Raw genomic sequence first — 57,015 nt, 5'->3', positions numbered from 1 at the left:
GTGGAACCCACCGCATCGGCCAGTTCGATCACCGACTCCGGCGATTCGGGGTGCACCAGGATCGCCGCCTCGGGATACAGCGCCTTCATGTCCTCCAACTGCTTGGACTTGAACTCCTCGTGAACGATGCAGGCGCCGTCCCAGAGCAACATATCGGCGCCGGTTTCCTTCTGGATATAACGCCCCAGGTGCTTGTCCGGCGCCCAGATGATGGTTTCGCCGTTGTCCATCAGGCTTTCGACGATCTCCAGCGCGCAACTGGAGGTCACTACCCAGTCGGCCCGTGCCTTCACCGCCGCCGAGGTGTTGGCATAGACCACCACCGTGCGCTCGGGATGCTGGTCGCAGAATGCGGAAAACTCGTCCACCGGGCATCCCAGGTCCAGCGAGCAGGTCGCTTCCAGGGTCGGCATCAGGATGCGTTTTTCCGGGGTGAGGATCTTGGCGGTTTCGCCCATGAAGCGTACACCGGCCACCAGCACGGTCTTGGCCGGATGGGCGGCGCAGAAACGGGCCATTTCCAGGGAGTCGGAGACACAGCCGCCGGTCTCCTCGGCCAGCGCCTGGATCACCGGATCGCAATAGAAGTGGGCCACCAGCACCGCATCCCGGGCCTTGAGCTCGGCGGCGATATCGGCCCGCAACTGCGCCTCTTCGGCGGCACTCAGGGGTTTGGGTTGCTTGGCATCAAGGTGGGCTTGAACCAGAAGGCGTTCGGAAATCTGCGTCATGTTCGCAAGACCTGCAAGCGCGAGAGCGCGAAAGTCGAGTATACCCCGGCCCCCGCCCCTTTCCGAGACGGGATATTAGGTGCAACGTATGGACCGGGAGAGTGAATCCATCAGGCATGGACTGCTTTGCAGCGTCGCAAGGCTACAGAATATCCAATGAATTCAAAAGATTATTCTGATCTTCGGACAAGTGGGGGCAAAGCGTTGGATAATCCGCCCATTGAAGAGGCCTGGATGGCAACCGATGAGATCCGATGAGTACCTCGTAATGACCCGCAACGAGTGGGCGGAACTGCGTGCCAGCACGCCGTTGACCCTCTCGGAAGAAGACCTGTCGGCATTACGCGGCGTGAACGAAGACGTCTCCCTGGAAGATGTCGCCGATGTCTATCTGCCCCTGTCGCGGCTGATCAACCTGCACATTGGCGCCGCCCGCCAACTGACAGGCATCCGCGATACCTTTCTCAGCCGCCCGACCCACCGTGGTCCTTACATCATTGCCATCGCCGGCAGCGTCGCGGTCGGCAAGAGCACCTTTGCCCGCGTGCTGCAGGCGGTGATGGCGCGCTGGCCGGATCACCCCAACGTCGCCCTGGTCACCACCGACGGCTTCCTCTACCCCAACAGCAAGCTGGTGGCCGATGGCATCATGCACCGCAAGGGTTTTCCAGAAAGCTACGATCGCAAGCACATGGTCAAGTTCCTGGCAGCGGTGAAAGCCGGCGAGCACAATATCGAGGCGCCGATCTACTCCCATGTCAGCTACGACATCGTGCCCGACCAGTTCCAGGTGATCGACCAGCCGGACATCCTGATCTTCGAAGGCCTCAACGTGCTGCAAACCGATGGCGTCGACGGGCTGAAACCCTCGACCATCGTCTCCGACTTCTTCGATTTCTCGGTGTACCTGGATGCCGATGAACAAGATATCGAGCACTGGTACGTGGCGCGGTTCCTGATGCTGCAGAAGACCTCGTTCCGCGCCCGCGGTGCCTATTTCCGCAAACTGGCCGACCTGACGCCCGAGGAAGCCCCCGAAGCCGCGCGCCAGATCTGGCGGGACATCAACCGCGTCAATCTGCTGGAAAATATCCTGCCGACCCGCGAACGCGCCGACCTGGTGTTGCGCAAGGCGTCTGACCACTCAGTCAGTGAGATCTGGTTACGCTGAGGGTGCTACGCTGACGCATTGACCCTTCGAAAACTGGCAGTAACCTGTCATATAATTCAGATCGCAGGGAGCAGGCCGATCCATCAGCGCTCAGACCACGAGCGCTGCGCGGCCACTACCCTGTTCATACTCCCCATCACTCATGCAGAGTTCCCATGAAGCTCCTCAGCGCATTGTTGAGCGTCACCTTGTTGAGCGTCCCGGTCTCGGCATTCGCCGAAGGCGGTAGTTCGCGGGTGACTGCACGCATGCAAGCCCAGCGCGACGAGTCGATGGCGCGCTTCCTCGAACGTGAAGATGCCAAGGCGATTGTCACCGCCCAACAAGCCGCCAAAGCTCGCCTGGCGGCTCGGATAGCAGGCTCCGCGCCTGCCGAAGAAAGGTCTGTGGACCAGCCCTGAACAGACGCCCGTGGGCACGTGACAATACGCCGTCGAAGATCCGCTCATGCTGAATCCAGCACCTGTCCGGCCGCCCATTGCCGCCGCACCTCAGCCTGCGCCAACCAGTCCAGGGTGTCGGCGAAAGCCACCGGACGGCTGAAAAGAAACCCCTGCACCTGCATGCACCCCAGGCTGCACAGAGCCTGGAGCTCCTCCTGGGTCTCGATCCCCTCGACCACGCATTCCAATTCCATGTCGAGGCTCAAGGCCAGCAGCGACTTGACGATCTTGTAGCTCGCGGGCTTGATGTGAATATCGGCAACGAAGCTGCGATCGATCTTGAGTTTCGTCAGCGCCAGGGCATGCAGCTGGCTCAGGCTTGAATACCCCGTGCCGAAATCATCCAGCGAGATACCGCAGCCCAATTGACGAAACCGTCCGATCGCCGATTGCACCTGAGGGATATCCTGCATGACGACGGTTTCGGTGATTTCCAGATCCAGATACGCCGGATTGAAGCCACTGACCGTGATCACGTCGATGATCGACTGCACATTGTCGTGGGAACCGCAGTCGTGGACCGACAGATTGAATGAAAGCCGTATGCCTTCAGGCCAGAACCGCGCCATACCCAGCGCCTGCCGCAACAACGGCAGCGTGAGGCGATTGATCAGGCCGATGCGCTCGGCAATGGGGATGAACTGCGCCGGGGATACCAGGCCCAACTCCGGGCTGTTCCAGCGGGCCAAAGCCTCGAAGGCAACCGTCTCACGGCTGCGGCAATCGAGAATCGGCTGGAACAGCACGAAAAACTCCTTGTCCAGCACCGCCCTGCGCAGCGCCTGCTCGGTGATGGCGTCACGGTGCAACTGCTCGCGATGGCTGGCCGAGAACAGGCACATCGAACCCGGGTTATGGCGCTTGCCCTGGTAGAGTGCATAGTCGGCATATTCGAAAAGCTGTATGGCACTCGCCGCGCCCTCGGGAAATGTGGCAATGCCCAGGGTAGCGCCGATCTGGATCGGCACATCGACCAGCAGAAACTCGACGTGCAACCGCTCGCACACCGTCTTGCCGAACACCTGCAAATCCTCGTCACTGAGATCGCCTTCGAGCACCAGGGCAAACTCATCCCCACCCAACCGTGCCACATGCACCGTTGCATCGGCCAATTGCCGCAAGCGCAGACCGACCATGACCAGAATCTTGTCACCGACGCTGTGGCCGTAGAGATCGTTCACCGGCTTGAATCCATCGAGATCGAGGATCCCTACCGCGAGGCGCCTTTTCTTGGTGATTGCCAGGTGCATGGCGCTCTCCAGGGTGCTGAAGAACTGCCTCCGATTGGGCAGCCCGGTCAGACTGTCCTGATTGGCCAGTCGCAGGTTCTCGTTGCTCAGCTGTTCGGTCTGCGCCTGCACATTCACCAACCGGGTGAAGTCATGGTAGTGATGCTGCAGGATGATCAGCATCGCCAGGGACACCAGCAGGACATTCACCGCCGTGGCAATAAAGGCCGGGTTGTGGGTAGAGGAGAAAAAGACCACGAAAGCGACGTTGACCACCAATGTGGCGGTCAGCGCCGCGGGTCGCAGGTGCATCATGCAGAAAATGCAGACGATCACCGTAATGCCCATGAAAAAGGCGATTTGTGACTGTGAATAGGCGTCGCCGTAGGGATACAGGGCCAGGGACCAGGACGTGAAGGCGCCCGCGATAAAGGGCACCAACTGGTTGGTTCGCCGCAGTGAGGCGAGGATCTGCGCATCGGCCGGCAAGCGCCCGGCGCTACGCAACCACATGCAGGCGCGCGCCACACAGATCACCGTCATGGCCAGCGGAATGACGAATGTCAGCCACAACGGGGCAGTGGTCAGGTGAGTGATGGCCAGCGCCCACATATTGAGCAGCAAGACCAGATACATCAGCGGCAGCTGGCGCGACAAGGCCACGTACTGAGCCCGCAGCAGCTTGGGGTTGTCATGGGGCACGGACATGAGGGTCCGCAGGGTAGCCAGGAGCTTTATTATCATAGGAATGCCTCTCTGTCTGCGCAGTGAAGGCGTGCAGCGCTCGTCCCTTTCAGGTAGCCGACCCAAAGCCAATAAGGGTCAATATTATTGTCGGCGTCGCTATTACTTTCTTTATACTTTCTTTAGAGCGAGCGTAGTCGCTCAGCCTCGATCTCATCCAGCAGACCGCAGAAAATATCCACCAGTTGCGGATCAAAGTGCCGGCCGGCCTGTTCACAAAGATATTCCTGCGAGCGCTCGGCGCTCCACGCCTCCCTGTAGGGACGTGGCATTCTGAGCGCTTCATAGACATCACAGATCGCCGTGATCCGGGCTGACAAAGGAATCGCCTCGCCTTGCAACCGGTTGGGATAACCGGTGCCATCCCACCGCTCGTGATGCGCCAGGGCAATCTCCGCCGCCAGGTCGGTGACCGGGGAACCGTTGTTGTCGCGCAGGACTTCATAACCGATGCGCGGATGGTCCTGCATGATTTCCCGTTCCCGCGCCGTCAGCACCCCGGGCTTGCGCAATATCGCGTCTTCTATGCCGATATTCCCGACATCATGCATCGGTGCCGCCAGACGGATCAGCTCGCACCATTGCCTGGACATACCGACCGCCTTGGCCAACAGGGCTGCGCAATCGCCGATGCGACGGACATGGTTGAGCGTATCGTTGCCCCGATAACTGGCAGCACGACCCAGACTGTTGGCGATCGCCTGGTAGCTGGCCTCCAATTGGGCCGTACGTCGTTCGACCTTGCGCTCCAGTTCGACATTGGCCTCGCGCAACAACCGGGTGGCCTGGGCCAGCTCCAGGCAACTGCGCACTCGCAACAGCACCTCGGGCAGATCGATGGGTTTGCAGACGAAGTCGTTGGCGCCCATCTCCAAGCCTTTGCGCCGGTTTTGCGGATCGTTCAGGGCCGTCACGATAATGATCGGCGATTCGGTCCGGCTGCGCTGTTTGAGGCGATCAAGAATCTCGAAACCATCGGGCGCCGGCATATACAGGTCCAGCAACAACAAGTCCCAGGGGTTGGACTGGAGCCAGGTCAGCCCTTCGGCGGAGTCGGAAAACGTTCTGATGTTGCGAAGCCCATAGGCCCGCAAACACGATTCCAACAACCGGTGGTTGAGCGAAACATCATCGATAATGACGATTTCACTTTCAGTATTGACTTTGGAAAACATAAATCCGTCACTCCCATGGCCAGTGTCCCGTCGGAACGGGTGCTGCCGATACCGACAAAAGCACACCAGGTCCACCTGCGCGGGCTGATCCTCCAAAACGGGGCGGCCTTCATCGAGATATTCGACGGCGTGGAGCCAACAACATAGCATCACATTGACATCACCCTGCTCATACCTTAGACGTTTGTCTAAGCGGCCAAACGTCCTTCCGTCGGCAAGGGGGCCATGACGCAATCGGCCTGCTTGCCGATACGGATCAACGACCTCACGCCCCAGACCGAACAGGTGTGCATACCGCTGGGCGCTTGCGCTATGCTCCAGGCAAAATAACCGGGAGAAAGGCGAATGGACTCAGCCGTTACTGCAGAGCTCGCTCCCACGCAAGGCCCTGACAAAACCGAAGGATTACCGCTGGGCCCCGCCGAGCAAGACTATCGCCTCGCCTTCGATTCCGCCGGCACCGGCCTGGCCTTGCTACGCCTGAGCGGCGAATGGATTGCCGCGAACCCGATGCTCTGCCGGATGCTCGGCTACACCGAAGAAGAGCTGCGCGGTACCTCGTTCCAGCAACTGACCCACCCGGACGACCTTCAGGCTGGCCGGGACGAAATACCCAGGCTGATCCAGGGCCAGTGTTCAAGCGTCACTTTTGAAAAACGTTACCTGCGCAAGGACGGCAGCGCGCTGTGGGCGCGCTTGACCATCGGCGTAGCCCGTAACCAGAAAGGCGAAGCCCTTTACTTCGTGTCCCAACTCGAGGACATCAGCGAACACCTGGCCTTGCGCCAGGCCCTGTTGAGCAACGAACAGAAGTACCGCTCCCTGGCGCAAAACTCGCCCAATATCATCCTGCGCTACAACCGGCTTGGACAACGCATCTACGTCAACCCCGAGTTCGAACGCACCCGGGGCTTTCCCGATGTTCCCGGCATCGAACGCACAGCGTCACAAGGCTCCCACACGCAACCGATCGACGAGGAATTCCGCGCACATCTGCAACACACCCTGTCCACCGGCATCCCGGCCACCCGGCTGCTGGAAAGCAAGGATCCCTACTCCGGGCACTCCGTGGCATTCCTGTGCAACCTGACGACGGAGCATGATGAAAACGCAGAGATCTCCGGGATCCTGGTCATGGCCCAGAATGTGAGCTCCTTGCGGCAACAGGAACGTGCGGAGAATGCCCGATCGGCGATTTTCCAGGTGATGATCACCGACGGTGCGTTGCGTACCGTGCTGCCACTGTTGAGTACCTACCTGGAAGTACTGGCGCCTGACTTTCGCAATGCAATCGCCTTCAAGACAGAGCCAGACGGCGACAACCTGGCCCCGCCAGCCGTGGTCCCGCAGTCGCTCCAGGCCTGCCTGGTCGCCGACCTGAACCGTTTCCCGGGATTCTTTGAGCAACGCCGGCTGATCGATGACCTGAGGGCCGACGCCACGCACCTGAGTTTCAGCGCGCCGGCCCTGCTGGCCGGATATCGGGGCTGCTGGCTGGAACCGGTAGTCAACAGCGCGGGCCAGACACTTGGGGTCATCCTGCTGTTTACCAACGGCGAACATCCCCTCCCTGAACAAGAGCGCAAGTACGCGCAGATGGCCAGCCACATAGGTTCCATTGCCTGGGAGCGCTGTTCGGCCCTGGACAACCTTGCGCAAAGCGAACGCCGTTATCGCGAAGTCTTCGATCACACCCAGGACATGCTCTGCCTGCTGTCCATCGATGCCAACCAGCGGCTCAGTTGCCTGGAGGCCAATCCGATACTCTGCCAGATGCTCGCCAGAAGCCATGGGGACCTCATAGGGCAACCCCTGGAACATTGGTTGCCGAGTGAGGCCGCGCAAGTGGTCGACGCCATTTGCCAACACTGCATCGCCGTCGGTGCCCCCATCGAGCTCGATGCCCACCTGCCCTGTGACGAACGGTCGTTGATTATCCATTTCAACCTGGTGCCGATCGCCGATGCCAGCGGCCGTCCGCACCGCATGGTATGCATTGCGCGAAATATCACCGACCTGAAGGAAATCCAGCGCAATGAACGAGCCCGCCAACAGGAAATCGGCACCCTGGTGGAAAACTCCCCCGACGGTATCGCTCGCCTGAGTCCGTCGGGGAAAGTGCTGTTCATCAACCCGGCGCTGGAAAGATGGCTTGACCGACCAAAGGCCGGATTACTGCACAAACGCCTGCTGCAAATACTGCCACGCAACCTGCAAAGCCAACTGCTCCAGGACACGCTGATCGAAGCGGTGGAAAGCGGCCAGCCTATGGAGTATGAGTATCTGCTCAACGGTCGCCAACGCCTGCAACGGGTCTACCACATCAGTCTGGTTCCGGAACAGGACGTCCAGGGGCGCATCAGCACCGTACTGGCCGTGGTCCGTGACATCTCCAAACTACGAGTGGCCGAGCGACGCCTGGCCGCGCTGAACAATCAACTCCGGCAACTGATGTCCAGCCGCGAAAGTGCCCGGGAAGAGGAGCGCAAGCTGATTGCCCAGGAAATTCATGATGAATTGGGGCAGCACCTGACGGCAATCCGCATGGGCACTTCGCTGTTGCGCTTTCAGTACGGCGAACAAGTGCCGATGCTCAGTGAGCAAGTCACGCGCCTGCTGCAACTGATCGATCAGACGGTCCAGGTGGTGAGGAACATCTCCACCAGCCTGCGTCCGTCGATCCTCAACATGGGGCTGGTGGCCGCCCTGGAGTGGCTGACCGACACGTTCAGGCAACAATGGGGCATTGCCTGCGACCTGCAACTCCCCCGGCAACCGATGCAACTGGAGGATGCCGCTGCCACCGCGGCCTTTCGGATCGCCCAGGAATCGCTGACCAACATTGCCCGCCACGCCCAAGCGACCCGAGTCACGGTGAGCCTCGAAAAAACCACCAGTGGCTGGTCGCTGGAGATCACCGACAACGGCAAGGGTTTCGAGCAACGTGGGCTCTCCGGCAAAACCCTCGGACTGCTGGGCATGCGCGAACGCGGCCTGACCCTGGGTGGCACCACCCATATTTCCAGCAAAATCGGCGGCGGCACCACCGTACAGCTGAAGGTACCCGACTCAAGGACCCACGAATCATGATCCGATTGATGGTAGCCGACGACCACAGAATAATGCGCGAAGGCCTCAAGCAGCTGTTCGCCCTGGTCAAGGATTTTTGCGTGGTGGCCGAAGCGGAAAACGGTGCCCAGGTCCTCGACCTGCTGCGCCACACCGAGATCGACCTGTTGCTGCTCGACATGACCATGCCCGGAAGCAGCGGCGAGGATCTGATCGGACGTATCCACGCCCACTATCCCAAACTGCCGATACTGATCCTGAGCATGCACAACGAAGCCCACATCGCCCAGCGTGCACTGCGCGCCGGGGCCTCGGGCTACATGACCAAGGACCACGATCCGGAGACCCTGCTGGCCGCCATCCGCAAGGTCAGCGGCGGTGGCCGCTACCTTGACCCGGAACTGGCGGAACAGATCGCCCTGCAAAGCAGCGGCCTGTCGCCTGAAAGCCCGTCACAAACGCTTTCGACACGGGAATTCCAGATCCTGCGCATGCTGGCACAGGGCCTGAGCGTCAATCAGATTGCCGAACAGCTGGTGATCAGCAACAAGACCGTAAGCACCCACAAGACCCGGTTGATGGAGAAGATGTGTTTCACCACCAGCACCGACCTGGTGCGTTACGCCCTGAGCCAGGGGCTGGTCTGAACCGACCCCGCGGCCCTCAGCGGACGTGCCCGCAGATGCCGAGGATCGCCCCGGCGATCTGCTCCAGCGGCAACTCCCGCTCGACCGCCCCCAGCTTGAGCGCCTCCCGCGGCATCCCATAAACCACACACGACGGTTCATCCTGCCCGAGGGTCCTGGCGCCGGCATCGCGCATTTCCTTCAAACCCCGGGCGCCATCATCGCCCATACCGGTCATGATGATTCCCAGGGCATTGCTGCCCGCGCCCCGAGCGACCGAACGGAACAGCACATCGACCGAGGGCCGGTGCCGACTGACGGGAGGACCGTCGACGATATCCACCTGATACTGCGCGCCGTTGCGCTTGACCAACATATGGCTGCCCCCTGGGGCGATCAATGCACGTCCCGGCATCACCCGGTCGCCGTGGCGGGCCTCGCGGACTTCGATCTCGCAGACCTGGTTGAGACGTTCGGCAAAGGCCGCGGTAAATTTTTCCGGCATGTGCTGGACAATGACAATGCCCGGGCAGACCCGGGGCAACACTCGGAGCACCTGCTCCAGGGCCTGGGTACCGCCAGTGGAAGTGCCCAGGGCGACAATGTTCTCGGTCGTGCGTGCCATGGCTGTGCTACCCGCCGGCAGGATCGCGTCGGCAGTGAGCCTGGGCAGAACCTCAGGAGCCAGGACCCGCTTCAGATTGGCCTTGGCCGCGGCCTTGACCGCATGTATCAGCTCATCGGTGCTGTCGTTCAGGAACTGACGCAGGTTGGACTGGGGCTTGGTGACAATACTCACCGCTCCCGCCGCCAGGGCCTGCAAGGTGGTCTTGGCGCCCTTCTCGGTCAGGGTCGAACAGATCACCACCGGTGTCGGATGTTCAGCCATCAGCTTTTTCAGGAACGTGATGCCGTCCATGCGCGGCATCTCCACATCCAGCACGATCACATCCGGCCACTGCCTGCTCATCTTCTCCATGGCGAACAGCGGATCAGCGGCAACACCGATGACTTCGATCCCGCTGGCCTGGCCCAGGGTCGCGCTCAAGACCTGACGCACCACCGCCGAGTCGTCGACAATCAATACCTTGATATCCGTCATCTTGCACGACTCCTCGGGGGCCCGACCTGACCTGGGGCCGAGTCCGTATGGTTGAGTTGCAAGCGACCGTTGGCCACATCGAACACCAGGCTGCGATAGCCCTGGCCACCCACGTGATACACCTCGCAGCGCAGGCCATGAGCCTTGATCAACCGCCGGGCGGCATTCACATTCAGCTCGCCGATGCCTACACCGTCGTGGCGTCGGACACTGGGAAACATGTCGCCACCACCAAAGACGCTGATGACGAACTCTTCGGGCCGCGCCTCGGCTTGACGAATGAAGGTCAACAGCAGCGCCAGCGCATCGGCCGCGTAACGCCCGTTCAAGTCACCGGCATCCCGCCCGCGTCGCAAAGGCAACATGTAATGACACATCCCCCCCAGCAAGCGTTGCGGATGCCACAGCACCAGGGCCACGCAGGAGCCCAACAAGGTACGCAGCCGTAACTGCCGGCCACCGAACACCACTTCACCGGGCTGCAGGAAGTGCTCCACCACCTCGGGCGCATCAGGCCGCGGGCTTGCGGTAGATGGATGGTTTGACCAACTGCACATCATCGGTAATTCCATTCAGGCTCTCCGAATGGCTAATGACGAAGTAACCACCAGGCTTGAGGTGCTTGAGCAGACGCTGCACCACCTGGGACTTGGTCTGGTTGTCGAAATAGATCATCACGTTGCGCAGGAAAATCACATCGAACTGACCCACCGCGGGCAGCGAGGTGTTCAGGTTGAGCGCGGTGAAATCGATACGCGACGCCAACGCCGGATCCACCATGAAAATGCCGGAATTACTGCCGACGCCCCTGAGGCAGTACTTGTTCAGCAGCGCTTCGGGGATGCCCTTGGTGGCATCCAGCGGATAACGCCCGGTGCGGGCCTTGTCGAGCACACGCGTGCTGATATCCGAGGCGAGAATCGCCCACGGCCGCGACCCCAGGCTGTCGGCCAGGACCATGGCCAGGGTGTAAGGCTCCTCGCCAGTGGAGCAGGCACCACTCCAGATCCGCACCGGAGCATGACCCCGCAATTCGGGGAGAATGACGTCCTTGAGGAATTCGAAGTGCCTGGGCTCACGGAAAAAATAGGTTTCGTTGGTGGTCAACAGATCCACGGCCATCTGCAGTTCGACCTTGTCTTTGGTCAGCAGGCGATAATAACTGCCATAGTTGGTCAGCTTGAAATACTGCAGGCGCTTGGCCAGGCGACCGCTGATCAACTGCTTCTTCGCGTCGGACATGCTGATGCCGGCGATCTCGCGGATCATCGTGCGAAATTGTTGGAACTCATTGTCTGAAAGAATCACATTCATGAGGCCAGTCCTTGTGTCAGGGCACTCTGGGACTGCAAAGCCGACCAGTCGTCCGCGCCAAGAATCTGCTCGATGTCCAGCAACAGGACGAAGCCGCCATTGAGCTTGCCAATACCCAGTATGAAGGCCGGGCTCAGGCGTCCATTAAGGGCTGGCGCGGGCTCGATCTGATCCCGGGCGATCTCCAGCACCTCGCTGACCGCGTCGACAATGATGCCCACCAGACCGGAACCGTCCGCCCCGCGGGTTTCCAACATGACGATGCAGGTGCGGGCACTCTGCTGCGTCAGGCCGCCGCCGAAACGCAGCCCCAGGTCCAGCACCGGAATCGCCGCGCCACGCAGGTTGGTGACTCCGCGAATGCTCGGCGGAGCCAGTGGCAGCGCAGTAATCGGGCCGTATTCGACGATCTCCCGGACACTCAAGGTGCCGACGGCAAACATCTCCTGACCCAGGCTGAACGTCAGGTACTGGGTTGGCACGGCGTCCTGTGGTTGCCGCAAAGGCGAAATGGATTCAGACATGGCTCACTCCCGGGGACCGCCCTTGAACGGCCGGTCCCTTATCAAGATTGGACAGCGGCACCCGCTTGCCCGGCGCCGGATCGACAGCGTTCAGTGCAGTTGACCGGCGATCTCACTGACGCAGAGCACCTGGTCGACCTGCAGCAAGGTCAGGAACTCCCCCCGGACCCGGACCATGCCGCGGATGAAATCTCCACGGATCCGATTGCCGATCACCGGGGCCGGCTTGATGTCGGCCAGGTCGATCTCGATCACCTCGCTGACCGAGTCGACGACAATACCCAGCACCTGCGAGTCGCCGTCCTGCAACACCTCAAGGATCACGATGCAGGTACGGCTGCCCGGTCGCGTGATGCCTCTGCTGAAACGCGCCTGCAGATCAATCACCGGTACCACCGCACCCCGCAGGTTGATCACCCCGCGGATAAAGTCCGGCATCATCGGTACCTGGGTGACCTGGCCGTACTCGATGATCTCGCGCACGCACAAGGTATCGATGGCGTAGGCCTCCCTGGCCGAGGTGAACGTCAGGAACTGTGAGGGCTCGCTCTCTCCCGGGTTCTGCGCCTCCGGTTCGAGGATGCTGGCGGCTGTGTTCATGACTTAACTCCCGAAGCGAATGAAGCCGCCCTCATGGGCATGCTCGCGGTCTTGCATGCCCCGCTGGCTGGAAGGGGCCACACGCAGCGCGGGGGCGACCGCCGCCCCGCCCTGCAGGGTGAAAAAGCCCATCAGTTCCTGCAACTGCTCGGCCTGGCTGCTCATTTCCTCCGCCGTGGCGGCCAGTTCCTCGGAGGCCGAGGCATTCTGCTGGGTAATCTGGCTCATCTGCGACATCGCCCCGTTGATCTGTTCGGAGCCGATGGATTGCTCTTCGGACGCGGCGGCAATTTCCTGGACTAGGTCGGAGGTCTTGGTGATCGAAGGCACGATCTCATCCAACAGGCTGCCTGCACGCTCCGCCAGGGCGACGCTGTTTTTTGCCACCTGGCCGATCTCCTGGGCCGCGATCTGGCTTCGTTCCGCCAGCTTGCGGACTTCCGCTGCCACCACCGCAAAGCCCTTGCCATGCTCACCGGCACGGGCCGCTTCGATCGCCGCGTTGAGCGCCAGCAAGTTGGTCTGATAGGCAATCGAGTCGACGATACCGATCTTCTCGGCAATGGTTTTCATCGCCGAAACCGTGTCTTTCACCGCCTGCCCCCCTTCGCTGGCCTCCTTGGTGGCCTTGCCCGCCATGCCGTCGGTGACCTTGGCGTTCTCGGTGTTCTGGGCAATCGATGCCGACATCTGCTCCAGCGACGCCGAGGTTTCCTCGACCGACGCGGCCTGCATCGACGCCGACTGGCTGATGCTTTGCGCGGTGGCGGAAATCTCTTCCGAAGCACTGGACAGCGAGTCGGCGGAACTGCGTACTTCACCGATGATCTGCGAGAGCTTGCCCACCGTTTCGTTGACCGAGTTTTTCAAATCTTGCAGGCTGCCCTGGTAGTGTCCCTTGACGCTGCGGGTCAGGTCGCCGCTGGACAACGCCGCCATGACTTCCATCGCCTCGCTGAGGGGGGCGACAATCGAGTCCAGTGTGCTGTTGATCCCCTCGACGATGCGGCGGAAATCACCTTGATGACGCGTGCTGTCGGCGCGGGTGTCGAGCTTGCCGACCACGGCATCCTCGCTCAGCCGGCGGGTGTCTTCGACCAGCGCCTGGATATTGCTGCGCAGCTGTTCGATGTTGTCATTGATGAAGGATTTCTTGCCGGGGAAACGAGCCAGGGGAGCCGACAGATCGCCTTCACCGAACGCACGGATACAGGCCATGGCTTGTTTCTTCACGCTGATATGGCCGTTGACCATGTCGTTGATGCCCTGGGCGATCTGACGGTATGAACCCTGGAATTTCTGCGCATCGATCTGTACATCGATGTCACCTTTCTCGTGCTGGTCCGACATCCGGTTCATCTCTTCGATCAAGGTCATGATCGTGCTGCGCAGATGTTCGATGGTGACGTTGATAAAGGCTTTCTTCCCAGGGAAGGCCTGCAATGGCGCCCCCAGGTCGCCCTCGCTGATCGACTTGATGCAGGCCATGGCCTGTTTCTTCACGCTGATATGGCCATTGACCATCGCATTGATCCCTTGGGCCATCTGCCCGTAGCTTCCGGCGAAGCGGCCAGCCTCGATATGCACCTCGATATCGCCTTTATCGTGCTCGGCGGACATGTGGTTCATTTCTGTGATCAGTTGGTTCAGGGTACCGCCCAGTTGCTGCATGGAACCCAGCAGGCCCGACTTCACGGCACCACCGCTGGCCAAGGCTTCCAACTGACCGGCGACCAGGCGTTCACTCAGAGCCCGGACTTCATCCGGCTCACCGCCCAGGGAGCGCAACAGGTTACGCGCCAGGAAAAAGCCCAACAGGATAGTGATCAACAAGGTCACGCCACCCACCAGGCAAACGATGTAGAACGCGGTCTGCTCGGTCCCGGTCGCGGCCAACGCCGCTTTGCTGCCCAGTTCCAGGTTGTACTGGCGCATATCGCTCAAGGCCGCGGTAACTTTGTCTTGTGCCGCCTGGCTGTCGAGCAGCAGACCGCGCACGGCGGCTTGATCGCCATTTTTGAGCAAGCTATCAAAACGCTCCAGGCCACGGTTGTACTCATCAAGGCGGGCTCGAAGGCTATTGAGCAACGCTGCGTCGTGATCATCGGAGATCAACTCCTTCTGATAACGATCCAGCGCCTGGGTCACCGACGCCTGGGTCTTGTCGACCCACGACAAGCGACTGTCGAGCGGCGTGGAAAGATTCTGCCACTGATGAACATGGCTATCGGCCAGGGTCTCGGCCACCTGGTCCAGCAGGACAATGCTCGGCACCGTATTGACCTGGGCATAGCTGGCCATGGTTCTGACCCCGCCCATCAGATAGAGACTGACCCCGCCCAGGATCAGGATACCCAGCAGGGCGGAGGCGACCAACAGCGAGATATTCTTTTTGACGGTCATGAGGCTGTACTCCAAGGGAAAGACTATTGAGTCAGTTCAGGGCTGAGGGTCGCGCCGTGTTTCTGCTGGCTGGCGACCTGCCCGAGCAGGTTGGGAATATCCAGGATCAGCGCCACCGCGCCGCTCCCCAGGATCGTGAAACCTCCCAATCCATGGGCCGTGCCGAACAATTTGCCCAGCGGCTTGATCACGGTCTGGAACTCTCCCAGCAACTGATCAACCACCAGCCCTACCCGAACGCCGGCGTAATGCACCACCACGATGTTTTCACGGCCCGGGTTCGGCTCGTCGATGGCAAACATGTCCCGCAGACGCAAGACCGGCAACACCGAGCCCCGGAGGTCCAGATAGTCTTGATTGTTGCAATCATCGGCGTTGAGCTCGATGCACTCCTCGACCATGTCCAGGGGCACCACATAAGAGGCCTTGCCAACCCCGATGAGAAAACCATCGATGATCGCCAGGGTCAGCGGCAGGCGAATACGCACCGTGGTGCCGACACCCTCCTCGCTTTCCAGGTTGACGCTGCCCCGCAGCGCCGTGATGTTGCGCTTCACCACGTCCATGCCCACGCCCCGCCCGGACAGGCTGCTGACCTGTTCGGCGGTGGAGAAGCCGGGCTCGAAAATCAGATTGAGAATGTCCTTGTCCGCCAGCACCTGCCCTTCGGCCAGCAGCCCCCGCTCCCGGGCCTTGTTCAGGATCCGTTGCTTGTTCAGGCCGCCGCCGTCGTCGCAGACTTCGATGACGATGCTGCTGGCCTCGTGATAGGCGTTGAGTCGAACGCTGCCCTGGGCAGGCTTGCCCCGGTCACGGCGCAGTTGCACGGCTTCGATGCCGTGATCCATGGCGTTGCGCACCAGGTGGGTCAAGGGGTCGCCAATGCGCTCGACCACGGTCTTGTCCAGTTCGGTTTCCGCCCCATTGACCTCAAGGACGATGTCTTTGCCCAGCTCCTTGGAGACATCACGAACCACCCGCTGGAAGCGGTTGAAGGTGGCACCGATCTGCACCATGCGCAGGGTCAGGGCGCTGTCGCGCACTTCCTCGACAAGACGCGAGAGTGAACTGGCGGCCTCGATCATCTCGCCGATGCCCGTGCGCGCCGCCACCAGATTGGCACCGGCACCGGCGATGATCAGTTCGCCCACCAGGTTGATCAACTGGTCCAGCTTGCCGGCATCGACGCGAATCAGGTTGCCCTCGACCGAACGTGTCTCCCTGGTCGGCTTGCTTCTGGACAGACCGTCGCCTTGAGGCAGAGGCTGGTCCGGCACGACCTCGGGGGCTGCCATGAACGTCGCGGACGGCACCTGAGTCGCCGCCTGCCAGTCTTCGCGGGTCAGCGAACCACAAACGATGAACACCTCCAGCAAAGCCTGCGGATCGCTGCCCAGACGCTCGATCAGCGCCTGGAAATCCGCCGGTTGGCGCTCCGGCGGCAGCACGCAGATCTGGCTGTCTTCGCGAACGAACTCGAAAGCGCTTTCGATGGTCGCCTGATCGGCTTCACTGACAAACCCCAGTTCGAAACCCAGGTAGCAACTCTCAGGGTCCATCGCCGCCACCTCCGGCAGGCCCTCGGTCATGCAGACAACCTGGGTGATCTGCCCGAAGCTCTTGAGGTAGCGCAGAAAGGACAAGGGATCCATGCCATTGCGCAGCACATCGCTGCCGAAACGCAGTGACAAGTGCCAATGACGCAAGCCTCCCGTCGAATCGCTCGCGGGTATGACCATGACCGCCCCTTGTTCCGACTCAAGAGACGGCTCCAGATAACCATTGAGCAGCGCCACCAGGGCACTGCCCTGCCGTTCGTGATCGGCGGTCATACCTTGCAGATCGCCATGGCGGGCCAGCAGCTCGATCAGTTCGCCCAGATGGTCACGAACCTGCAGGAACAACGCACTGAGTGCCTCGTCCACCCGCAGTTCATTACCGCGCACCCGGTCCAGCACGCTTTCCGCCACATGGGTGAAGGCGACGATAGGGGTCAGGCCGAACAGACCGGCGGACCCCTTGATGGTGTGGGCCACGCGAAACAGCGCGTTAATCGTGTCGACGTCATCGGGGACCTGCTCGATCCGCAGCAGTGCGTCCTCCATCAGCAACAGCAGCTCCTGGCTTTCGGCAATAAAGGTTTGCAGCACATCGTCCAGGTTCATCGGCGTGCTCATGACGTCAGCCCCTCTGGGCGGCAGTTGTACCCGCCTCATCGAAATAGCGATGCAATCCGCTCAAATCGAAGGCCTGGAGTACCGCTGCGCTGTGATTGCTCAGGATCAGGGTGCGACCCTGGCGGATCGACTCCTGCTTGGCCAGCACCAGCAATTGCAGCCCGGCGGTGTCCAGTTCGTCGACACTGCCCAGGTCCATTTCCACCTCTTCGGCAAGGGGAAACAGCTCCAGCAGCAGGTCCCGGCGCTCGGTCGCGGTGTAGATGGTCAGCGGTCCCTCAAGGACCAGGATCCGACGCAGGCAAGGCACGGTGTGTGGCATGACAATCTCCTTTCCAGGGGGCCCTGGACGGCTACGACATGATCAATTTGGACACGGCACTGAGCATCTGGGCCGGCTGGAAGGGCTTGACCATCCAGGCCTTCGCGCCGATGGCCTGGCCCTGCTGTTTCATCGACTCGGCCGCTTCGGTGGTAAGCATGATCACCGGTGTGAACTTGTAGGCCGGCAGTTGCTTGGCGGCCTTGATGAAGCTGAGGCCGTCCATGTTCGGCATATTCAGGTCGCTGACGATCAGATGAATCTTGCGACCGTCGAGCTTGCTCAGGGCATCTCTGCCATCGCAGCCCTCGATCACTTCGTAACCAGCGCCTTTCAGGGTGATGCTGACCACCTGGCGAATGGAGGCAGAGTCATCGACGATCAAAATGGTTTTGCTCATGGGGGGTACTCCCTAGAAAAAGGTGATGTCGGATGAAGCACTGCCGGCCAAGGGTTTGCCGTGATGAATCGCGTGTTGCTCGGGCATGGTGTAGGTGCTGGCCAGTTGTTCGAGCCAGGCATGGGCGGCAATAGGTGGCGGCGTGGCACCGGCCTCGCTGAGTTGTTGACGTTCGCTGACCTGGTCACGCAGCTTGCCGAGGTCGTTGTTGACCAGGCTCAGCATCTGGCTGACCCGATCCTGAAACTGCAGGGCGACCAGCACCCCGGCGATCTCGCTCGCGACATTTTCACTCTGCTGCTGCAGGCCGCTGCTGGTGTCGACGATGGCCTGGGCGTTGTGCCGAAAATGCTCGATCACCTGGGACACCAGTTGTTCCGAATGGGCCAGGGTCTGCGAATCCTGCTGCGCCTGATGCCGGGACAGTTCAACCGTACGAGCGATCGCCGCATTGACCGTGCTCACTGTCTCGCTGATTTTCAGACCGGTATCACCGGACAGGCTCGACAGCTTGCGCACTTCGTCCGCCACCACCGCAAAACCGCGGCCAGCGTCACCGGCACGGGCCGCTTCGATCGCCGCGTTAAGCGCCAGCAGATTGGTCTGCCGGGCGATATCACCGACAAACTTGGCCATTTCCTGCAACTGTGAGGTGAACTCGGACAGCAGCAGGACCTCCTTGAGTTCCGACTCCTTGCGCAGGAGAGCGCCGCGCAACTCGACCATGATCGCGTCCAGGTCACGCTGACCGACCTCAAGGATCTCCACCAACCTGGTCCCGGAACTCTGCCCGGCGCCCTTGGAAACCGAAGCACTGATATCACCGGACAGCGTGGCGAAACGATTGCTGAGTTTGAGAATCGACTCTTCGCTGAGGCTGCGGGCCGCGTCGATCTGGCGGCACCAGATCGGCAGAACCTGGGTACAGACCTCGGCCAAGCCCTCATCCGGCGACGCTGGCAAAGGCCTGTTCAAGGATTCAAACGCCTGTTCCTCGCGCCGTTGCACGGAGCTCAAGGTGCGCAGCGCCAGAGTGCCGATCAGCAAGGACCCCACCAGTACTGCGGCACTGCTACCCAGGGCCAGACCGTTCAGACCGATGCTGAGCAGGATCGCCAGGCAACCCAGGGCGCCACTCAAGACCGCCGGCAGCAGTGTCATATTCACGGGGGAAACCAGTGTCTGTCCTTTCACCTTCGTCTCTCCAGATCAGGATCGCTCAGAAAAACCGGAAGGCCGCTCGGACATCTGCTGAAAGTGGTGTACCGAGGGTTCTGGCTGCCTGGAGAAATAATGGCCCGGTAACATCACCGCACCTATCGGAGCATCCCTATTTACAGCTAGGATTTGCAGGACGGCAGCTAGGACAATCCCTACAAGCACCCTCTGTCCAAAGCGCCTCGAGATTTTTGAAGTTCCAGTTTTTCTCCAGCTCCAGGCCGATGATCGCGTCCTGCCCGCTCGCCAGATCCACAACCTCGAGGGTCACGGGCATACCGCGCGATACCGAATAGAAAACCTTCACCTTGGGAATGAGCAACGAATCGGCGTTCTGTTCCATGACCACCGCCAGACGCTCGCTACGCAGGCGCACCAACGCCCCCACCGGATAGATCCCGACACATTTGACAAAAGCATGGAACACCATCTGGTCGAAGTGCCCATCCCATCCAGCCATTCTGTGGATCGACTCGGCGGGGCCCCAATGGCGACGATAGGGACGGTCCGAGGTAATGGCGTCGTAGACAAGGCTGATCTGGGTACCCCGCAGCTTGTGGGGATAACCGCTACCGTCGACCTTCTCGTGGTGGTGCAGGCAGACATCCTGCACCCGCAAGCTGAAATGATTGCTGTCCAGCAACTGCACCCCGGCCTCCGGGTGCGAACGGATCGTCTCGAACTCGCCGTCAGTCAACTCCGACGGTTTGTTGAGGATCGCCTCTGGTATGGTCATCTTGCCGATGTCGTGCAGCAGGCCGGCGAGCCCGGCATCCTGTACCAGCAGCGGCGGCAGACCCAGCTGGCGGGCCAGGCCGATCATCAATCCACAGACCGCCACAGAATGCATATAGGTGTATTCATCGGCGTTCTTGAGTCGGGCCAGATTGATCAGGGCATCCGGATGGCGCATCAATGAGTCGGAGATATCCCGCACCATGTCGGCCACATGATCCATCTGGATGACCCGGCCCATGCGCAGATCGCCAAACATCTCGATGACCGCGGCCTTGGACCTGGAACAGACGTTGGCGGCCCGCACCAGTTCGTCGCTCATCGCCACCCGCGCGCGCTCAGGCTTGGGCGTGCACGGGAGGGCCGGCGCGATAGGCACAACAGTAGCGACGGCCACATCCGGGGAAAAAGGCTCATGCGGCACCACCACTGGCGTATCGGCTCCCTTGGAAAGGTCAATCCAGACGCAGGCAATGGACGAATCCCGGACCTTCTCCAGGGTCTGCTCATCCTCAAGCAGAAAGCTTTTTTTCCAGAACGGGTGATCGAGCCAGGGACCGCATAGCTCCTGGATATACATGCCGACGCCCAAATCGGCCACGACGATTTTTTTCAGCACGATCAAGCCCCTTTTCAGGTAGCGACAAGCCCTCGTCGAGTGCTCCGGTGCGCCCCTCGCCTAACAAGCCGGCACGCTGTGGAACATGACGGAGAACCTGACTGGCATGAAAAAATATCGTCGATATGCGGGAGGCCCCGCCATCGGAGCATCCCTATTTCAGGGTAGGGATAACGGGGACAGGGTAGGAAAATCCCTAGCTGGCGACGCCAAAGAGACGGCTTTGCCGACCGCATCAAAGAACGCCTGGCGTTCCGCGAAACGCTCCTTGTCCGAGGCGCTGGGCCATGCGCCGAGGACCACTACCAGCAATTCATGTCGCGGGTCGAAGTACATGGCCTGACCAAAGATACCGAGGGCCTGATGAGTGGTTCAAACCGCAAGGTGGCGATGGGCGTGGTGCATCTGATCGAGATGGCACAGCTGTGGATGGATTCGGTATTGGATAGGCACCTGACTAACGTCAACGGCTGACAGCGTGCCGAGCATGGAGCAACAAACATCAGGAAAGATCAGCAGGTCGCTGATGGATGACCATACGCTGCGGTTCAAACGCAATATCTTCAGCATCAGGCACCGCTAGAACATCGATGCTGCTGGCGTTACCGATTACGTCATCAGCCAGAGCGCCAGCCTTGGGTAAGTGCACAGCCAGACCAGGACTGCTCTGAAACGCGAAATCTTGATCCATGTTGCACCTTCAGGAATATGCCTTGCAGATGCTCCACACTACATCAAGTAGAAGCGTTGTTTCCCATTTGGTAATAATCAGTTATGAAATCCACAAACGCCCTCACCTTGGGCGCCAAGTAGCGGGCTTGTGGATAAATCGCGTAGTAATGCCGCTCACCCAACGAATAGTTGGGGAGGATGGAGATCAACCGCCCCTGGGCAAGATCGCTGCGCACGGTGGCCTGGGTGAAACAGGCAATGCCGGCACCGGCCAGCGTCGCGGCATGCAAGGCACTGATGGTGTTGCTGCGGAACTGACCGTTTGGCGCGATCCTGACCGAAGCACCGCGCGCGGAGCTCAGCTCCCAATCCGAAGAGGCCCCGATAAACGTCAACAGGCGATGCTTGTCGAGTTCCTGGGCTGTACGCGGTAACCCATGGGTACGGATGTAGGCGGGGGAAGCCACCAGCACCCGCTTGGAGACCGTCAGGGTTCGGGCGATCAAGGTGGTGTCCGCCAGCGCACCGGCGATCCGTATTGCGACATCAAAACCTTCGGCAACCAGGTCAACGAACTGATCATCGCAGCACAGCTCCAGTTCGATATCGGGATAACGCTTCTGGAAACCCGGCAGCCAGTGCGGCAGATCCAGGGTGCCAACCACCAGGGGCACACTGACCCGCAACAGCCCTTCCGGACGTTGATGCCCCTGGGCCATCGCTTGGGAAGCCGCGTCGACACGATCGAGAATATCGACGCACGCCGCGTAGTACTGCTCCCCTGCCCCGGTCAGGCTGAAGCGCCGGGTGTTGCGGTTGATCAACTGAACGCCCAGTTCAATCTCCAGTTGCTGCAACTGCCGTGAAATCGTCGAGTGGGTGGTGTCCAAGCGCTCCGCGGCGGCAGAAAAGCCCTTGGCCTCGACAATGCTGCGAAAGGCGCGCATGGCGGATAGCTGGTTCATGAAGCGGGCATCCCGAAGTCAGGGGTTGATCACTTGACCGGCAAGGCAACGATTTGCGAAGTGGTCAGCACCGAACCGAAGGTGTCTTCGATCTCGGCCAGCGCCGAGTTGTGCAGCTCGTCCTTGCTCACCGAGTGGCCATTGGCACGGGTGATGGCGCGGGTTGCGGTGGCGTCGGATGCTACCACAACGCTATAACCCAACGGCACGGCGTCACGGGCGGCACCGGCGACACAGGCGTGGGTCATCAGGCCGCTGATGATCAGGGTCTTGACCCCGACTTTCTTCAGCTGGGCATCCAGGTCGGTGCTGGCGAACACGCTCACGGTGGTTTTCTGGATGATCTTGTCCTGTGGACGCGGCTTCATCTGCGGGTGGAAGTCGACGGTCTTGCCATCAATGCCGAACACCGCCGCACCAGCAGGCGCAATGTGCTGCACATGGATCACCGGGATGTGCTCCTTATCGGCGAAGGCGATCAGGCGCTTGGTGTTTTCCAGGGCCTTCATACCATCCGGGATCGGCATACGGCCGCTGAAGTATTCGTTCTGGAAGTCGATCACCACCAGGGCGGTGGTTTTCGGGTCCAGGCGGTCGCTCGGCTCGGCACCGAACATGGCGCGGATGGTTGGGTGTTGATTGGTCGGCGCTTCAGCAGCGCTGGCGAACTGGACGGTCCCTAACATCAAGCCCAAACCGACGATTGCAGACTTGAGCACGTTGGAAAACGAACGTTCGGTCTCAGAGGCTTGAAACAAAGAAGCATTGCTCATGATGAAGTTCCTTTTTGGAGATTGGCTAACTGGGACTCAGCTTAAGGAGTAGCCCCTGTAGCAACAACGCACCAATCAGAACAATATCTGTTTGCTATCCACACAAATAAAATCAAGTAACCCGCACGCTCGACACTGCGCCTGTTTTTCTCGCATGCAAAAAAAATCCGGAACGCCTCACTTTCGTGTGCATTCCGGACTTTCTTCTACAACAAATATGGTGGGTCGTGTGGGATTCGAACCTACGACCAATTGGTTAAAAGACAATTGGATCCGAAGGGGTTGAAGCTCTAACCCGGGGTGATCACCTGTGTTTCCGTGGCTTCGCAGCCTCTAATGTCCCCCATTAGAGGCTTCAGAAATGAAAATCACATCGGTCGTTTCGACCAAAGGCGGTACCGGCAAGACCACTACGTCTGGCAATCTCGGCGCTTTGTGCGCGGATGCCGGCCTTCGAACCCTCCTCATAGACCTAGACCCTGTCCAGCCGTCCCTTTCGTCGTATTACCAGTTGGTAGAGGAAGCTCAGGGCGGCATCTACGACCTGCTCGCCTTCAACGTGACGGATTTTGATCGGATCATTTCAAGCACCTCAATCCCGAACCTCTCCCTGGTGCTGTCGAACGACGCCAACAACCAACTCTTAAACTTGCTGCTACAGGCACCCGACGGACGGTTGCGCCTAGCAAGCCTGATGCCGGCCTTCAAAGATCATTTCGACCTGGTGTTGATCGACACCCAGGGCGCCCGCTCGGCCATGTTGGAGATGGTCATCCTAGCCTCTGATCTGGCTATATCGCCGCTTCCACCGAACATGCTCGCTGCACGGGAGTTCAGCCGCGGCACTATGCAGATGCTTGATGGGCTGCGTGCTTACGGGCGTCTCGGCCTGAACATCCCTCCTGTCCATATCGTGGTCAACAACCTCGACCGGACTAAAGATGCACAGATGATCGAACGGTCTGTGCGTGAAATCTTCGAGGGCAACCCTGAAATCAACGTTCTGGAAACCACCATCCCCGCAGCTGTGGTTTTTCGCGAGGCCGCCTCCCGGGGCATGCCAGCCCACCGGTTGGAGTACAAAAAGCCTGCAGATCAAGTTGCTCCGTCGGCGCTGACTACCATCCGTAACTTGGCTATCGAGGTCTTTCCTGAATGGCGTGATCGCTTCGAAGCCTTGACGGAGGAAAGGGTAGCCAAGCTGGTGAAGGAGGGTCGTTGATATGGCGAAGCCTTCCATTACCGACGCCAGCAGCATTACTGCCGAACTCGTTTTGCAGTTGGGTCAATACTACAGCGCTCAAAGTCTGCGCAGCCTGCAAGCCAAACTCACCGGTACCGTCCGGGAAATCCGTGGTTTGACTGGAGGCAACACCTTGCCCGGGCGGATTGGAGCAAAACTGAGCCTGGATCAAATTGACCTGTTGCGTGATGCCGCCAATCTGATCGAATCGGTGAACTCCAACATAGAGCACGCGAAGGAGAAGCGTAAGCGCGACGAGAACGAAGCCAAGCGCCGCCAAGAAGCGCGGAATGCCCAAGCTAAGCGCCTTGTGGCTGAAACATACCCTCTTCCATACGAGTCTCTGGATCAGACCCTTGAGATCCTGAAAACCGCGTTGAATTTCAATCGCACAGGCCAGTTCCTGGATTACTACTCCGCCCTGGAGTACAACCTCCAGCTCCGAAGCTATCTTTCCCCGACCCAGATCCGAAAGCTAATTGGCTGGAATAGGCCGCAAGACTACTGGATGAGCATAGTGCGCTCATTGCGCAATGAATTTATGCAGACGGTAGAGCATGAGATCGGCTACGACGATGGCTCCACTGTTCAGGAACGACTCCACGCACTGAAACAAAAAGTCGCAGACCGCCTTTCGGTGATCTACCTCTCTGCTGACGAAGAGGAGACGTTGCGCCTCTGGTCGGAAGCGCTCTCACCTGCTGAAAAGCAGGAAGGGGTGTGAATGATGGACAAGCAGAAAGTCTTGGACAAAGTCGCCAAGTGCTTTGCGCTGGCGAACTCCAAAGGTGCTTCACCGACCGAAGCCGAAACCGCACTGCGTCAGGCCAGAGCGCTGATGAAGCAGTACAACCTCGAATCCCTGGAAGTGGCAGCACATTCCATCAACGAGGTCAGTGTCGCGACCGGAACCAAACGTGCACCGCAGGACTGGGCGCACCGCCTGGCATCTATCTGCGCACAGGCCTTCGACGGCTCTTACCTGGCCTACTTCAACGTATTGAAAGGATGGTCCTTCAAGTTCTTGGGCAAGGGCATCTCCCCTGAGCTAGCCGCACATGCCTATTCGGCACTTCACCACCAGTTGGTGGCTGCTCGGCAAGAATTTGTTGCCCAGCAAAAACGCTGCCAGCTGAAAACCAAACGCCGTCGCGGCCAACTGTTCGCCGAAGGTTGGTTGAATGCTGTCACCTACAAAGTTGCTGAATTCGCCGGGGCTATGGATGAAACGACTGACCAGGAGATCAAAGCCTATCTGGAGTTCCACCATCCTGCCCTGAGCCTCAAGGAGATTGAACCGCTTGTAGCCAAGGGGTATGACACTGGCTCGCTCAGCGCGGGCTGGACACAAGGACAGAAGGTCCGCCTGCATCGCGGCGTTGGGCAGCGCTGCCAAGCTGCACGTCTAACTGGAGGTGGTCAATGAACCATCTCGATCTTTCACCGCCCTACTCTGTCGAGGCTGAGCAAGGTGTTATTGGCGGCCTCCTGCTCGATAACAACACCTGGGATCTCATCGCTGATCAGCTCTTGGCCGAGGACTTCTTCCGACACGAGCACCGCGTGCTTTTCAAAGCAATCACGGCTCTCGCCAGCAAAGCAATTCCGTTCGACATCGTCACCGTGCACGACGCCCTGGAGGAGCCCGCCGAGGCCGGTGGCCTGGGATATCTGGTCGAGCTCGCCAAAAACATCCCCTCGGTAGCCAACATCGAGCACTACGCGAACATCGTTCGCAACAGATCCAAGCTTCGACAACTTATGACCTTGGGGTACCAATGCTCGCGGGAGGCGGCTGACCAGCAGGCAGATGCCTCCGACGTCCAGGAATCGATAGAACAGCAACTTTTCGCCCTAGGGCAAGACAAGAGCGCGTCTGAGTTCATCAACATCAACCAATGCCTGAAGACCGTGGTCGAGCAGATCGACGAGCACTTCAACGGTAACATCACTGTCACCGGCGTGCCCTCGGGGCTGGATGATCTGGACGATATGACCTCCGGCTTCCAGGATGCAGATCTCATCATCGTTGGTGCTCGACCGTCGATGGGCAAGACGTCCTTGGCATTGAACTTCGTAGACACTGCCCTGCACAAGAAGCCCGACCGGACTGTTCAGGTCTTCAGTTTAGAGATGCCGGCGAAAGCCCTCCTCTATCGACTGATGGCCGTTCTCGGACACCTCGATCTAGGGAAATTGCTGAAGGGCAAGCTCGATGACGAGGACTGGCCGAAACTGACCTTTGCGGTCGGGCGAATCAACGATTACGGCGAGCGCCTGGTCATCGATGACTCATCTGGCGTCACGCCGACGGAGCTTCGAGCCAAATCACGCCGCGCAGCACGCCGATTTGGACACCCGTCTCTGATCCTGATCGATTACCTGCAGCTTATGCGCTGTCCAGGCCAGGAAAACAGGGCCAACGAGATCGGCGCTATCTCTCAGTCGCTCAAGGCCCTGGCCAAAGAGATGAATTGCCCGGTCATTGCCCTTTCCCAACTCAACCGGGAGCTGGAGCGCCGCCCGAACAAACGCCCTATCAACGCGGATCTGCGTGATGGAGGGGCAATTGAGCAAGACGCCGATGTCATCCTGTTCGTTTACCGCGACGAGGTTTATCACCCGCAAACCGAGTTCAAGGGAATCGCCGAACTGATCATCGGCAAGGCTCGTAATGGCCCTACCGGGACAGTCCGCACAGCCTTTATTCCTCACCAAACCCGCTTTGCGAACCTCAGTGCCAGCAGTGGCTGGCAAGGAGCAGGTGTATGACCGTCCTCGATTCGAACTCTGTGACGCACTGGTGCTGTGGCTGCGATACCCACTACCAGCTCCATCAGGTGCGTCACTGCATCCCGGCACCAACTACTCCTGAAGGTGAGGTCGAGGTCAACATCTGCCCGCAGTGCGGCAGCTACGACGTCGTGGAGCTCAAGGATGAGGTGGCTCATGCACAGTAGCGCATCAGCTTTCCCGTCAATCCCGGCCAACGCCTCGTTTGAAGACTCGGCGGTAGTTCACGCGCATAGAACTGGCATCAACCCAGTGGAGCTGGATGCTCTTGCACAGGCAATCGGTCGTCTTGCCCGAGACCACAGCACGGTGGTGCCGGCAAGCATGAAGGGCGACATGCTGGAGCTCGTGCAACTCGGTTATGTCGAGCTGACCAACACAACCTGCGGAACACTCTCCGTCGACCTGGTTTGCGCCGGCGCGCTGCTGTCCAGTTACTTCTGGTCGGTATGGATCCCGCGTCACTTGCAGCGTTGCGCGCTGCAGATGGCTGTGATGCCCCACCTGGAGCCCAAGGTCGATGTTCAGCATTGCACGGTGATTTTTCGTGTGCCTGGTCCTCGGGAGGCAACGCGGCAGTTCCTCCATGACCTCGGGACCCACTTCCCCGGCGACGAAGCCGAGATCATCGTCATACAGGTTGGGAATGCACTCGCCGGTGATACCTCCCGCTTACAGACGGGAGAAAACGTCCATGCATAGCTCTTTGCTCACCCGTAAAAAACACCAACAACTGGTCGAGTTTGCGATTGCCAACGGCTGGACCGTCACCCGCACGCCGGGCGGACATATCAAGTTAACAAAGGTCGGTCGTGGATCGATCTTCACCTCTTCGACGGCCAGCGACTACCGCTCAGGCCTGAACGCAATCGCCCGCGCTCGCCGCGCGGATCGCATGCCGACACAGCATTCGCAGGAGACCATCTGATGCCTATTCGCCACGCCATTGTCCATTTGATCGACAAAAAACCCGACGGCAACCCTGCGGTCCTGCATGCCCGTGACTCCGAGCTGGCCGAGTCCCAGGCCATCGATCACCTGCTCACCGAACTCAATGAAAGCTACAACGCCAAGCAGGGCAAAGCCTGGGGCTTCTTCCATGCCGAGTCCGGCGCCCATCCACTCAGCGGCTGGCTGAAGGAATACCTGGACGGCGGCAAGGACTTCACCGCGTTCAGCCGGATTGCCGTCGAACATCTGCAAAATCTGATGGAGGAGTCCAACCTCTCGATGGGCGGCCATGTGCTGTTCGCGCACTACCAGCAAGGCATGACCGACTACCTGGCGATCGCCCTACTGCACCACAGCGAAGGCGTGTCGGTGAACGCCGAGCTGGACGTGACCCCGTCGCGTCATCTGGACCTTAGCCAACTGCAGTTGGCGGCCAGGATCAATATCTCCGAATGGCAGAACAACAAGCAATCGAAGCAGTACATCTCATTCATCAGAGGTAAGAACGGTAAGAAAGCCACGGAGTATTTCGGCGACTTCATCGGCTGCCAGGAAGGCGTCGACGGTCCGGCCGAGACCCGCACCCTCCTCAAAGCTTTCAGCGACTTCGTGGAAAGCGAAGACTTGCCCGAGGACGATGCCCGGGAGAAAACCTGGACCCTGGTGGACTACGCCAGCAGCCAGGCAAAAATGGGCGAGCCCATGGGACTGGAAGAACTCTCCGAGTTGATTGACGAGGATCGTCCACGGGCGTTCTACGACCATATCCAAAACAAGGACTACGGTCTGTCGCCGGAGATCCCAGTTGATAAGCGCACCATCAACCAATTCCGTCGCTTCACCGGTCGAGCCGAAGGTCTGTCCATCAGCTTCGAAGCCCACCTCCTGGGCTCGAAGATCGAATACGACGAAGAGGCTGGGACCCTGTTCATCAAGGGGCTGCCGACTCAGCTCAGAGATCAATTGAAACGCCGTTGAACCCAACTGAATTTGGAATTGGAGAACGCTATGACCGCCCAACAACGTCAACTTGAAGAGAAATTCGTCGTCCGTCTTCCGGATGGGATGCGGAACCGAATTGCACAAAACGCACGAGCCAACATTCGCTCTATGAACTCCGAGATTATTCATCGCCTGGAGCGTTTCACCGAGCTTGAATCGGCTCTTGAACGAGCCAACAAAATCATCGATCAGTTGCTGACTGCCCCTAACTCAGCCGTTCAATCTGGACCTGAAGCATGAAGCCTTCTCCTTCTATCGCCTCAATGAAGGAGCAACTGCTGAAGCCGGCGTTTCAGCAGAATGCCCCTGTAGCTCAACGTATGAGCGATCCCATCGTTGATACCCCAATGCTCCTGACGTTGGATGAGACGCTGCCGTACGACACCAACCCACGCACGACGCGCAACCCGAAATATGACGAGATCAAAGAATCGATCCGGCACCGCGGGCTTGATACACCTCCCCCGGTCACCCGGCGCCCAGGTGAGGAAAAGTTTCGCATCCGGAATGGTGGCAACACGCGCCTGGCGATTCTCAATGAGCTGTACCGTGAGACCGGGGACGAAAAATTCTTCAAGTTCCACTGTCTGTTTCGCCCTTGGGATATTGCTCGTGGGGAGATCATCTCCCTCACCGGGCACTTGGCTGAAAACGATCTGCAGGGTCAGTTGCTGTTCATTGAGCGCGCCATTGGAGTAGACAAAGCAAGAGCCCTGTATGAGGAGGAGTCTGGAGAGTCGATTTCCTTGCGAGAGCTTTCTCGTCGCCTGGGGGCTGATGGTTACCCTATCTCACATACTCATATCAGCCGCATGCAGGACGCTATTCGCTATCTTCTGCCTGCAATCCCTGCGGTTCTGTACTCCGGGCTCGGAGTAGACCGGATCATAAAATTACTAGCGCTTCGAAAAAGCACGCAACTCTGCTGGGAGCGAAATTACCAAGAGCAGGGACAGCTCCTAGACTTCGACACGATATTTCAAGATGTACTGTCTCAATTCGAGGGCGATGCTGAAGAGTTTCTGTTCCAGCGCTTCCAGGACGAGTTGATTGATCAACTCAGAAAACCGCTCGATCTCGGTTACGAGAAAATACTGCTGGAAATCACCCAGAACCAGGATCAGCTCCGCCGCTCGACGCCTGTGCTCGAAATGCCTCAGAGCACCTTATATGGCTCAGAGTCCGGGCAGGTAGCGCAGCCCCTGACAAGCAACGAAAACACCAGCACGCCAGGTACTGGACAAGAACCACCTGCGTCCCAAGAGTCGAAATCACCAGGGAGCCCCAAACAACACAAGCAACCACCCGTCGAGCTCACACCTCCTCCACCAATGTCTGCGGAGGAGCGGCAAGCCCGTTTGGATGGTCACGTAGCAAGCCCTGTCACGACCTCGGCTCGCGTCCAGCAGGTGAAACAACGACTCGCCGCAATCGACGGTGAAGAGTTGCCGGACTTCGAGGCAAACGCACTGGTGGCGATTCCTGTGCAAGCCGGCGGACTGCACCCGATTTCAGACCTCTGGTACATCGAGCGAGAGATAGACACACCGGATCTGCTTCGCGTCCACATCGCACAACTCGCCCGTGAAATTTCCAGTTCGGTCGGAGCCCCTGGAGAAATCATCGAAGTTGAAGGAGGGATTGGATTCAGCTACCGGCATCCAGAGGAAGAGCTTGACGTCACTGCTACAGCCCAACACACCTTGATGCTGCTCCAGTCCTTGAGCGGTTCGATTGCCATCGCTCTGAACATGATCCAACAAAAGCCCGAACTCCAGGTAGATGCACTGGCTGACTTCGAATTCGCGGCAGGCCTTGGCCAGTTGCTGCTGGGACGGCCAGTCACTAAAGACCAGCAACCAAGCGACTCAGGTCGAATGAGTGATGGTGCCTTGGTGAAATTGTTCCGTGTCATCCGCCTAGCCAGAAGATTAATTGACCTGGAGATCCAGTCACTCACTGAAACCACACCACCGACTGACAGCGAGTAGCGGACGATCATGGGAGGGAGTCGAAATGAAGTCACCGATAAATGAAGCCATCCTGTCGCAGATCCTGCACAACATGCGCAATGGCCAACTGAGACGCTGCATCGAAATGGGATTGGAGCCAGAAATACTGGCCCAGCTCCAACAGCCATCGGTATTGAGCCTACTGCTCAACACCCCCGTGTCCTGGTGCACCGTCACCATTGATGGGGAAATCCTGAAGAAGCTTCTTACAGGCGCCGAGCGCTCCAATGAAGAGGTACGCATGATTGAGCGTGCCTTGCGTCTGGGGGCAACGACCCAAATGCTGCAACAGTTCTTCGGCCTATCGCCTCAGGACGTTGCTCTGCAACGCATGATCATAGGGGTAACGGCACGCCGAGGCCGGTGGCGAGAATTCAGCGAAGAGATGGACGCCCTGCTCTGGTACAGGTGGACCCACCTAATGAGTGAGCATCAGGTCGTCGAACTGGAGGACAGCGTTCAGTTGCTCGATATCGCCATGCTTGTTGCCGAGGAATTGAACTCACCACAGGGCAGCGACGCAGATGAGAGCGCTGAAAACCTGAGCTTGGCCATCATCTGGAATAGGATCCAGACCTGGATCAAGGAGGGACTCTACCCGCCTGCTCACGGAAACTCCTGGAGCCCGCGCAAGCTCCAACTCGTAGCATCTAATCATCAACGGCAGCAGCAACCTGTAGTGACTTCGGCGGAAGGTGACTCCGAACTATGAAGTCCCGGTTTCCATTGTCGACGATTTTAGACTCGGCTTCGGGCCATCTTGAGGCCCATTTGCTCCAGAAAAAAGAGTCAGCGACTCCCGGGATAGCAGGCTCTGTCCCCTACTCTGGCATCATCTTCAGCGGGAATCCTCACGAGACGGTCCCTCGCCGCCTGCTTCTGGATGACCGACTGACGCCGCTTGAGAGAAACACCTGGCAGGTGTTTCGCCTACTGATCAACGATGACGGCCTAACGGCGTTCCCCACCTATGACCAACTGAGGCCATACCTGGGAATGCAACCCGGGAAACCGGCATCACGTGAAACCATCTCCAAGGCACTGGTGACTCTTCGCCTGACTCGCTGGCTCAGCCTGGGCCGACGCGTTCGTAATGACCTCAGCGGACAGGTCCAAGGCAACGTCTACTTACTTCATGACGAGCCTGTGACGCCGGCGGAAGCTGTGGAGTTCGACAAGGATTACCTGCAACTGCTCAATCAGTCCATGAAGCACCCGACCAAGGTGATACGTGAGGTCGCGGAAATAGCCTGGAACGAATTTTCAGCCGATCCCGACGCCGGTCAGCGCTTACCGAGTCGTCTGGACATTATCGAAGGTCGTCTGAACAGCCAGTCATGGATCAAAGAGCAGACGAACGCAGCCCTAAGAGAGCCTGAGTTCGGCATCCGAACTCAGCAAGATCCCCCTCAGTTGTCACTGAGTTCGGTATCCGAACTCAGTGACAACTCTGGGCTGAATGGTGCTTCGGACCCGAGTTCGGAATCCGAACTCAGCCGGAAAACACTGAGTTCACACTCAGTTCGGAATCCGAACTCATATAGTACGTATACAGATACAAACAACGTTGTTTGTAAAAGCTCTGTACATGTACAGCCCGATGCCAGAGGAGCCGAGGCTGATTTGCTTCAAGCCCTGCATCGCCTATCACCTGATCAAAAGCATCGAGCCTTGGAAGCCATGCAGAAGGTCCCACCCGAGTTGAAACCCGCAGTCATCCGGCATTGGGTACACCGCTGTGACTCAGGAACGGTTCACAACCCCTTGGGTTACTTGCTGTCACTTGTCGGCATGGCCGTTCGTGGCGACTTCAACAGCAGCTGGAACCCTGATGACAAAGCAAACACCCCACCTGCTGATCCACATGCCGGCCCACAGCCTGAAACTCCCCCCAGGCAGATATTTGACCAACCAGCCAAGGAAGTGGCCTCCCCACGTAGCCCTGAATCGATCCAGACCGCGAATCAAACGCTCAGCGAGATGCTACATCTGCTGAAACCTCGCCAGAGCAAACATCCATGACTTCAGCCCGAATCCAGAAGCGACCTGGCGGTGTGGCCCACAACACTCAGCCAGGATTCGACATCGGCGCCGGCAGCCAACCAAGTGGTGTGGCCCACACCACCCGACCAGGATCCGAAGTCGGTGCCGGCCACCGGCCAAGTGATGTGGCCCACATCACCCAGCCAGGATCCAGCATCGGCGCTGGCAGCCAACCAAGTGGTGTGGGCCACACCACCCGACCAGGATCCGAAGTCAGTGCCGGCCACCGGCCAAGTGGTGTGGGCCACACCACCCGACCAGGATCCAGAATCGGTGCCAGCCACCGGCCAAGTGATGTGGCCCACATCACCCAGCCAGGATCCAGCATCGGCGCTGGCAGCCAACCAAGTGGTGTGGCCCACACCACCCAACCAGGATTCGACATCGGCGCCGGCAGCCAACCAAGTGGTGTGGCCCACACCACCCAATCAGGATTCGACATCGGCGCCGGCAGCCAACCAAGTGGTGTGGCCCACACCACCCGACCAGGATCCGAAGTCGGTACCGGCCACCGGCCAAGTGATGTGGCCCACATCACCCAGCCAGGATCCAGCATCGGCGCTGGCAGCCAACCAAGTGGTGTGGGCCACACCACCCAATCAGGATTCGACATCGGCGCCGGCAGCCAACCAAGTGGTGTGGCCCACACCACCCGACCAGGATCCGAAGTCGGTGCCGGCCACCGGCCAAGGGATGTGGCCCACATCACCCGACAAGGTCAAAGCTATGCGCCCGACATAGCTCTGGTGTGCGGCCCGCACCACCCGACCAGGTCCAAGCTATGCGGCCCGCATAGCTGGTGATTCGGCCCGAATCACCTCAGCAAGTGGTGTGGCCCACATCACCCGACCAGATCAAAGCTATGCGCCCGGCATAGCTCAAGTGATGCGGCCCGCATCACCCCTTCTATATATAGAGGCAGCTACCGCAACAAATCCCCTTCCGTCAGACAATCTATTTCTTGCTGCACCCATAACAACCGAATTGCAGCATGGGCACGTCACTCCTCTCCCCAAGGAAAAACTGCACCATGGTTGACACCTACCGGCTAAACATCGGCTCGCTGCGCAGCGATGTGAAGCTCACCCTTCACACGCACCACGCCGCCAGGATTTGGATGGGACGCCAGAAGTCCGATCTCAAACCCGGCATCATCGGATTGTCGGGCTTCTGCAACGTGGTCAACAAAATGGCCCGCGGCGCACAACAGGATGACCCCTATTCAGATTGGTGGTTGATCCTCCTAGAGGAAAAGATCGGCGAATCCAAGGAGTCGCTGAAAGTCATTGAAGAGCGCCTGGACTCGGCGATGGCCAGTTTGCCGGCTGCGATCAGCATCAGCGAAAACCTCTCGATTCAACCTGTCAGCCTTCCCCTGTACATCTCCAACCCCATCGGATTCCAGGCGGTCTACTTGCTGACCGCCTATGACGAGATCGTTCGTCGCATCTTGCTGGCCCAGCACGTGGGGCTGGTCGGGCGCCGCGATATGGAAGCCTGGATTGACGAGGGCGCATCCGTGCTACGCAAGCTGTTTGCACTGGCCCAGAACTATCGTTTCTCCGGTGCCGCTCGTGATGACTTCGCCGCGAACAATGCCAAGGCTGAAGCAGCCCGCAAGATGTACGAGCGCTACGACGAGCTGCCCCAGGACATCTTGGAAGGCACCCGCCGGTCGAACTTCGCCCCTCCCATCATTCGCGGCCAGCAGCAACCCGAAGTGGAAGACCACTTCGATGACGCTGGCGAGGAGTGATGGGCGTGGGCCAGACCAACACCGACGATGGAGTGCTGCAACAGACTCCCTTCAGACCACTGCAACAGGAAGCCTTCCAGCGCCTGCAACAGGCGGCCTCACTAAAAGGCCTTTTAAAGCCTTTTAAAGGTAAGGGGGAGCTGACCCAGTTTGCCGAGCTATGTCGAGAGCAGGAGTCGGGGCTGAAAGCGTTTGCCCAGGAAGTGCTGGTCCAGGCCCGGCGATATCCCTTCACCCGCGTGCCCGTTCGACTGACCGAGCAAAACACTCAGGCCGGCACCCAGTTCCTCAGGTGGCAACAGGTCACGGACCGCCGGATGGGCGTCGGTGTCTGGGCGGAGATGATGGGCTCTTCAAGAACACCCGAATCGCTGCTGCATGCCCTCTACACCATGGAACTGCAGCGCATCACCCTGAACATGCAAATGAGCTTGCTGCACTCGATCGCCAAACAGGCCTTCGAGTGCGCCGAAAAGATGGGCCAAGCAGAGGCCGTGTACATGCGCCGCCTGCAGCAGCACACCAACCAATCGCAACACCAATAACATCGGAGACTACTCATGGGTACGCCCGTACAAGGCTGGGAAGGCAACATCGGCTCCACTCCAGAATTCAAGGAGTTCCAGAACGGCAACAAAGACCCGCGTAGGCTCCTGCGAATTAACGCCTACTTCGATAACTCGATTCCAGACGGTAAAGGCGGCTATGAAGACCGTGGCGGGTTCTGGGCTAACGTCGAGTGGTGGCACAAGGACGCGGAGCAATACGCCAAACTGTTCCAGAAAGGTATGCGGGTATTGGTCATGGGCCGGGCTGTAATGGATCGGTGGGAAAAAGACGGCGGCGAGTATGAAGCCCTGAAAATCCAGGCATCGCGAATCGCCATTCTTCCCCATCGCATTTCGGAGGTGAGCCTGGCACCTCCGCAAAATCAAAACTCGCAACAGCCTCGCAGCCCTCAATCGAGTCCGCAACCGCAATCGCAGCCTCAGTCGCAGCCAGCACCTGGGCCGGACGAATATCCAGACCCAGATATCCCGTTCTAAAAATTTCGGCCCGTTCGTGAGGCTATCGGTGCTGGGGGAGGCGCTTCATCGCCTCCCCCAACTTCATTCAGAAATTGCTTAAAGTCGGAGTCGCAGATGAACAATGATCAGAGGGACATAACCAGATACGTTATCGTGGGTGCGAAGCATCCAGTTGTGGGTCCCATCTTCTGGTGTTACTGCGATGAAAGCGACGTCAACGCCCCGAACTACTACGGTTTGACAACGTCCCCAGAGCATGCGGCACGCATTCCTGCGGGATGGAGAAACGACAGGAATTTGATCAGAGGAAGTGGTTATAGAGATCTATATGCCTATGAAGGCTATAGTTTTCTCAACACGCTGCTGAATGAGTTCAGGATCGATAGTGAGTACCGAACCGACTTTGACGATAAGGAGCAATTCGTCGTAGATCTGACAGGTTCCCTTGAAGAGCTTCGTTTGCAAAGCGGCCAATCTGCCGAGGACTTCATTCGCTGGATCTGGACGGTTGAGTGGCTGGATGAACCGGCCGTTTGCATGACCGACTGACAAACGATTTACATTGAAAAAAATCGCGCCATTCGTGTAGCTTCTGGATTTATTTACCCAACTTTCGGCAATCTACTGCTCTGAAATTCCATTTTTTTCTATTACTCAGAAAAATCGCCCAATCGTGACACTGCTGTTTTATTGATCCGTTCTGCGGGGAACTCGACCAATGGAGCAAACATCAACGCCTTCGAAGCCGGTGGACAGGCGTCAGTTCAATAACCCCCACGCTGCCGTGCATACTGCCGGTGCTGCGGCCGCCCGGAAAGGGCTACGGGTGTGCAGCTGCCCCTATCATCACCCCGCGATGCGTGCGTCGTGGCTAAAGGGCTTTGCCCAGGCACAGCAGCTGACGCTTGACCTCTAGCCGCTGAAAGCCCCCCTCGCGGGTTGACCATTTCCCATTGAAGCTCCGCCCGCGCAGCAGCGAGAGTCCCTCTCTGAATAATCGAGAGGGGGCAACCCATGAAGCTGATGATCATCGAGGCACCTGGCAAGCTGAAGAAGCTCCGGCCGATGATGGCGAAACTGCGCCCAGGCGAGGACTGGCAGGTGATCGCCAGTGGTGGGCATATTCGTGATCTCCCGGCCACTGGCCAGGACAACACAATGATCACGACCGGCGTGCGCAAGAACTACGCCCCCGTGTACGTGATCCTGGACAAGAGCGCCAAGTCAGTTGGGGTAATCAAGGCCGCGGCAAAAAAAGCCACTGAAATCTATCTGGCTACTGACCCGGATCGCGAAGGTGAAAGCATCAGTTGGCACCTCCAACAGGTTCTGCAGCTTGCGAACTACAAGCGCATCACTTTCAACGAAATCACGATGAAGCGCGTGCAGGAAGCCTTGGCCAACCCTCGGCAAATCGACCTGAACAGGGTGGCATCACAAGAATGCCGCCGAGTCCTGGACCGTATAGTCGGCTACCTGGTGAGCCAGGAGCTTCGTAGGCTGATGGGCAAACCGACCTCTGCTGGGCGCGTGCAATCGCCTGCCGTGTACCTGGTGGTGCTACGCGAACGCGAGATTCGCAACTTCCAAGTGATCGATCACTTCGGTGTTCGATTGAACTTCATCGACCTGGACATGGGCATCGCTTGGTACGCTGAATGGCAACCGGTACCGGACTTCGCGAGTAAGGACCACCCCTACGTTCAGGATCACAACCTGGCCCAGATCGTCACGGCGACTCGCAACGTTGTGGTCGAGTCCTGTGAAAACCGCAAGTCCGAGAGCAACCCACCTGCCCCATTTATCTCCTCCTCTCTACAGCAGGCGGCGAGCAACGCCCTGAAGTGGGATCCGGATAAGACTATGCAGATCGCGCAGCGCCTGTACGAACAGGGTGTCATCACCTACCACCGAACCGACAACCCCAATATTCCAGACGAAGCCATGGAGGACATTCGCCAGGTAGCGGCCGCTCTTCGACTCAAGGCCGTCGATGAGCGACGCACCTTCAAAGCCGCCGAAGGCGCCCAGGAAGGCCACCCGGCGATCACCCCAACCCACTGGGCCGAGGAGTCAGCCGGTGAGGACGCTGATGAACGGGCACTGTACAAACTGATCCGGATCCGTGCGCTGGCCAGCCAGCTCGAAGCCGCCATTTACGACGTGAGAACTGCAAAACTCCTTGCCGTCGGTCCTGGCGGCAAGCCTCTGCGTTTCACGGCAACAGGTAAAACGCTGTGCTATCCCGGCTGGATGAAGCTGCTCCAGGGAGACGACACCGACGATGAAAAGGAGCCTGAAGCAGACAACCCGGTCCCCTCACTCTCCTCAAGGCAGATCCTGTCGGTGCACAACAGCGAATTGCAGAAGAAGAAAACCAAGCCGCCGGCACGCTACACCAAGGCCAGTCTCATCAAGGAAATGGAGCGCCGCGGCATCGGGCGTCCCAGCACCTTCGCCTCGATTATGAAGAACATCACCAGCAAAGGCCTGATCGAGGAGAAAAGCCGCAAGCTGGTGCCCGCCCCCTTAGGTGAAGAGACGATCGCCAAGCTTGAAGGGTTCTTCAGTTTCGTGGAGCTGGACTTCACACGAGAACTGGAACGCGACCTGGACAGGATCGCCCAGGGGCAGGACACCTACGGCGCCGTAGTCGCCCGAATGCACCGCCGTCTGGAAGACGAACTGTCGAAACAGCGCGGCATGCCCAGCGTCCCAATGGCATCGGCGCCCAGGGCTACCCAGACGGGTGCAACGTTCAACTGCGGCAAGTGCGGCCAGCCCCTGGCGAGACGGCAAAAGAAAGGGGACGGCGGTTATGACTTCTGGGGTTGTAGCGCGTACAAAGCAAGCGGTTGCCAGGTCAGCTACCCCACGCTGAATGGCAAGCCCGACTTCAAAAAACCACGGGGGTTGTGAGTCGCCACAGGGGCCAGCAATCGCTCCGCCCCTTCTGCGAAATTGCACAGACATGCGCGCACATTGGTAGTGAGTGGACCACAATCACACGGTTGGTGAGTGTGAAGACATTGAGCAGAGGGGAGTCGTCCTGTAAAACCTCCGTCGTATGCCCCGGTGATGGAGAAGATTATGAGTGACGATGGATTCGCGGAACTGGCGGCTCAATCTGCCAAGGTTCGAAACGAGCACCGTTTGCTACTCGAAGGATTGAAGTCTTTTGAGCAAAAATTGGTGGAGTTAGTAGATGGCCTTGGCTGTGGCGGAAACAGCAAGACTATTTGTTTTGATGAGGTCACTGATGCTGAAGGAGAGCCGCTTTGGAGCACCGAAGGATATCTCGGCTTCTACGGAACAGAGCTGTTTGTTGGGGTAGCAGATTTACCTCCTCCAAGCGGGGAAAATCCATACTGGAGGATCTACACGTTGGATACCTTATCAACCAGTTGGCAAAGATATGTGAGCGACCCTGAGGTACTGAACTCCCTCCTAGTAGACCTTCGTGAAAATCTTGAGAGAGAGTTCGAAATAACAGCTCCGGTAGTCAAGTCACTCGCTCAATTTGTGACCGCTGAAAAAGCGCAGATTGATGCGGACCTTGATGAGTTTTTCAACCGTAGTCCGGCGCTTTTTGACTCTTGGTTGAAGGCCCGAAAATCGGTTATCACTGATCCAGAACTATGCATTACATTGAGCTGTTCTCACGTAGAAACCGTGCTGAAACAATGCCTAAAAAAGTTAGGTGCAACTGATTACGAAAAATTGGCCATCGAGAAGCTCTACGGCATGGCTATGAGACTTTTCCGCAATTCGTCAGCGATCGATACGGCGACGATGCAGATGCTTCAAGGTGTCGGAACCACCCTACTAGGTGTGGGAACCATACGAAATGCCCAAAGTGTATCCCATGGCAAAACCGATGATTATGTGCGACCTACATCCGATCTTGCACAAACAGTGAATCACCTTGCAGGGGTCGTCTCTGTCTTCACGATGAAACAGACTGACTTGCTCACAAAGGGCAGGTGAAATGGTGTGTCTCTACGGTGTGGTCACTTCCTATGCAATTGGTGGTCAGCGACATAAAATTCGCCCTCTCTCCAATGTGTATTTGCCATAGATCCCATCCCCTCTGGCGACCGACAGTGCCGCGCGTCGACAGAGGAGATGACGCGTGGCGACTGTGCTGGAAACACCGACAACCAATCAACCGTTGCTTGATCCAACCCTCCAGATCTACTCCGAGCGGCAGCTTGCCGTCTTGGATAACGCATGAGCCGGCCGCGTCTCATGAATCGGCCGCCCGCCCTACTCGGCAGAGCAGTGTTCGACGGGTATGACTTCGGCTTGCAACTCCAGTTCGTCGAAGGAGCCAACCGCCTACTCCTGGAGCGGGAAGGATTCTACATACGCCGCTCTGAACACCCCCTCCACCGCTACTGGCGCCTACCCAAAGGCAAGTTGCTTGAAGACCTGAATCAGCTCTTTCACCGCCTGATGGAGTTGAGCGAAAGTCGATTCAGTGAGACTTGGCAGACCTTCTGCGAAAAACTGGAGGCTGCACAACGCGCGCCCGAGCGACAAGCTTTCACCTGGGACCTGGTCTTCCGGATCGCCCCGCTTGCCCATGGCGGAGTGCTGCTGGCAGGCGACTACCACCCCGGAGTGGTGGCAGTCTCCAGGCGTATGCGCGGAGTCTTCCTCGGGCAGTCCCGCTCCTGGCGTATTGACGCCAGCGCCGAGCTGGTGCGTAGCAACCTGATCCTTGAGATGGGTCTTTCAGAGGATCAATTCGAGATCCTCGATACCGTCCAGGAACTGCTGACCGATGGATCTGTCGTTCCCGCCGAAACCATCACTCGAATCAGCCTCGGCGGCCCGCCTCAGGAACGCGCAGCGCAGCTGGTTGACGATGATGTATCGACTGACATCTATCTCGCCGCTGTACCCTCGATCGAACGAACCGAATTCACTGCCGAGCATATTGCTCAAGCACTAGAGGGCTACTCGCTTCTGGACCATCAGCCAGCAGGCATCCAGCACTTGCTACAGCGCACCAGTGCCCTGCTTGCGGATGATATGGGACTGGGGAAAACACGCCAGGCCGTTATCGCTGCCGCGATCCGCGCCGCGGAACGTCCTATCCTGGTCATCACCCTGTCGACGCTGATCATCAACTGGCAGCGCGAGATCCAGATGGTGTATCCGCAGGCCCGTATTGGTTTACAGGCCTTCGACCCAGCCGCGCAATGGGTCATCACCAACTATGAACGCCTCGGCGATTTTGTCCTGCCGGCGAGTCACTTCAACGTGATGATCATCGACGAGGCCCATAGGCTCAAGGAACCGACCGCCGCGTGGACACGCCATGGCTTCGATATTGCCGCCAAGGTATCCAACCGTTACCTACTTACCGGCACCCCGGTGCTCAACCGTGAATCGGAGCTGCATACGCTGTTGCGCTTATCCGGCCACCCGGTTGGTCAGTTACCGCTCAAGGAGTTCTGCGAACAGTTCGCCGGCAACCAGGACTTTCGCAAAAACTTGCGCGAGGCGATCGGCGACTGGATGCTGCGCCGGCGCAAGGACGTACTGCCCGGGCTCAAGGGCAAGCAAAGGCAGACCCTGTCGGTCGAGCTCTCCGTCGAAGAGCGGAAGGAATATGATCGGATTCGCCTTGAAGACAGGCCCAGCCTGGCCAGGCTGGGCTCACTGCGTCAATTGCTGGAGCAAGTGAAAGTCCGGATTGTGATGGAGCTGGTTTCCGAGCTCGACATCGAGGACAAGGTGATTCTGTTCTGCGAGTTCAAGGACACGGTCGGGACTTTACGTGCTCAGTGCGAGGAGGCCGGCTATGGCTGCGTCACCGTAGTGGGGAGCGACTCCGTCACCAAGCGGCAGAAAGCGATCGACAAATTCCAAGGAGATCCCGATACCAGAGTCTTCGCCGCAACGACATCCGCCGCCGGTACCGGAAACAATCTGACGGCCGCGAACTACGTCATGTTCCTCGGGCTGCCCTGGACACCTGGTATGCAGGACCAAGCCGAAGATCGAGCATATCGTAACGGCCAGCTTCGATTGGTCGTGGTGAAAATCCCTCTCGTGGAGAACACCATTGACCAGATGCTGTGGCAGATGCTGCTCGATAAGCGACAGCTAACGCAGGATCTGATTGAGCCTGACATGGCTGCAGGGATTCGTGCAGAGCTGGTATGCATGCTATGAGCTTTAGACTTGAAGTGTGCTTCCCTAGACCTCATTTATAAAGGACAGAAAGCGCATGCCCGACCCACGGGTCTGTACTCACGAATGCACGACAAAACCAATGAAGAGGGCAACAATGGACCGCGAATTCTACGCTGCAGATGGAAAGATCTACACCATCACCATAGATGATGAAGGGGAGGACATCTCGGTAACGAGGGATGGCAAGAACCTCGGCAAGATCCGCCTCGAATACAGAGAAGACGGCGACGGTTCTGCTTACTATCACATTACCCACCTCGCTCTGGAAGCGTGCAAACGACTTGGTATTGGTCAGCGCTGCCTTGAGATCCACAAGGAAGCCTTCTGTGAGCCCTTAACAGCAGGAACATCAGCGCTGGGTCAATTTGATGACGGGAGTCATCTCACAGGGGATGGCCCTGCATTCATCGCGAAAATGCGGAAAAAAGGGATCGTGGCCCCGTCAACGGCGGTCAACTTGACCACCGCAGATGATGAAGATTGGGATTGACCCTTCTGAGCATTTGGTCGCGGTTGATGGTGAAAATGCTCGCATCTACTTCGGTAACCGCAAAAAATGCGGCATTTTCTACAGTTCAGCGACTCCGCACTAATTTCGGGAACCGACAGCGACGTCAGGACTCAAGTCGGAGATCATTCGCCCCAACTCCCAGACCCAGCCAAACTCAACGTATTGAGGTCGCCCCAAAGAGCGACCGGAAGCTATGCAGCGCCACTGAGTCCCATCAAATCGCACAGCTTGAACCACAGCCGACACGTCCAGGTACTCCGAAGGCTTGACTGATCCGTCCCCACGAACAATGGCTTGGCTGATGGAGTGGTTCCCTCCTGTCACCCAACCGATGCACAAGGGATGCATATACGTCACTTGGTGATTCTCCGATTGCTCGAAAGCGCCACACTCAAGCCCTCTCCCGATTTGACCAAGCATTTGCACCACGCTGGATGAGTGCCAGACAGTTGGCAACACGATGTCACTCGCCAGGTTCAAGCTCTCCGCCCCTGCTATCGAAGAAACCACTCCCTGCTCGCATACGTATTTGAGAAAAGTGCTCTGTAGAGCGTCGATTTCACCGGTGATGTTCAACGCATCAACCCAACCAAGCCCATCTATGGCGCCATTGGCACACGTCAAGTACGCATCGCTCATATGTTTGGCCTGAACCGGCCGTAACACGATCTTGATTAAGTCTCGTAGCCCTTCCACGTTGCGCTGCGCAAAAAGCTTATCTGCCCACCTCATTAATGACTCGAATTTTGAGTGTGCCGATGGCTCGCCTTTACCGATTATATCCAACACCACTTTCTTAATTCGCTCCTGCACAACCACCCCTCCAAATGAACCCATAGCTGCCACGAAATAGAAGCACACGAAACGCCCAAACAAATTAGGACGCTGTTGGAGTATCTATTTTCTACTGCGTCATAGCACCTTGCCTGCCAACGTGTCCCCCATCATCAAAGGGGGCCTCTCGGCACATGATCAGGCACTTCACCACACTCTCCCTGCTCGCGCTCGTCGCAAGCTGCACAACCCAGACGGCGCCGGCGCCCAAGCCAGCGTTCGATAGCAGCCGCAATCCGGACATGCTCGCGCCAGACCTCTACCCCAGCGGTGCCGTTCCTGAAAAGGAGCCGGTCGTTCGCTACGGTCGCTACACCCTCGTCAGCACCCTGCCCGACTCTGGCCAGCGCGACCTCATGGCCCAGATCATCGACGTGAACATTCCGGCCAACATGCACCCAAATGTTCGCGACGCCATGCAGTACGTCGTGGATCGCTCAGGTTATTCGCTGTGCTCCCCCGACACCGGCCACGTCAATATCCTATACACCCGACCACTGCCAGCGGCGCAGTACAAGCTCGGCCCCATGACCTTGCGCAACACCCTACAGGTGCTGGCAGGTCCAGCCTGGCAGGTGAAGGTCGATGAAGTGAATCGTCAGGTCTGCTATGTCCTGCGCCCAGGCTATCAACTGCCAGAGTTGCCTCGCGTTGCCACCACCCTCGTCGCCAAACAGAACGGGGAACTGTCGGTAGGATCGAGGGCAGTTACCCAGGTCCCTCCAGTAAGCAAGGACCTGGCTGCCAGTTCAATCACCAGCGGCGCAGTCACCGTAGCTGCGGTACCGGCACAACCAGCCATCACAGCATCTCCAGCACCTATTTCGACTGCGCCCCCGATCTCCGGAGCAATGTCCCAACCTGTCACCACCCCAGTGGTACCCGCCAAGGATGGCCCTACATCGCAGAGCAAGCCGGCGACAGCAGTCGCCCAAACTGCTCCTGCGGCAAAAACGCTCGCAGCGCCGATATCCGCATCGACAGTCGCCGCTGTTGCGCGCCCTGAACCAGCCCACCCTGTGCGCGCCCCTGAACCAGCCCCTCAACCCATGAGCTGGACTGCGCCAGTTGGCAGCACCCTGCATCAGACCATCGCGGACTGGTGCAAACGAGCCGGGTGGCAATTGATCTGGCCTCAGGAAGACCTCGATTACCCAATCGAGGCATCCCTGAACTTCAAAGGCACCTTCGCTGAAGCGATTTCCCAGATTTTTCCGCTGTACGACGGTGCGCCTCGCAGCTTCATCGTCAATGGCAATTCAAGCTCCAGCTCAAGCCAGCAGATCCTTTACGTGACAGAGAGGAAGTAGTGATGAAGTCGTTCTTCAGGATGAGCGGTGTAGCCATCGCATTGCTTCTCTGCACCAGTTGCTCACTCCAGCGGGTGACTGAATCATCTCAACGGGCCGAGCAAGCTGGAGCCGAGGCCGCTGGATACGCCGCTTTTGCGCGCAACCAGCAGCCGGAGCCAAAACGCGAGACAGTAATCTTCAGCGACAAGCCCTGGGTTTCCACCCAACCTGTCGCGGCCAAGCGCGGCCTCCCCGCAGCGCTCGACTGTGAACGCGCATTCCGGCCCGGTGGCAGCGTAACCATCAACGACGTGGCGCAGTTCATAACCAACGAGTGTGGTTTACCTGTGCTGGTATCCCCTGAAGCGGTCAACCCTGGGCTGAACGCCATGACTGCCGGGGCCAGCCAACAACAGGGGCCTGCTGTCGCCTCCACACCGAACCCCGCAAACTCCGAAAGCCTTGCCGGCCTCTTTCCAGCAGGTTTGACGCCTGGTCCGAGCCAGCTAGGGGTAGCGAGTTCCCGTGGCATGGATCTGTCGGGAATCTCCATACCAACCACCGTCAGCGGCATCAAGTTCACTGGCCGCATTTCGGCCCTACTGGATTTGGTGACCTCCCGCCTGGGCCTTTCTTGGCACTACTCGACGATCGAGCGTGCCGTTCGCGTCAACTACTTCGAAACCAAGGTCTTCGACATCTACGCCTTCGGTGACAAGCAGGAAATCGAAACCACTGTGAAGTCAGGTATGACCACTACCTTGGGTACCGGATCGACCGGCAATGGTGGTACTGGTACCACCGCGGGAGCCAGCGGCGAATCGGGTAGCAATCAAAGCACCAAGGTCACGCTCAACACCTCGATCCTCAACGATATCCAGAACAACGTTCGGTCGATGCTCAGCCAGTCACCACAAGGGCGATTGTACCTTGCGCCGTCGACCGGCACCCTCACGGTTACCGATCGACCAGATGTATTGGCCCGCGTCGAGGCCTACCTGAATAAGACCAACACTGAAATCACACGTCAGGTCCTGTTCAATGTGAAGGTGTTCGAAGTCACGTTGACCGACCAGGATCAACTCGGTCTGAACTGGTCTGCGGTCTACAAGTCACTCTCCAACAAGTTTGGGCTATCACTCAAAAATACGGTGACTGGCATCAGCAGCAATGCTGTGTCCGGTTCAGTCGGGATCGTCGACTCATCCAACTCGGCATGGGCCGGCTCGACCGCGATCATCCAGGCCTTGTCGGAGCAAGGCCGCGTCTCCAACGTCCGGTCTCCCTCTGTCACTACGCTCAATTTGCAACCGGCGCCGATCCAGATCGGCAACGTCAAGGGGTATATCCCCTCCAGTTCGACCACGACCACGGCCACCGTGGGTTCGAGCACGAGCCTGAACGCAGGCAGTATCACCTCAGGCTTCAACATGACTCTGCTGCCACGAGTTATCAAAGATGATGATTTGCTGGTCATGATCTCGATCAACATGACCTCCAAACCCACACTGACGCCATTCACCAGCAACGGATCCAGCGTACAAACCCCCGATTATGACGCAAAGAGCCTCAGCCCCAAGGTCAAGCTCCGCAGCGGGCAAACGCTGATCCTGTCCGGCTTTGACGAATTGAGCGAAGACGCCACCAAGAGCGGCGTCGAAAGCCCGGGGTTCTTTGGTCTCGGTGGCTCACAGGTTCGGACCTCGACTCACAGTGTCCTGGTGGTGCTGATCACACCGATTCTGTTGGGTCAGGCCGTGAACGACGAAGTCTTCAGTCGAATCGCTGCCTTGTCGCCCGCGATCACTACGTGGGTCGCGTAACCCATGGCTATTTCAGCAACATCCACCAAGCTGGCGAAAGTCCAGGTCCTGCCTTACCACGGCAATTCGTTTGTCACCGGTCTGTTGTGGCACCCCTTGGGCAGTCTGACCGGCTACATGCGCGAGGCCCGCCAGTTCGGACGAGATGAGGAGATGGATATTGTGGCCATCCGGGCCACCCAATCGATCATCCAAGCCGGATTCGTTTCCAACAGTGCCGGCGCCGTGAAAGGCATGTACTCACTCGCCTCGACGCTGGCGGGCCAACTGGGCGACTCATGGATCGCTGCATGGCGTGTATCACTGGAGGAGGATCGGTACGCTCTGGTCGCGGTCGACCAGGGCGCCGTTCTTCCTGGTTGTGACCAGGTCGGTACCGCTGAGGATATCCAGCGCAAAGTCGCCCAGATGCTCAGCAGCACGATCGCCTTCAAAGATACCTACCTCCCCCCAGAGTTCGGGCGCGGAGGCGAACCCTTTGACGTTGAATCACTGCTCCAGCCGCGGAATCTGCGTCGAGAATACCGGTTACGCCCCCTGACCTTCGGGTTATCCAGGAGCGAGTTGATTCGCCTATCACTGGTTGGGGCACTGGTCATTGGTGCCCTTATTGGTTGGCAACAATGGGAGGCGCATAAAATGCGCCTAGCCCGGGAGGCAGCCATCGCCCTTGAAAAGCAGCACCAGGCAGAGCTCGAAGCGCTGAATGCACGCGCCAATCAGCAGCAAACGCTGCAGGCGCTGGAACATCCCTGGGCAAAGCGGCCTGGTATCGCGGACTTCATCGCGGGATGCAACGGTTCCATTGATCAAATTCCTCCAAGCATTGAGGGCTGGATATTCACCTCAGCCCAATGTGATGGAGAGCTGGTCTCTGCCACGTTCAAACGCACCGGTAACAGCACCGCCAACGGGTTTATCGCGGCCACACGTGGCCACTACGCCGATGAACCAGCTTTCTTCGATGGCGGCAACAGTGCCGCGGTGAAGGTCAGTCTGAAGCTGGATCTCGCCGGCGACGAGCCACTGCTCGAGGCGAGTGAAGCACTGGCACTCATGACCTCCTGGTTGCATGGCCAAGGCCTGGAGCCGACGCTTAAAGAACTACCAGTGCAGGCACCCGCGCCTGCAACTCTCCCAGGCGGTAAAGCCCCACCGGCGGCGCCTCTCCCCAAGTGGAAGCATTTCGAACTGCAATTCAGCAGCCCACTGCCGCCTGCCATTGCCCTGCGAAACGCACCGGGTACCGGGGTTCGCTTACGCGAAATCAAGACACAACTGCAGAACGACCAACTGACCTGGTCGGTGACTGGAGACCTCTATGCAAACTAAATACATATTCCTGCCAGCGCTGTTGGCCATCACCTGTTTGTCGGGGATGAGCCAGGCATCAGAAAGCCCGCCCTCTGCATCCACTTCCGCCGGCATCACCGTGGGAGAGCTCTCAGCCGTGCAAAGCGAGACCTTCTTGTACAAGGCAAAGGCCGATCGGGCCAAGGCCATTCGATCTATCGACGGGGATAACCCACAGACCAGTGCATCGCCAGCTACGGCCTACCAGCCACGTCCCTTTGCCCCCGATCAACTCGGTTCGGGCTCAGGGGAACAACTTCCGGTTGTGAAGCTGGTGTCCGGTTCCAGTCGATCACTACGTGCCACGTTGCTCTACAGCGGCGGTTACGAAGTCGACGCGATCGGTGGTCAAGATCTACCCGGTGGCTACAAGCTGGAAAGCATCAGCCTGGATAACGTGGTCCTCTCTCGTGCGGGGAAACGCTATCCACTGGGCTTCTCTTCCAGAGCGCCATCGGCCAGCTTCGATTCAGGCCGCATGCCTGTTTCAGGGCTACCAGGAACAGGATTCCCAATGGCACAACCCTCTCCTGTCACCCTTTCCGGTCAACGTTGAGGCTCTTTCACCATGACGACACTGTCACAGCAGCAGATCGCTCCGGTACCGACTGCCGACGCCCACGCTCTCGATCTCGGTGCTGCCTCAGCACAGCTCCTGACACTGGCAGGTCCGGAGGCTCAAGCAATCAACCAGGAATTGGCGGATGACTTCCCCATCGCGGTTGGGCGAGTCCTTACAGCCGTAGGAGAGTCCTGGGAGATAAAGCCCGAGCTGCGTCAGCTCTGCGCATTGACCGATGACGGGTACCTGTACGTTTCCACGCAACATCTCACGGACCACTACGTGATGGGGCTCATGGATCGTCTTGAGCGGGCCGACGTCAACTTCGAAGTCATTCCGTCGAGCATGAGCGAGATCCTGGCGATCTACCAGGCACAGTCGCTTGTCGATGAATCTCCGACCTCCGCCTCGAGCAGCACCCAACGACAACAGGAAGTGATTGCCCTGATGGGCCGGGCTCACAAAGCCGGCGCCAGTGATATTCACTTCGTGGTCGGTCATGAGATCACTCGCATCGCCTTCCGAGTGCACGGTCTGCTCACCAATGCCGGCGAGATCCCGAGTTCCAAGGGGATTGAGCTCTGCTCCTCGCTTTACAACAGCATGTGCGACGTCGCCAAGGAACACTACCAACCGGAGATCAGCCAGGACGCGCGCGTGAGCCGCAAGTTCGTCGAACAGTTGGGCCTGTTCGGAGCCCGCGTGTCCACCAGGCCACTGGTCGATGGACCGCTCATGGTGTTGCGACTGCTTTCCGATGATAAGTCCAAGCAGACGCTGAAAGACCTGGGCTTCTTACCCGTGCAGATCGGGCAAATCCGGCGTCTGTGTCGCCTGCCCTACGGCGTCAACTTCATCACCGGTCCAACCGGATCCGGCAAGTCAAAAACGCTGCAGGTCAACATTAACCTACTGTCCAATGAGACCCGTGGCACCCGACACATCCTGACAGTCGAGGATCCACCCGAGTACCCATTGCTGGCCAACCAATCGCCCAAAAGCCCCGAGGAAACCTGGGAGCAAGCCATCGCCAACTCCCTACGCCTGGATCCAGACATCCTCATGTACGGCGAGGTCCGAGACCTGGCTTCCTGCATCGCCGCTTTCTCGGGCGGTCTCACTGGCCACCTGGTGTTGTCAACATTGCACACCAACAACGCCGTCGCTTCGCTACAACGTCTTATCGACATGGGCATGGACATCAGCCTCGTCACGGACCCTGCGCTACTGACCGGAATAGTGAATCAGTCGCTCCTTCCCGTGCTCTGCGAACACTGCCGCAAGCCGGCGAAGGACCACCTGGACGAACTGGACTCCGACCTGGTGGCTCGCCTGCATCTGCTGACAAAGATCGAAGAAATCTATCTGCAAGGTGACGGCTGCAAACACTGCCGGATGCTCGGCTTCACTACCCGAACCGCGGTAGCAGAAGTCCTGGTCAGCACTCACGGTTTTATGAAGGTCTTCCGCGAAAAAGGTGCCGGTGAGGCTCGAAATTACTGGGTTCAGCAGATGGGGGGCATAACCAAGACAGCCCACACACTGATCAAGGTCCGTGCTGGTCTAATCGATCCCCGCATAGCGGAAACCATCGTCGGCCCTCTCGACTTCGATAACTACATCCTGGAGCAAAGGCATGTTGGCTAGCATCGTCGATTACTGGTCGATGCTGTCCGAGTTCTGGTACAGCAAGCAGTTCGGGGGCAAGGAACGTATCCAGTTTTACGAGAGCATGGTCGCTCTGCTCGAGAACGGAGTCAGCATCAACGAAGGGCTGGTCGAAGTCAGCAATGTCTATAGCGACGGGGGCAAGCGTCCGAATCACCCGATCGCCCTGGCCTGCTCAGCAATGAGTTTGAGTGTCAGTAACGGCAAGAAACTGGCCGACGCCAGCCAGTCCTGGATGCCGTACCAAGAGGTTGCGATCATCGCCGCCGGCGAGAAGTCAGGCAACCTGCTGCAGGCGTTTTCCGACTGTGTGCGCGTCATCGAGGCCAGGCAAAAAATCATGTCCCTGGTTCTATCTTCGTCGCTCTACCCGGCATTGCTTTGGGCATTGATGGCCTACCTGTTGCACATCATAGCCACCAAAATGGTCCCGGCCATGGCTCGTAGATCAGACCCGGAAGCGTGGAGCGGTATCCCAGCCCTGCTGTATTCGATCTCGACCTTCGTCAACAACTGGGGCCTGGTGACGCTGATCGGCTTCGTGCTGTTCGTTGTCACCTCAATTGCGACCTTGCCTTACTTCCGCGGGCCTATACGCGTACGCCTGGAGCGCTTTCCCCCGTGGTCGATCTACAAAGCCCTCCACGGTTCGACCTTCTTGCTCAACATCTCGGTGATGCTGCGATCGAACGTCAACCAGATCGATGCGCTGGACGCTCTGAAGCTCAATGCTAAGCCCTGGCTGCGCGAGCGACTGGCTGCCGCGCGCTACGGCGTCCGCATGGGCAAGAACTTCGGCATGGCCTTGAAACTGGCCGGCCACGACTTTCCCGACAAGCAGGCGGTGCAATTTCTCTGCGTTCTTGCTACCCGCAAGGGCTTCTCAGAAGCCATTCACCGCTTCAGCAACCGCTGGCTGGACAACTCGCTCAAGAACGTCGAGAGGTACTCCAAAGGTCTGCTCCTAATTTCGTCCGTAGCCATCGGCGTGCTGATGATCCTGGTCATGCTCGGGACGTACAGCATGCAAGCCGACATCACCAACACAATTCAACGCTGATCCATCACGAGGTCCTTCCCATGCAACACAACACTCGCAACCCACACCGGCAACGCGGTTACATCGACCTTTCGATGATGTTCGTCTTGATCGTCATCGCCATCGGCATCGGCTACGCCATCTACAACGGCGGCTCTTTGCTCGCTAGTTCAGATGTCAGCAACGAACAATCGAACATCAGCCAACTGATCGCAAATACACGGAAACTCAAAGGCAGCGCCGGCTACGGCGCCTCTGGTACAGACTTGGTCACTCAGCTCGTTGCCAGTAAAGGGCTGCCCAACATGAGCATTTCGGGCGCCACGTTGTACAACGCCTGGAATGGCGCCGTTACCGTTCTATCCGGCGGCATGAACTTCGTCATTACCGAAAACGGCTTGCCCCAGGATGCTTGTATGACCCTGGCAACAAAGCTCAGCCGCGGGCAGAAGGTCACAACGTCGATTAACGGTGGATCAGCGGTAACTGGTGAAGTCACCTCCGCAAGCGCTAGCAGTACTTGCACCGACTCAAGCAACAACACCTTGGCCTGGACCGTATTCTAAATGACCCGGATCACTGAGGCAGACTTCGTCGATCTCTACCTGGGCGACGGCTTCAGCGACGTCAAAGGGTTGGACGGTGCCAACACCAAGAGGGTCGAGGCACCTGCGAGCTGGACTGACGATCTCGTTCGTTTGAGAGCCCAATGCAAAGCGCATTTTGCCGAGCATCAGGATCCAGAATTCGCCTTGATCGAAGACGGTATCGTGCTGCGTGTCACACAGGTCGTGGATACCTTCGGCCAAGACGTCTTCGTACTGCGCAAATCGAAACCCGAGATCCGCCCCTTCGATTCACTCGGCTTTCCAACCGCTCTGGCCAACACCCTGCTCGATGACTCGGCCAGAGGCCTGGTCATCATCTGCGGCGAAATGGGCACAGGTAAAACATCCAGCGCTGCGTCAGTAGTCGTCGCTCGCCTGAAGGCCTGCGGCGGTATTGCTCTGGCGATGGAAGATCCGCAAGAGACCAAACTCAATGGTGCGCATGGCCAGGGCCGTTGCATCCAAATGCAAGTTTCTCGACGTACTGGTGGGTACGGAGAAGCCCTGCTCCGCGCGCTTCGTACGGGGGCAGACATCCTGTTCATAGGTGAAATCCGCGATAGCCGTACTGCTGCTGAAGCAGTGCGCGCCTCAATCAATGGTCACTTTATCGTCACGACTTCTCATTCTGGATCTGCGTCCCAAGCAATCGAACGTATCGCCGTCTTGGCTCAACCTGAAATCAGTAATGCCCGAGAAATTCTCGCTCAGGGGCTCCTGGCGATTATTTGTCAGGCGATGCAGACAAAAGGGACACAAAAGCTCGTGAAGGTCCGAAGCCTCTTGTTCACCGGGGAAGACGGCCCGGGAATTCGCGAAAAAATTCGAACGGGCCACGTAAACCAGGTCGACCAGGACGTGGAGAACCAATCTCAGAGGGGGCTATGGGGATGAACACCAAGCTGAGCTGGCACAAACAGCAACGGGGTTACGTTGCGATTGAGTTTCTGTTCGCGATCATTGTTTTCAGCCTGATGAGTGCGATCGGCGCCAATCTGCTGAGTCAGCGGATGGACTCGCAGAACTACCAGATCGCGGCTCAGCAACAACAGGCCGTGGCCGACGCGGCCGCGAAATACCTGAAGGACAACTTCAGCGCAGTGCTTGCCTCGGCCGCCCCCACCGTACCGGCCCAAATCACCGTCACGATGCTGCGTAACACGAACTACTTGCCGGTCGGTTTCAGCGGCACCAACGCTTTCGGGCAGACCCTCCTTGTGCTCGCTCGAGCCCCAGCTCCTAACCAGCTCGAATCAATCGTGATCACCACCGGTGGCGAAGCGATCGATGAAATCGGCACACGCGAGATCGCTGAAAACCTGGGAGGAACGGGTGGATTCATCCCCGTCAGCAATGCAAGCATCGTCCAGGGCGTGCGAGGCGGATGGCAGATCACACTCAGTAACTACGGTATGAACCCGGGTGTCGGGCATACCGCGAGTGCGCTGTTCCTGCAGGATGGCGCGTTGGCCAACGATTATCTCTACCGCAACGCAGTACCCAACCAACCTGAGCTCAACCGGATGAACACAGCAATCGACATGGCAACCAACGACATCAACAACGCGGGGAACGTTACGGCCTCCGGGACTGTGACTGCCGGTGTGGATGTCAACGCTGCTAATAACGTCACGGCTGGTAACTGGCTCCGCACTCAAGGCGATAGTGGCTGGTACAGCACGAAATGGGGCGGTGGCTGGTACATGTCTGACTCCAACTGGATCCGCGCCTATGGGAATAAAAGCGTCTACACCCCCGGGCAAAGCCGCGCAGGATCGTTGGTATCTGAAGGTCGTACAGAGGTGGGGGAATACTTACAAGTGGACGGTCTTGCGACGGAGAACACTCCTTGCTCACCCAATGGGCTGATGGGGACAACGGCAGACGGTCCACTTTTTTGCCGGGATGGACTTTGGAAAAAGCCGGGCTCAGGGAATTTCAAGGGTAACTTCGGCGTAGGAACTTTTGATGGAGGGTGCCGGCAGGGCAATCCGTTTACTGGTGGTGGGTGTTCATGCCCAGCAGGGTCATATGTGGCAATGACAGGGCAAGCCTATCAATGGGAACAATGGGATATAACATTAATGGCGTGCTACGAAATCAATTAATTCTTACCAACCGGCTTAGTTGAGCCAGCCAGTTTTATGGTTGAACCCTTACAAATTTGAGGCTCCTATCATGCCCCTCTACTGGGTCATTCTGTTGGTACTAGGCATTGCGCTGAGCACTCTAGACGACCTGTCCCGCCGGTCCGAAGAGTTGTCCATAGAGGGTGACTCTTCGGCCATCGCCCACAATCTGCTGGTGTACAGGAATGCGCTGGCGAAATACGCTCAAGCCAACACTGGAATCACTGGCTCAGTTGCCGACGCCTCTCTATCGCTCCCCGCCTGGTTCATGCACCTACCGGGTGTCGATGGCTACATCGTCTCCGGCAACAGCTACGCATTCTATGCATCACCACCTGCTGGGTTGGTTGCGGAGCTTGCAGTGCTAACAGATGCCTCGACCTCTGTCGGCTATGTTTCGTCAGGGCGCTTGATCAGCCCATCCTCCGGGGCCACGGCGATCGTGATTCCCCCCACCATCCCCGACGGTGCGGCAGTAGCCTACAGATAGCTGCGCCATCACCTTGCCTGGGACTCTCTGGCAGCACGCAACACGTTGTGCCACAATGTCTGCAGTAACGATTCCACCTCGCTGGCTACTGGCGGTCATCAGTAGCGCCCGGTGATGCGATTCGTCCCGTCACCAACCCCAAAGCACGCATAGCTCCGGGAAGGGCGTGCGGACCTTTTGAGGACTCTCCCTGTGTCTCCCTGTTCCAAGCCAGACACGCAGCCGTCAACTCGTGAATTGCGAGTTCAAAGGCACATAGGGTTCTCTAGAGGTTCGAAGCATCGTAATCCAAGGGCCACACTGGTGTTGTGGCCCATACTTTTTAAAGCTCACACAATGGGTAGCCTGATGGTCTTGCTTCAGGATCATCAGGCTACCCTTTGGTAGCCGCTTTTCCCTGCCGGTGGCCCGCCGGCGATAAAAAGGGCTCCTTTTGTGCGCGGATGCGTGCCCATCAGTTTGCTGGCCCCAGCCACGATAATCGGCCAGGTGAAGAAAGAGACGTCCAGATCACAGCCCAGGGATCAATGACGCTTCAAACTCACAGGTGGCATTTTTCTCTGCATTTTAAATATGACTAGAGCCGAGAGTGACTGCTGACCCAGTTGCCTCGGTAGATCCTCCTTCTGGCTTATCTCTGTATCATCCCCCCGTAATTCCCCTCCCCTGCTTGACACATCCCATTCCCTATTTGAGTATATGGACGTGCCCTGCTGACGTCGTCAGCAACATGCCCAGACAGTCAGGATCTTAAAGACTGTGACACGATGTTTGTGCTTGATCCGCCCAAGGCCGCTTAGCTTCTGGTAGCGCGACCAGTCGACAACCGTCGATAGAAGCATCTGATACAACTCACCTCGCGGGGAATCACTTCCCCGACAGGGCCAGTGCTTTCTCCGCATCTCAACCTGCCGGAGAAACACTATGTCCAAACTCACCTACACCCTCGGCTTCGCACTCGGTACTGTCACCCGGGAATTCCTGCGTGCAGTGAAAACAACCAGCGCATCGCCCGTACCCCAGGCCAAGGCTGCTCTTAGCGTTCAACTGCCGCCGCCCTGTGTTCCAGACAACGTCCTGCGCGACATGGATCGCCAGCCAGCTATGCTTCGGGCATATGACGGTATCGATCTAAATCTCTGGTATGAGGAGAACACCCGAGTGGTCCAAAAGCCCACCCGTAAACGCCGTCCCAGGAAAACAGATGCTGACCAAGTAAATACAGCTCTCGTCGGCTCACTGACACCAGCTGCTTGCTGAGTTGGTGCCACTCACCCCAGCCGGGAACCTTCCCGCTGGGGAGGCTTCCCTGGCAGTTTTTTTGCTGCAAAGGCTTGACAATCGATAGCGGCATTTCCATTCTGTGTACATGTATCGCTGACGTCGTCAGCAACATGCCCAGGTAGTCAGGATCCTCAAGACTACGATGCGGTTTACCGCATTGATCTCCCCTTAGATCGCCACAGCTTCCGGTAGCGCGATCAGTCGACTTCAGTCGATGGAAGCACCTTATCCCACCCACGACGGGCCTTACCCGTCTGGGCAGGCCTCTCAGTTTTTTTGGAGGTCTGATGAAAACCGAACTGGCTCTCTACCAAGCATTGATCTCAATCAATGTTACGGAGCAGAAAGCTAACGCAGTCATTGATGCTTTGGAGACCGACATGCATTCGCTACTCGCAACCAAGGCTGATATTGCGAACCTTCGTACTGAAATCAAGACTGATATTTCGGCACTCGAAGTCAAACTGACTCTGCGTATGGGCGTCATGCTGTCTGCTGCCGTTGGCGTGCTGATCGCTGCAATGAAGCTCGTTCACTAAGTAACACATTCAAGCTATACCCACCCTCGCGGGGAATACTTTCCCCCAAGGGCGAAGTGTTTCTCCGCTTTCTGCTTTTTCGAAATTGGAGATTCACCATGAGTAACCAAACCAACGAAACCAAGTTCTTCGACCTGCACACTACTGGCATCGGTTACCTCAACCGGATTCGTGAAGTGTCGGTTCGAAAAGGTAAGCCATTCATGGCTGTCACTGTTGCAGCCTTGCGGGGTTCCTCTGATGAAGTGGAATATACCTATATTGACTGTAACGTAGTCGGTGAAGAAGCAGAAAGGCTAATTCGTCGTTGCCAAGATGCAGTTAATAATAAAGGCAAAAAGGTCCTCGTGAGCTTTCGTATCGGAGATATCTGGCCTGACACCTTCACTTACGACAAGGGCGATAAAATAGGAAAAACAGGAGTATCCCTCAAGGGACGCCTGCTTTTTATCGGCTGGGTCAAGGTTGATGGTGAAACAGTCTACGAAGCCAAACCTCGTGAAGTAGCAATCGCTGCGGAACAAGGTCAGGAACAAGCCACTCCTGAAGCACCGCTCGAAAGCAGCAATGCTCCTGAGCCGGTCGCAGAAGAGCAAGCCAAACCGGCCGCCACCCCTGCCAAACGGCAGCGGAGAGCTTCCTGATTTACAACCACAACATGGCAAGGCACCTTCGGGTGCCTTTCACCTTTTACTTCCCGTATCGGGGGCACAATGTCCCCAGCCGGGGCTGGTGTCCTTCCTTTTGGAGATACACCATGCTGTATAACTCACTTCGCTTGCCGCTGGTTATCAACATTGGACTTTTAGCCGCCCAGGCGAACGCTCACAGCAAAT

The 57,015-nt window shown here is 58.3% G+C and carries 57 protein-coding genes (2 of these 57 only partly in view); 39 read left to right on the top strand and 18 right to left on the bottom strand.

Features of this window, described 5'->3' with window-relative positions:
* Positions 1-731: the 5' portion of a quinolinate synthase NadA gene (gene nadA / locus M5C71_RS11580; protein WP_248767891.1), read on the bottom strand. Its footprint begins 328 nt before the window's first position; only the first 731 of its 1,059 coding nucleotides appear in the window; the start codon lies at positions 729-731; its stop codon lies beyond the left edge, outside the window.
* Between the two features lie 244 nt (positions 732-975).
* Between nadA and coaA the strand changes: the two genes are divergently transcribed.
* A complete protein-coding gene (coaA, locus tag M5C71_RS11575; protein ID WP_103498656.1) occupies positions 976-1,902 on the top strand; it encodes a type I pantothenate kinase in 927 nt (308 codons plus the stop codon).
* Between the two features lie 155 nt (positions 1,903-2,057).
* Positions 2,058-2,303: a co-regulatory protein PtrA N-terminal domain-containing protein gene (locus M5C71_RS11570; protein ID WP_103498655.1), complete on the top strand. Its 246-nt coding sequence runs from the start codon at positions 2,058-2,060 to the stop codon at positions 2,301-2,303.
* 44 nt (positions 2,304-2,347) lie between these two features.
* Here the strand turns inward: M5C71_RS11570 and M5C71_RS11565 are convergent, their stop codons facing one another.
* Together M5C71_RS11565 and M5C71_RS11560 are read right to left on the bottom strand one after the other, a co-directional pair.
* Positions 2,348-4,318 (bottom strand): EAL domain-containing protein, encoded by a 1,971-nt coding sequence (locus M5C71_RS11565; protein WP_248767890.1) that lies wholly within the window; start codon positions 4,316-4,318, stop codon positions 2,348-2,350.
* A gap of 122 nt (positions 4,319-4,440) precedes the next feature.
* On the bottom strand, positions 4,441-5,493 hold the full coding sequence (locus M5C71_RS11560) for an HD domain-containing phosphohydrolase (protein ID WP_103498653.1): 1,053 nt from the start codon (positions 5,491-5,493) through the stop codon (positions 4,441-4,443).
* A 345-nt stretch (positions 5,494-5,838) separates the two neighbouring features.
* Here M5C71_RS11560 and M5C71_RS11555 point away from each other — a divergent pair, with 345 nt between their 5' ends.
* Both M5C71_RS11555 and M5C71_RS11550 read left to right on the top strand, forming a co-directional pair.
* Complete coding sequence (locus tag M5C71_RS11555; protein WP_248767889.1) at positions 5,839-8,583, top strand: PAS domain S-box protein; 2,745 nt, start codon at positions 5,839-5,841, stop codon at positions 8,581-8,583.
* On the top strand, positions 8,580-9,209 hold the full coding sequence (locus M5C71_RS11550; RefSeq protein ID WP_103498651.1) for a response regulator transcription factor: 630 nt from the start codon (positions 8,580-8,582) through the stop codon (positions 9,207-9,209). The genes M5C71_RS11555 and M5C71_RS11550 overlap by 4 nt, the downstream gene beginning before the upstream one ends.
* Positions 9,210-9,225: 16 nt before the next feature.
* Here M5C71_RS11550 and M5C71_RS11545 read toward each other — a convergent pair whose 3' ends face one another.
* The 14 genes from M5C71_RS11545 to M5C71_RS11480 all read right to left on the bottom strand — a co-directional run bounded on the left by M5C71_RS11545 (position 9,226) and on the right by M5C71_RS11480 (position 23,012).
* Entirely contained in the window at positions 9,226-10,290 is a 1,065-nt protein-coding gene (locus tag M5C71_RS11545; RefSeq protein ID WP_103498650.1) for a chemotaxis response regulator protein-glutamate methylesterase, read from the bottom strand.
* Positions 10,287-10,862: a chemotaxis protein CheD gene (locus tag M5C71_RS11540; protein ID WP_349294013.1), complete on the bottom strand. Its 576-nt coding sequence runs from the start codon at positions 10,860-10,862 to the stop codon at positions 10,287-10,289. The genes M5C71_RS11545 and M5C71_RS11540 overlap by 4 nt, the downstream gene beginning before the upstream one ends.
* The gene (locus tag M5C71_RS11535) at positions 10,801-11,604 is read right to left on the bottom strand and encodes a protein-glutamate O-methyltransferase (protein WP_103498648.1); all 804 of its coding nucleotides are present in this window, start codon (positions 11,602-11,604) and stop codon (positions 10,801-10,803) included. The genes M5C71_RS11540 and M5C71_RS11535 overlap by 62 nt, the downstream gene beginning before the upstream one ends.
* Positions 11,601-12,128 (bottom strand): chemotaxis protein CheW, encoded by a 528-nt coding sequence (locus M5C71_RS11530; RefSeq protein ID WP_177099974.1) that lies wholly within the window; start codon positions 12,126-12,128, stop codon positions 11,601-11,603. Before M5C71_RS11530 ends, M5C71_RS11535 begins: the two co-directional genes overlap by 4 nt.
* Positions 12,129-12,218: 90 nt before the next feature.
* The gene (locus M5C71_RS11525) at positions 12,219-12,728 is read right to left on the bottom strand and encodes a chemotaxis protein CheW (RefSeq protein WP_152738183.1); all 510 of its coding nucleotides are present in this window, start codon (positions 12,726-12,728) and stop codon (positions 12,219-12,221) included.
* Between the two features lie 3 nt (positions 12,729-12,731).
* A complete protein-coding gene (locus M5C71_RS11520) occupies positions 12,732-15,131 on the bottom strand; it encodes a methyl-accepting chemotaxis protein (protein WP_177099970.1) in 2,400 nt (799 codons plus the stop codon).
* A 23-nt stretch (positions 15,132-15,154) separates the two neighbouring features.
* On the bottom strand, positions 15,155-17,296 hold the full coding sequence (locus tag M5C71_RS11515) for a chemotaxis protein CheA (protein ID WP_248767935.1): 2,142 nt from the start codon (positions 17,294-17,296) through the stop codon (positions 15,155-15,157).
* Positions 17,297-17,312: 16 nt separating this feature from the next.
* Positions 17,313-17,630, bottom strand: coding sequence for an STAS domain-containing protein (locus M5C71_RS11510; RefSeq protein WP_177099968.1), 318 nt, complete (start codon positions 17,628-17,630; stop codon positions 17,313-17,315).
* Positions 17,631-17,661: 31 nt separating this feature from the next.
* A complete protein-coding gene (locus M5C71_RS11505; protein ID WP_103498642.1) occupies positions 17,662-18,030 on the bottom strand; it encodes a response regulator in 369 nt (122 codons plus the stop codon).
* Positions 18,031-18,042: 12 nt separating this feature from the next.
* Entirely contained in the window at positions 18,043-19,191 is a 1,149-nt protein-coding gene (locus M5C71_RS11500; RefSeq protein ID WP_177100226.1) for a methyl-accepting chemotaxis protein, read from the bottom strand.
* Between the two features lie 169 nt (positions 19,192-19,360).
* On the bottom strand, positions 19,361-20,602 hold the full coding sequence (locus M5C71_RS11495) for an HD-GYP domain-containing protein (RefSeq protein ID WP_248767888.1): 1,242 nt from the start codon (positions 20,600-20,602) through the stop codon (positions 19,361-19,363).
* Between the two features lie 502 nt (positions 20,603-21,104).
* On the bottom strand, positions 21,105-21,293 hold the full coding sequence (locus tag M5C71_RS11490) for a hypothetical protein (protein WP_248745072.1): 189 nt from the start codon (positions 21,291-21,293) through the stop codon (positions 21,105-21,107).
* Between the two features lie 43 nt (positions 21,294-21,336).
* The gene (locus M5C71_RS11485) at positions 21,337-22,239 is read right to left on the bottom strand and encodes a LysR family transcriptional regulator (RefSeq protein WP_248767887.1); all 903 of its coding nucleotides are present in this window, start codon (positions 22,237-22,239) and stop codon (positions 21,337-21,339) included.
* A gap of 29 nt (positions 22,240-22,268) precedes the next feature.
* Entirely contained in the window at positions 22,269-23,012 is a 744-nt protein-coding gene (locus M5C71_RS11480) for a cysteine hydrolase family protein (RefSeq protein WP_248767886.1), read from the bottom strand.
* A 361-nt stretch (positions 23,013-23,373) separates the two neighbouring features.
* Between M5C71_RS11480 and M5C71_RS11475 the strand changes: the two genes are divergently transcribed.
* The 21 genes from M5C71_RS11475 (at position 23,374) to M5C71_RS11375 (ending at position 42,537) form a co-directional block, all read left to right on the top strand.
* Positions 23,374-24,234, top strand: a complete 861-nt coding sequence (locus tag M5C71_RS11475; RefSeq protein ID WP_248767885.1) for a ParA family protein — start codon at positions 23,374-23,376, stop codon at positions 24,232-24,234.
* A gap of 1 nt (position 24,235) precedes the next feature.
* Positions 24,236-24,979, top strand: a complete 744-nt coding sequence (locus tag M5C71_RS11470; RefSeq protein WP_248767884.1) for a hypothetical protein — start codon at positions 24,236-24,238, stop codon at positions 24,977-24,979.
* Between the two features lie 3 nt (positions 24,980-24,982).
* Complete coding sequence (locus M5C71_RS11465) at positions 24,983-25,681, top strand: DUF2786 domain-containing protein (protein ID WP_248767934.1); 699 nt, start codon at positions 24,983-24,985, stop codon at positions 25,679-25,681.
* Positions 25,678-27,027, top strand: a complete 1,350-nt coding sequence (gene dnaB, locus M5C71_RS11460) for a replicative DNA helicase (protein WP_248767883.1) — start codon at positions 25,678-25,680, stop codon at positions 27,025-27,027. The genes M5C71_RS11465 and dnaB overlap by 4 nt, the downstream gene beginning before the upstream one ends.
* Entirely contained in the window at positions 27,024-27,215 is a 192-nt protein-coding gene (locus M5C71_RS11455) for a hypothetical protein (RefSeq protein WP_248767882.1), read from the top strand. The genes dnaB and M5C71_RS11455 overlap by 4 nt, the downstream gene beginning before the upstream one ends.
* Positions 27,205-27,750 carry a hypothetical protein gene (locus M5C71_RS11450; RefSeq protein ID WP_177141030.1) on the top strand — a complete coding sequence of 182 codons (546 nt, stop codon included), beginning with the start codon at positions 27,205-27,207 and terminating at the stop codon, positions 27,748-27,750. Before M5C71_RS11455 ends, M5C71_RS11450 begins: the two co-directional genes overlap by 11 nt.
* Complete coding sequence (locus M5C71_RS11445) at positions 27,743-27,976, top strand: hypothetical protein (protein ID WP_017124197.1); 234 nt, start codon at positions 27,743-27,745, stop codon at positions 27,974-27,976. Before M5C71_RS11450 ends, M5C71_RS11445 begins: the two co-directional genes overlap by 8 nt.
* Entirely contained in the window at positions 27,976-28,977 is a 1,002-nt protein-coding gene (gene yejK / locus M5C71_RS11440; RefSeq protein ID WP_248767881.1) for a nucleoid-associated protein YejK, read from the top strand. The genes M5C71_RS11445 and yejK overlap by 1 nt, the downstream gene beginning before the upstream one ends.
* Before the next feature lie 30 nt (positions 28,978-29,007).
* A complete protein-coding gene (locus M5C71_RS11435; RefSeq protein ID WP_177146692.1) occupies positions 29,008-29,241 on the top strand; it encodes an Arc family DNA-binding protein in 234 nt (77 codons plus the stop codon).
* A complete protein-coding gene (locus M5C71_RS11430; RefSeq protein ID WP_248767880.1) occupies positions 29,238-30,992 on the top strand; it encodes a ParB family protein in 1,755 nt (584 codons plus the stop codon). Before M5C71_RS11435 ends, M5C71_RS11430 begins: the two co-directional genes overlap by 4 nt.
* A gap of 25 nt (positions 30,993-31,017) precedes the next feature.
* Positions 31,018-31,725, top strand: coding sequence for a DUF2857 domain-containing protein (locus tag M5C71_RS11425; RefSeq protein ID WP_248767879.1), 708 nt, complete (start codon positions 31,018-31,020; stop codon positions 31,723-31,725).
* A complete protein-coding gene (locus tag M5C71_RS11420; RefSeq protein WP_248767878.1) occupies positions 31,722-33,035 on the top strand; it encodes an STY4528 family pathogenicity island replication protein in 1,314 nt (437 codons plus the stop codon). The genes M5C71_RS11425 and M5C71_RS11420 overlap by 4 nt, the downstream gene beginning before the upstream one ends.
* Positions 33,036-34,086: 1,051 nt before the next feature.
* A complete protein-coding gene (locus M5C71_RS11415; protein ID WP_248767877.1) occupies positions 34,087-34,812 on the top strand; it encodes a PFL_4669 family integrating conjugative element protein in 726 nt (241 codons plus the stop codon).
* Positions 34,812-35,357, top strand: coding sequence for a DUF3158 family protein (locus tag M5C71_RS11410; RefSeq protein ID WP_248767876.1), 546 nt, complete (start codon positions 34,812-34,814; stop codon positions 35,355-35,357). The genes M5C71_RS11415 and M5C71_RS11410 overlap by 1 nt, the downstream gene beginning before the upstream one ends.
* Before the next feature lie 15 nt (positions 35,358-35,372).
* Positions 35,373-35,858: a single-stranded DNA-binding protein gene (locus M5C71_RS11405; protein WP_248767875.1), complete on the top strand. Its 486-nt coding sequence runs from the start codon at positions 35,373-35,375 to the stop codon at positions 35,856-35,858.
* A gap of 96 nt (positions 35,859-35,954) precedes the next feature.
* Complete coding sequence (locus M5C71_RS11400) at positions 35,955-36,389, top strand: hypothetical protein (protein ID WP_248767874.1); 435 nt, start codon at positions 35,955-35,957, stop codon at positions 36,387-36,389.
* A 169-nt stretch (positions 36,390-36,558) separates the two neighbouring features.
* Positions 36,559-36,756, top strand: coding sequence for a CrpP family ICE-associated protein (locus tag M5C71_RS11395; protein WP_248767873.1), 198 nt, complete (start codon positions 36,559-36,561; stop codon positions 36,754-36,756).
* Positions 36,757-36,854: 98 nt separating this feature from the next.
* Complete coding sequence (gene topA, locus M5C71_RS11390; protein WP_248767872.1) at positions 36,855-38,759, top strand: type I DNA topoisomerase; 1,905 nt, start codon at positions 36,855-36,857, stop codon at positions 38,757-38,759.
* 171 nt (positions 38,760-38,930) lie between these two features.
* Positions 38,931-39,827, top strand: a complete 897-nt coding sequence (locus tag M5C71_RS11385) for an abortive infection family protein (protein WP_248767871.1) — start codon at positions 38,931-38,933, stop codon at positions 39,825-39,827.
* A gap of 243 nt (positions 39,828-40,070) precedes the next feature.
* The gene (locus M5C71_RS11380; RefSeq protein ID WP_248767870.1) at positions 40,071-42,026 is read left to right on the top strand and encodes a DEAD/DEAH box helicase; all 1,956 of its coding nucleotides are present in this window, start codon (positions 40,071-40,073) and stop codon (positions 42,024-42,026) included.
* Positions 42,027-42,141: 115 nt separating this feature from the next.
* Positions 42,142-42,537, top strand: coding sequence for a hypothetical protein (locus M5C71_RS11375; RefSeq protein ID WP_248767869.1), 396 nt, complete (start codon positions 42,142-42,144; stop codon positions 42,535-42,537).
* Positions 42,538-42,636: 99 nt separating this feature from the next.
* On the opposite strand, the gene M5C71_RS11370 is transcribed toward M5C71_RS11375, so the two are convergent.
* Positions 42,637-43,371 (bottom strand): DUF6710 family protein, encoded by a 735-nt coding sequence (locus M5C71_RS11370; protein WP_248767868.1) that lies wholly within the window; start codon positions 43,369-43,371, stop codon positions 42,637-42,639.
* A 155-nt stretch (positions 43,372-43,526) separates the two neighbouring features.
* Here M5C71_RS11370 and M5C71_RS11365 point away from each other — a divergent pair, with 155 nt between their 5' ends.
* The 14 genes from M5C71_RS11365 to M5C71_RS11300 form a co-directional block, all read left to right on the top strand.
* On the top strand, positions 43,527-44,702 hold the full coding sequence (locus M5C71_RS11365) for a TcpQ domain-containing protein (protein WP_248767867.1): 1,176 nt from the start codon (positions 43,527-43,529) through the stop codon (positions 44,700-44,702).
* A 2-nt stretch (positions 44,703-44,704) separates the two neighbouring features.
* Positions 44,705-46,507 (top strand): PilN family type IVB pilus formation outer membrane protein, encoded by a 1,803-nt coding sequence (locus tag M5C71_RS11360; protein WP_248767866.1) that lies wholly within the window; start codon positions 44,705-44,707, stop codon positions 46,505-46,507.
* A gap of 3 nt (positions 46,508-46,510) precedes the next feature.
* Positions 46,511-47,839, top strand: coding sequence for a type 4b pilus protein PilO2 (gene pilO2 / locus M5C71_RS11355; RefSeq protein ID WP_248767865.1), 1,329 nt, complete (start codon positions 46,511-46,513; stop codon positions 47,837-47,839).
* Entirely contained in the window at positions 47,829-48,416 is a 588-nt protein-coding gene (gene pilP / locus M5C71_RS11350; protein ID WP_248767864.1) for a type IV pilus biogenesis protein PilP, read from the top strand. The genes pilO2 and pilP overlap by 11 nt, the downstream gene beginning before the upstream one ends.
* Positions 48,417-48,428: 12 nt before the next feature.
* Complete coding sequence (locus tag M5C71_RS11345; RefSeq protein ID WP_248767863.1) at positions 48,429-50,069, top strand: ATPase, T2SS/T4P/T4SS family; 1,641 nt, start codon at positions 48,429-48,431, stop codon at positions 50,067-50,069.
* The gene (locus M5C71_RS11340) at positions 50,059-51,150 is read left to right on the top strand and encodes a type II secretion system F family protein (protein WP_248767862.1); all 1,092 of its coding nucleotides are present in this window, start codon (positions 50,059-50,061) and stop codon (positions 51,148-51,150) included. Before M5C71_RS11345 ends, M5C71_RS11340 begins: the two co-directional genes overlap by 11 nt.
* 20 nt (positions 51,151-51,170) lie before the next feature.
* A complete protein-coding gene (locus M5C71_RS11335; protein ID WP_248767861.1) occupies positions 51,171-51,695 on the top strand; it encodes a type 4 pilus major pilin in 525 nt (174 codons plus the stop codon).
* Complete coding sequence (locus M5C71_RS11330) at positions 51,696-52,631, top strand: ATPase, T2SS/T4P/T4SS family (RefSeq protein WP_248767860.1); 936 nt, start codon at positions 51,696-51,698, stop codon at positions 52,629-52,631. It begins immediately after the preceding gene.
* Positions 52,628-53,845 carry a shufflon system plasmid conjugative transfer pilus tip adhesin PilV gene (pilV, locus tag M5C71_RS11325; protein WP_248767859.1) on the top strand — a complete coding sequence of 406 codons (1,218 nt, stop codon included), beginning with the start codon at positions 52,628-52,630 and terminating at the stop codon, positions 53,843-53,845. The genes M5C71_RS11330 and pilV overlap by 4 nt, the downstream gene beginning before the upstream one ends.
* Before the next feature lie 70 nt (positions 53,846-53,915).
* Positions 53,916-54,356 carry a type IV pilus biogenesis protein PilM gene (gene pilM / locus M5C71_RS11320; protein WP_248767858.1) on the top strand — a complete coding sequence of 147 codons (441 nt, stop codon included), beginning with the start codon at positions 53,916-53,918 and terminating at the stop codon, positions 54,354-54,356.
* A 924-nt stretch (positions 54,357-55,280) separates the two neighbouring features.
* Positions 55,281-55,616 carry a hypothetical protein gene (locus M5C71_RS11315; protein WP_248767857.1) on the top strand — a complete coding sequence of 112 codons (336 nt, stop codon included), beginning with the start codon at positions 55,281-55,283 and terminating at the stop codon, positions 55,614-55,616.
* A 311-nt stretch (positions 55,617-55,927) separates the two neighbouring features.
* Entirely contained in the window at positions 55,928-56,179 is a 252-nt protein-coding gene (locus M5C71_RS11310) for a hypothetical protein (protein WP_248767856.1), read from the top strand.
* A 98-nt stretch (positions 56,180-56,277) separates the two neighbouring features.
* Positions 56,278-56,823: an STY4534 family ICE replication protein gene (locus tag M5C71_RS11305; protein WP_248767855.1), complete on the top strand. Its 546-nt coding sequence runs from the start codon at positions 56,278-56,280 to the stop codon at positions 56,821-56,823.
* 113 nt (positions 56,824-56,936) lie between these two features.
* Positions 56,937-57,015 carry the beginning of a hypothetical protein gene (locus M5C71_RS11300; protein WP_248767854.1) on the top strand. It continues 251 nt past the right edge of the window, so the window shows 79 of its 330 coding nt (coding positions 1-79); the start codon lies at positions 56,937-56,939; its stop codon lies beyond the right edge, outside the window.

The sequence above is a fragment of the Pseudomonas sp. MWU12-2345 genome (genome assembly GCF_023242385.1).
Classification (GTDB): Bacteria; Pseudomonadota; Gammaproteobacteria; order Pseudomonadales; family Pseudomonadaceae; genus Aquipseudomonas; species Aquipseudomonas gingeri_D.
This window is presented reverse-complemented; position numbering and strand designations above follow the sequence as displayed.

What these genes read in the sequence shown, in the direction of transcription:
- coaA (WP_103498656.1), top strand. Translation starts at nt 976, where the DNA reads ATGAGATCCGATGAGTACCTCGTAATGACCCGCAACGAGTGGGCGGAA.
- M5C71_RS11570 (WP_103498655.1), top strand. Translation starts at nt 2,058, where the DNA reads ATGAAGCTCCTCAGCGCATTGTTGAGCGTCACCTTGTTGAGCGTCCCG.
- M5C71_RS11565 (WP_248767890.1), bottom strand. Translation starts at nt 4,318, where the DNA reads ATGATAATAAAGCTCCTGGCTACCCTGCGGACCCTCATGTCCGTGCCC.
- M5C71_RS11560 (WP_103498653.1), bottom strand. Translation starts at nt 5,493, where the DNA reads ATGTTTTCCAAAGTCAATACTGAAAGTGAAATCGTCATTATCGATGAT.
- M5C71_RS11555 (WP_248767889.1), top strand. Translation starts at nt 5,839, where the DNA reads ATGGACTCAGCCGTTACTGCAGAGCTCGCTCCCACGCAAGGCCCTGAC.
- M5C71_RS11550 (WP_103498651.1), top strand. Translation starts at nt 8,580, where the DNA reads ATGATCCGATTGATGGTAGCCGACGACCACAGAATAATGCGCGAAGGC.
- M5C71_RS11545 (WP_103498650.1), bottom strand. Translation starts at nt 10,290, where the DNA reads ATGACGGATATCAAGGTATTGATTGTCGACGACTCGGCGGTGGTGCGT.
- M5C71_RS11540 (WP_349294013.1), bottom strand. Translation starts at nt 10,862, where the DNA reads ATGGAATTACCGATGATGTGCAGTTGGTCAAACCATCCATCTACCGCA.
- M5C71_RS11535 (WP_103498648.1), bottom strand. Translation starts at nt 11,604, where the DNA reads ATGAATGTGATTCTTTCAGACAATGAGTTCCAACAATTTCGCACGATG.
- M5C71_RS11530 (WP_177099974.1), bottom strand. Translation starts at nt 12,128, where the DNA reads ATGTCTGAATCCATTTCGCCTTTGCGGCAACCACAGGACGCCGTGCCA.
- M5C71_RS11525 (WP_152738183.1), bottom strand. Translation starts at nt 12,728, where the DNA reads ATGAACACAGCCGCCAGCATCCTCGAACCGGAGGCGCAGAACCCGGGA.
- M5C71_RS11520 (WP_177099970.1), bottom strand. Translation starts at nt 15,131, where the DNA reads ATGACCGTCAAAAAGAATATCTCGCTGTTGGTCGCCTCCGCCCTGCTG.
- M5C71_RS11515 (WP_248767935.1), bottom strand. Translation starts at nt 17,296, where the DNA reads ATGAACCTGGACGATGTGCTGCAAACCTTTATTGCCGAAAGCCAGGAG.
- M5C71_RS11510 (WP_177099968.1), bottom strand. Translation starts at nt 17,630, where the DNA reads ATGCCACACACCGTGCCTTGCCTGCGTCGGATCCTGGTCCTTGAGGGA.
- M5C71_RS11505 (WP_103498642.1), bottom strand. Translation starts at nt 18,030, where the DNA reads ATGAGCAAAACCATTTTGATCGTCGATGACTCTGCCTCCATTCGCCAG.
- M5C71_RS11500 (WP_177100226.1), bottom strand. Translation starts at nt 19,191, where the DNA reads ATGACACTGCTGCCGGCGGTCTTGAGTGGCGCCCTGGGTTGCCTGGCG.
- M5C71_RS11490 (WP_248745072.1), bottom strand. Translation starts at nt 21,293, where the DNA reads ATGGATCAAGATTTCGCGTTTCAGAGCAGTCCTGGTCTGGCTGTGCAC.
- M5C71_RS11485 (WP_248767887.1), bottom strand. Translation starts at nt 22,239, where the DNA reads ATGAACCAGCTATCCGCCATGCGCGCCTTTCGCAGCATTGTCGAGGCC.
- M5C71_RS11480 (WP_248767886.1), bottom strand. Translation starts at nt 23,012, where the DNA reads ATGAGCAATGCTTCTTTGTTTCAAGCCTCTGAGACCGAACGTTCGTTT.
- M5C71_RS11475 (WP_248767885.1), top strand. Translation starts at nt 23,374, where the DNA reads ATGAAAATCACATCGGTCGTTTCGACCAAAGGCGGTACCGGCAAGACC.
- M5C71_RS11470 (WP_248767884.1), top strand. Translation starts at nt 24,236, where the DNA reads ATGGCGAAGCCTTCCATTACCGACGCCAGCAGCATTACTGCCGAACTC.
- M5C71_RS11465 (WP_248767934.1), top strand. Translation starts at nt 24,983, where the DNA reads ATGGACAAGCAGAAAGTCTTGGACAAAGTCGCCAAGTGCTTTGCGCTG.
- dnaB (WP_248767883.1), top strand. Translation starts at nt 25,678, where the DNA reads ATGAACCATCTCGATCTTTCACCGCCCTACTCTGTCGAGGCTGAGCAA.
- M5C71_RS11455 (WP_248767882.1), top strand. Translation starts at nt 27,024, where the DNA reads ATGACCGTCCTCGATTCGAACTCTGTGACGCACTGGTGCTGTGGCTGC.
- M5C71_RS11450 (WP_177141030.1), top strand. Translation starts at nt 27,205, where the DNA reads ATGCACAGTAGCGCATCAGCTTTCCCGTCAATCCCGGCCAACGCCTCG.
- M5C71_RS11445 (WP_017124197.1), top strand. Translation starts at nt 27,743, where the DNA reads ATGCATAGCTCTTTGCTCACCCGTAAAAAACACCAACAACTGGTCGAG.
- yejK (WP_248767881.1), top strand. Translation starts at nt 27,976, where the DNA reads ATGCCTATTCGCCACGCCATTGTCCATTTGATCGACAAAAAACCCGAC.
- M5C71_RS11435 (WP_177146692.1), top strand. Translation starts at nt 29,008, where the DNA reads ATGACCGCCCAACAACGTCAACTTGAAGAGAAATTCGTCGTCCGTCTT.
- M5C71_RS11430 (WP_248767880.1), top strand. Translation starts at nt 29,238, where the DNA reads ATGAAGCCTTCTCCTTCTATCGCCTCAATGAAGGAGCAACTGCTGAAG.
- M5C71_RS11425 (WP_248767879.1), top strand. Translation starts at nt 31,018, where the DNA reads ATGAAGTCACCGATAAATGAAGCCATCCTGTCGCAGATCCTGCACAAC.
- M5C71_RS11420 (WP_248767878.1), top strand. Translation starts at nt 31,722, where the DNA reads ATGAAGTCCCGGTTTCCATTGTCGACGATTTTAGACTCGGCTTCGGGC.
- M5C71_RS11415 (WP_248767877.1), top strand. Translation starts at nt 34,087, where the DNA reads ATGGTTGACACCTACCGGCTAAACATCGGCTCGCTGCGCAGCGATGTG.
- M5C71_RS11410 (WP_248767876.1), top strand. Translation starts at nt 34,812, where the DNA reads ATGGGCGTGGGCCAGACCAACACCGACGATGGAGTGCTGCAACAGACT.
- M5C71_RS11405 (WP_248767875.1), top strand. Translation starts at nt 35,373, where the DNA reads ATGGGTACGCCCGTACAAGGCTGGGAAGGCAACATCGGCTCCACTCCA.
- M5C71_RS11400 (WP_248767874.1), top strand. Translation starts at nt 35,955, where the DNA reads ATGAACAATGATCAGAGGGACATAACCAGATACGTTATCGTGGGTGCG.
- M5C71_RS11395 (WP_248767873.1), top strand. Translation starts at nt 36,559, where the DNA reads ATGGAGCAAACATCAACGCCTTCGAAGCCGGTGGACAGGCGTCAGTTC.
- topA (WP_248767872.1), top strand. Translation starts at nt 36,855, where the DNA reads ATGAAGCTGATGATCATCGAGGCACCTGGCAAGCTGAAGAAGCTCCGG.
- M5C71_RS11385 (WP_248767871.1), top strand. Translation starts at nt 38,931, where the DNA reads ATGAGTGACGATGGATTCGCGGAACTGGCGGCTCAATCTGCCAAGGTT.
- M5C71_RS11380 (WP_248767870.1), top strand. Translation starts at nt 40,071, where the DNA reads ATGAGCCGGCCGCGTCTCATGAATCGGCCGCCCGCCCTACTCGGCAGA.
- M5C71_RS11375 (WP_248767869.1), top strand. Translation starts at nt 42,142, where the DNA reads ATGGACCGCGAATTCTACGCTGCAGATGGAAAGATCTACACCATCACC.
- M5C71_RS11365 (WP_248767867.1), top strand. Translation starts at nt 43,527, where the DNA reads ATGATCAGGCACTTCACCACACTCTCCCTGCTCGCGCTCGTCGCAAGC.
- M5C71_RS11360 (WP_248767866.1), top strand. Translation starts at nt 44,705, where the DNA reads ATGAAGTCGTTCTTCAGGATGAGCGGTGTAGCCATCGCATTGCTTCTC.
- pilO2 (WP_248767865.1), top strand. Translation starts at nt 46,511, where the DNA reads ATGGCTATTTCAGCAACATCCACCAAGCTGGCGAAAGTCCAGGTCCTG.
- pilP (WP_248767864.1), top strand. Translation starts at nt 47,829, where the DNA reads ATGCAAACTAAATACATATTCCTGCCAGCGCTGTTGGCCATCACCTGT.
- M5C71_RS11345 (WP_248767863.1), top strand. Translation starts at nt 48,429, where the DNA reads ATGACGACACTGTCACAGCAGCAGATCGCTCCGGTACCGACTGCCGAC.
- M5C71_RS11340 (WP_248767862.1), top strand. Translation starts at nt 50,059, where the DNA reads ATGTTGGCTAGCATCGTCGATTACTGGTCGATGCTGTCCGAGTTCTGG.
- M5C71_RS11335 (WP_248767861.1), top strand. Translation starts at nt 51,171, where the DNA reads ATGCAACACAACACTCGCAACCCACACCGGCAACGCGGTTACATCGAC.
- M5C71_RS11330 (WP_248767860.1), top strand. Translation starts at nt 51,696, where the DNA reads ATGACCCGGATCACTGAGGCAGACTTCGTCGATCTCTACCTGGGCGAC.
- pilV (WP_248767859.1), top strand. Translation starts at nt 52,628, where the DNA reads ATGAACACCAAGCTGAGCTGGCACAAACAGCAACGGGGTTACGTTGCG.
- pilM (WP_248767858.1), top strand. Translation starts at nt 53,916, where the DNA reads ATGCCCCTCTACTGGGTCATTCTGTTGGTACTAGGCATTGCGCTGAGC.
- M5C71_RS11315 (WP_248767857.1), top strand. Translation starts at nt 55,281, where the DNA reads ATGTCCAAACTCACCTACACCCTCGGCTTCGCACTCGGTACTGTCACC.
- M5C71_RS11310 (WP_248767856.1), top strand. Translation starts at nt 55,928, where the DNA reads ATGAAAACCGAACTGGCTCTCTACCAAGCATTGATCTCAATCAATGTT.
- M5C71_RS11305 (WP_248767855.1), top strand. Translation starts at nt 56,278, where the DNA reads ATGAGTAACCAAACCAACGAAACCAAGTTCTTCGACCTGCACACTACT.